Genomic DNA, 55,977 nt, shown 5'->3' with positions numbered 1-55,977 from the left:
ACGAGCTATTTCATCGGCCGCAACACGATCAAGCCCGCCGCCGACCAGGGCATGCCGCTGTGGCAGGACCGGATCTTCATGTTCCTGCAAAGGAATGCGAGCGACCCGACCGACTTCTTGAAGATCCCGCCGGGGAAGGTGCTCGAGCTAGGGGAGCAGGTTACCGTCTAGACTACGCCGCGCTTTGGTCTCGGTATCACAGCGCGATCCGCCGACACAAAACGCCCCCCACCGGCATGGCCGACGGAGGGCGTTTCGCAGCGCAAGGGGTCGCAGCGTGCCTTACGGTCGCAACACCACCTTGATCACCCCGTCTTCCTTATCGCGGAACTTCTTGTACATCTCGGGCGCATCCTCGAGGCTCGCCGGGTGCGTGACCACGAAGCTCGGGTCGATGTCGCCCGCCTCGATCCGCGCGAGCAGCGGCGCGGTATAAGCCTGGACGTGGGTCTGGCCGGTCTTGATCGTCAGCCCCTTGTTCATCAACGCGCCGAGCGGGACCTTGTCGCCCATCCCGACATAGACGCCGGGGATCGACACCGTGCCGCCCATCCGGCAGCTCATGATCGCTTCGCGCAGCACATGGATGCGATCGGTGGCGAGGCCGATCGTCGCCTTGGTCTTGTCGAGCACCGCATCGAAGCTGCCATGCCCCGAAGCCTCGCAGCCGACCGCGTCGATGCAGCTGTCGGGACCGCGGCCCTTGGTGCAGAATTGCAGCTCGTCATAGACGTTTTCGGTCTCGCTGAAATCGATCGTCTCGGCGCCGCCGGCCTGCGCCATCAGCAGCCGCTCGGGCACTTCGTCGATCGCGATGACGCGGCCCGCACCCAGCATCAGCGCCGAGCGGATCGCGAACTGGCCGACCGGACCGCAGCCCCAGATCGCGACCGTGTCGCCGGGTTCGATCTGCGCATTCTCGGCGGCCATGTATCCGGTCGGGAAGATGTCGGAGAGGAACAGAGCCTGTTCGTCGGTGACGCTGTCGGGCACCTTGATCGGGCCGATATCGGCCATCGGCACGCGCAGATATTCGGCCTGGCCGCCGCAATAGCCGCCGAGCATATGGCTGAAGCCGAACAGGCCGGCGGGCGAATGGCCCATCGCCTTGATCGCCAGCTCGGCATTGGGGTTGGTGCGTTCGCACGCCGAGAACAGGCCCTTGCGGCAGAAGAAGCAATCGCCGCAGCTGATCGTGAAGGGAACGACGACGCGGTCGCCGATCTTGAGGTTGGTCACTTCCGATCCGAGCGCGACGACTTCGCCCATGTTCTCGTGGCCGAGGATGTCGCCGGCCTGCATCGTCGGCTGGTAGCCGTCGAGCAGATGGAGATCCGACCCGCAGATCGCGCAGGCGGTGACCTTGATGATCGCATCGCGCGGATGCTGGATTTCGGGGTCCTTGACGGTGTCGACGCGGACGTCGCCTTTGCCGTGCCATACCAATGTGCGCATTTCTTTTCTCCGGTCGCTGAATGCTTCCGCCGGGGGTGCGGAAGCGTTTTCATGCGGCCTAACGCGTCACGGTGCGGATTGGGGGGCGTAAGCTTTTGTTTTTTGGGCTGATCGGGATCAGGTTGGGGACAAAGCGCGGCGCGCGCAACACAAGGCAAGGATCAGCGGTCGGGTCGCCCCCAAGCCGTCACCCCGGCCTCGTGCCGGGGTCCACCGTGATGCGCGCCTTGCGGGTTCAGCACATGCGGTGCGGTGGACCCCGGGACGGGCCCGGGGTGACGGTTGCGGCGGGGAGCGAAACGCCCCCTACCCCGCATACGCCTTGACCAGATCGAACAGATAATCCCGCCCGTCATACAGCGACTTCACGTTCATCCGCTCGTTGAGCCCATGCGCGCGGTTGAAGTCGCCGGTCATGAAGATGCCGGGGACGCCGTAGACCGGGATGCCGATGCCCTCGAAGAAGATGCCGTCGGTCGCGCCGGTCGACATCAAGGGCAGGATCGTCATGCCGGGAAAGTGCTTGGCCGCCACCGCCTGCGCCGGGCCCATCACCTTGGGGTCGAGGCTTGGCGGCACGGCAACGGGGCGGATCGGCGCGTTGGCGCTGGCCTTCACCGCGGCGCCGGCAAGCGCCTGCAGCTTGGCGAGCGTCCCCTCGACGGTCTCGCCCGGGAAGATGCGGCAGTTGATGTTGGCGGTGGCGCGTTGCGGGAGCGCGTTCTCGGCGTGGCCGGCGGTGAGCAAGGTTGCGACGCAGGTGGTGCGCAGCGTCGAGTGGAAGGTCTTGTCGGTGCTAACGATCTTGTCGGCGGCGGTGTCGGCGGGGTTGGCGACGAGTTTCAACATCGCGTCGCGCATCTCGGGCGGTTGCGCCAAGGCGGCGCCCTTGAAGAAGGCGCGCGTCGTGTCGGTGAATTTGATCGGGAATTCGTAGCTCCTAATCGCCTCGATCGCGTCGGCGAGTTGGTAGATCGCGTTGGTCGGCACGGGCTGCGAGCTGTGGCCGCCGGGGTTGATGGCGGTGAGCGTGAAGTTCTGCGAGGCCTTCTCGCCGACTTGCATGAACATCGCGAGGCGCTTGCCGTCGTCGGTCATCTGGCCGCCGCCGCCTTCGTTGAGGCCGAATTCGGCGGCGATCAGGTCGGGCTTGTTCTTGGCGAGCCACTGCGCGCCGTTGAAGGCGAAGGTCGTCTCCTCGCCGCAGGTGAGCGCGAGCTTGATCGTGCGCTTGGGGCGATACTTCTCGGCCTTGAAGCGGATCAGGCTGTCGGCCCAGATCGCCGCCATCGCCTTGTCGTCGGTGCTGCCGCGGGCGTAATAATAGCCGTCCTCCTCGATCAGCGTGAACGGATCGCGCGTCCAGTCCTCGCGCTTGGCCTCGACCACGTCGAGATGCGCGAGGAGCAGCATCGGCTTGGCCTTGGCATCGCTCCCCTTGAGGATCGCGACGAGGCCGCCCTCCTTAGGATGATCGGGCACACTGAAATAGGTCAGGTCGGCATCGGCGAAGCCCGCCGCCTTCAATCGCGCGCCGATCTGCGCGGCGGCGGTGGTGCAGCTGCCTGAGGACAGCGTGGTGTTGGTCTCGACCAGCTCCTTGTAGAGGCCGAGATAGGCCTTCTGGTCGGGGCGGTCCTGCGCGGTGGCGGCACTGGCGAGCGCGGTGGTCGCGAGCAGGCTGGTGGCGAGGATCGTGGCGATGCGTGCGAACATTGGGGCCCCCTGTGTTTGGCACGAGGCTAGCGTGGTGGCGGGGGAACGCAACGGCGCGAGTCAAAAGCCCCTCCCCTGGCCGGGAGGGGCGAAAAAAGGTTATGGCGCCTTTGGCTGGGCGAGGCGGAGTTCGCGATTGGCGAAGTCGATCCGCACGCGGCCGAACAGCCGCAGTGCATCCATGCCGAGCAGCAACGCGGGCCGGTCGTGCAGCCCGAGCCGCGCAAAGGGGGCGGCATCGACGAACGCCACCTGCAGATTGGCAAAGCTGATGTCGCCGAAGTGCACGCGATCGAGCAGCGCCTGCTCGGCCTGGAGCGACGCGCCGGTGACGCTGAGCACGCTTACCGCGGTCACCGCGCTGCTCGATGGCGCGGCGAGCCGGCGCAGCGCGAGATTCCCCATGCTGGTATCGGCGCCGGTGTCGATCACCACACGCACGGTGCGCCCGCGATAGCTCGCATCGGTGACGACGAGCTGGCCGAGCAGATTCTTCGCGCGGATGACGATATCGTCGGGGCCGAAGCGCTCCTTGCGCAGCCGCTTGGTCGAGGGGATGACGGTCATCGTCTGGGCGGCGAAGTCGATCGTCACGGCATGGCCCTGCAGCGTGTCGATCCCGACCAGTCCGGCGGCGCCGAGATTGCGCGCAACGAGCGCGGGCGCCTCGATCCCGCGCGTCGACAGCCGCGCGCCACCGCCCGGCGATCCGATCTGCAGATCGGGGATGACGACGGTGCCGAATTGCGCCGACCCCGCCATCGCGGTGACATGGACGCTCTTCCCGGGCACCAGGCCAAGCTTGGCGGCGAGTTCGCGCGCGATCACGGTCCGCTCGGCGCCGGTGTCGACGATGAAGCGATACGGGCCGGCCGGGCCGATCGTCACCGGCACGGTCATGCGAAGGCCCTCGGAGACGAAATCGAGCTGCTCGGCGGGGTTTTGCTGCAGCTCATGCTGCGCAACAGGCGGGGCCGCTGGGGTCGGCACAGGCTGGGGCTGGGCCAGCGCCGCGGCAATCGGGACAGCGACAAGCAGCACCGGGTTCATGGCGACAAACTACGCCCGTTTCGGCCGCACGACAAGCCGATCAGTCGAGCCGCATCGCCTCCTCGGCGAGCGCCTCGGCCTCGATCAGCAGCGCGTCGTCGGCGAGGCCGGTGGCAATCTTCTCGCGGCCGATCAGCGTGAGCACGGGCACCGCGAGTGGCGACACGCGGTCGAGATCGACGTGGAGCATCGTATCGACCGCGCGATCGAGCAGGTCGGCCAAGCGCCCGACATCGGTCATCCGCGCGCGCGCGTCGGCCCAGGCGGCTTCGAGCAGCAAATGGCCGGGCTCGTATTTGCGCAGCACGTCGTAGATCAGGTCGGTCGAGAAGGTGACTTGCTTGCCGGTCTTGCGCTTGCCCGGGTGCTGGCGCTCGACGAGGCCACCGATCACCGCGACCTCGCGGAAGGCGCGTTTGAGCAGCGCCGAGCTTTGCACCCAGTCGACGAACTCGTCCTCGAGAATGTCGGGCGAGAAGAGCGCTTGCGGGTCGGTGATCGGCTCGAGCCCGTAGCACGCCAGCGCATAGTCGTTCGAGACGAAGCCGAGCGGTTTGAGCCCCATCGTTTCCATCCGGCGCGTGACGAGCATCCCGAGCGACTGATGCGCGTTCCAGCCCTCGAAGCTGTAGGCGACCATGTAATGCCGTCCCTCGCGCGGGAAGGTCTCGACGAGCAATTGCCCGGGCGCGGGAAGCGTCGAGCGGCGCTGCTGCATTTCGAGCCATTCGCGCACGTCGTCGGGAAAGCGCGGCCATTCGGACGGATCGGCGAGGAAACCGCGGACGCGCTGCGCGAGGTTCGTCGACATCGCCATCCGCGCGCCGCCATAGGTCGGGATTCGCGCCGGGCGCGCGGTAGCGCGGACGAGCAGGTCCTCGGTGTCCATCCCCATCACTTCGAGGCTCATGCCCGCAAAGAAGAAGGTGTCGCCGGGGCTGAGCGTCGCGGCAAACCCCTCCTCGACCTTGCCGAGCGAGCGGCCGTTCTTGAAGCGGACGGTGAGCATCGTGGCCTCGACGATGATCCCGGCGTTCAATCGATGCTGCGCAACAAATTTGGGATGGCTGACGCGCCAGCTGCCATCAGCATCCTGCGTCAGCCGCTTGAACTTGTCATAGGCCTGGAGCGCATACCCGCCGTCGCGGATGAAGCCGAGCACGCGGCTGAAGGTCGCATCGGTCAGCGCGGAATAGGGCAAGGCCGAGCGGATCTCGTCGAGCATCTCGGCTTCCTGGAACGGCGCGGCGCAAGCGCACGCCATAATATGCTGTGCCAGCACGTCGAGCCCGCCTTGGCGGAAGATGTCGGGGTCGAGCTCGCCCGCATCGACCGCATCGAGCGCTGCACGCGCCTCGAGATATTCGAAGCGGTTGCCGGGGACGAGCACCGCCTCCGATGCCTCGTCCATGCGGTGATTGCTGCGCCCGATCCGCTGCAGCAATCGCGACGATCCCTTTGGGGCGCCCATCTGGATGACGCAGTCGACGTCACCCCAATCGACCCCCAGATCGAGGCTGGCGGTGGCGACGAGCCCGCGCAGCTTGCCGTCGGCCATCGCGCCCTCGACCTTGCGGCGGGCTTCGAGCGACAAGGAGCCGTGATGGATGCCAATCGGCAGGCTCATCGCGTTGACCTTCCACAGATCCTGGAAGATCAGCTCGGCTAGGCTGCGCGTGTTGCAGAAGACGATCGAGGTCTTGTGCGTCTCGATTTCGGCCATCACTTGCTCGGCGGCATAGCGGCCCGAATGGCCCGACCAGGGAACGCGGCCCTCGGGCAGCAGGATCGCGATGTTGGCGGGGACGCCGGGCTCGCCCTGCACCAGATCGACCGTATCGATATCGCCATCGGGGGCGAGCCAGGCGCGATAGCCGTCGGCGTCGGCCACCGTCGCCGACAGCGCGACGCGGCGCAGGTCGGGGGCGAGGCGTTGCAGCCGTGCCATGCACAGCGACAGCAGATCGCCGCGCTTGCCGGTGGCAAACGCATGGACTTCGTCGACGACGATCGTCCTGAGGTTTTCGAAGATCAGCCCCGAGTCGGGATAGCTGAGCAGCAGGCTGAGCGATTCGGGCGTGGTCAGCAGGATCTGCGGCGGCTTGATCCGCTGGCGCGCCTTGCGGTCCGAGGGCGTGTCGCCGGTGCGCGTCTCAACCCGGATGTCGAGGCCCATCTCGGCGATGGGGTTGAGCAGGTTGCGCTGAACGTCGACCGCAAGCGCTTTCAGCGGCGAGACGTAGAGCGTGTGAAGGCCTTGCGTCGGGGTCTCGATCAGTTCGGTCAGCGTCGGGAGGAACCCCGCCAGCGTCTTGCCAGCACCAGTGCTCGCGACGAGCAGGCCGTGATGGCCAGCGCGCGCGACGTCGAGCATGTCGAGCTGATGTGCACGGGGAGCCCAGCCCTTGGCAGCGAACCAGTCGGTGATCGGGGCGGGAAGGTCGGATACGCTCACCCCCCCGATATGGGGTGCGCGACGCGGCAATGACCAGCCCCGCGCGCGCGCGCGTCACCGAATTGCGCGATACTCGCTGTAGCTCGTGCTGGTTTGCATCGTGCCGGCCTTGCCCATCATCGCGCCCGTCAGCGCGCTGGTCGCGTCCGACGGGACGACAATGCCATCGCCGAGCAGACGATAGCGCTGGTCGACCGTGATGCTGCGCAGCGAGGCGACCAGCATGACGCTGAAGCTCTTGTTCGACGTCATCAGCACGCGCTCGACGAACGGCACCGCGCCGCCGGTGTTGACCAAAGCCTCGACCTGGGTATCGGCCGACGCATCGTGCGACCCGATCTTGAAGGTGCCTGCGGGCAGCCGGGCAAAGCGGTAGAGCACGCCGCCGCCGACCTCGCTGCGCGTCGCGGGGCTGCCGAACCACGCCGCCAGTTCCGCATAGGACGGGATCGGCCCGTGATTGGCCTTGCGCGACTTGGCGATTTCCTTCGGCGTAGGCGCACGGCCGTCGATGCTGATCAACGACCAGCGCTCGGCGGGCGCGCGGCTGGGGTCGAACTGCTCGACATAGGTTTTCCGCGGAGCGCCGGTCCGCTCGAACGACAGCGTGCGGCGAAAGGCGTGGCGCGCGGTCGGCGTGGCGCGGGCGGTGGCGACGATCTTCGACTGCAACGCGTCGGCATGCGCGGCGGTGACGGGGGCGCCGATCGCCAGCGCGATCAGCGCGAGGCCGACCATCCTGCTGTTATGGCCGGGCGGCAGGGCGGACGGTGAGGATGCGCAGGTCATGCCGTATCGATCCTACAGCAATGGGGCCAATCCAAGGCGTACCCAAATCCCGCTACCCGCGGGGAAAGGGAGATTTGGAACTCAAACGCGTCCCACCCATATAGCCAGGATGGCAAAGCTCGGCGACTGGATCGATCCCCACCCGCACGGAATCTACGTGAAGCCCGCCGACGTGTGGATCGACCCGTCGCGCCCCTCCCCCGTCGCGCTCGTCACGCACGGCCATGCCGATCATGCGCGTGGCGGGCACGACGCGGTGTGGGCGACGCCCGAGACGCTCGCGATCATGGACGCGCGCTATGGCCCGCAGCCCGGCAACCCCGTCGCCTATGGCGACAGCCACACCTTCGGCGACGTCAAAGCCACCTTCGTTCCTGCGGGCCATGTGCTCGGATCGGCGCAGATCCTGCTCGAATATCGCGGCGAGCGAGTCGTCGTGTCGGGCGATTACAAGCGTCGCGCCGACCCGACCTGCGCTGGCTTTCAGCCGGTCAAATGCGACGTGTTCATCACCGAGGCGACGTTTGGCTTGCCCGTCTTCCGCCACCCGGAGACCGGCGACGAGATCGACAAGCTGACCGCCGCGCTCCACGCCAACCCGACGCGCTGCGTGCTCGTCGGCGCGTATGCGCTCGGCAAGGCGCAGCGCGTCATCGCCGAGCTGCGCGCGCGCGGGCATGATGCGCCGATCTACATCCACGGTGCGCTCGAGAAATTGTGCGCGCTGTACCAGGCACACGGCGTCGAGCTTGGCGAGCTGCGCCCCGCGACGGTAGCGAACAAGGCCGAAATGATGGGCCATGTCGTGATCGCGCCACCCGGTGCGATGGCCGACCGCTGGTCGCGCCGCCTGCCCGATCCGATCACCGCGATGGCATCGGGCTGGATGCGCGTGCGCCAGCGCGCGGTGCAGCGCGGGGTCGAGCTGCCGCTGATCCTGTCGGACCACGCCGATTGGGACGAACTGACCGACACTTTGACCGAGATCGCGCCCAAGGAAGTGTGGGTGACGCATGGCCGCGAGGATGCACTGGTGCATTGGTGCCAGACGCGCCAGATCAAGGCGCGTGCGCTCGCGCTGTCGGGCTATGAGGACGAGGACGACTGAGCTATCGCGCTGGACGGTTTTTACCGCCGAGATTAGAGATCGAGTGAATTTTCGGGGGAAAGCAGCATGGTACGACGGTCAATTCGAGCAGGCGTCGCAGCTGCGATCGTCTGTGCCGCTACCCCGAACGTGGCGCACGCCAGCAGCTTTGGCGACACACTCTCGAAATGTCTGGTCGATCACAGCTCGCCCGCCGACCAGACGCTGTTGGTGCAATGGGTATTCTCGGCAATCTCGGCGGGCCCCGCGGTGAAGGCGCTGTCGACGATCACACCGACGCAACGCGAAGATTTCAACCGCCGGACCGGGGTGTATTTCAATCGTCTGTTGACGGTCGAATGCCGACCACAAGCGATCGAAGCGATCAAGTTCGATGGCGTGTCGTCGATCGAGACAAGCTTTGGTGCGCTCGGCGGCGTCGCGATGCGCGGTCTGATGGGCGATCCGCTGGTGCAGAAAGAGCTCCAGCAATTGGGCAGCTTCGCCGACCCCAAGGCGATGGCCGCGCTGATCGTCGAGGCCGGAAACCCTAAAGCGGCGACCCCGGCCAAATAAGCACAAAGCCAGCGGCTTCGCCTGAGGCAGATCGACACGAGCAGGATTTGGCACCGCCTCGCGCGGTGTCAGCGACGTGGCGATCGCCGCGAGGGTTGGCGTTCGCGCTCCAAATGGCTCCGATTTCAGGCGCGCACCGGGCCGGAAACCGCCTGCGACACTGCAGATTCACATAAGTGAATTTATTGCTTCACATATCTGCAATATATGTCATCATTCTGTAACAGACTAATGTGGAGACTGATGATGACCCTGAAATTCGCTATCGCCATCCTTGTCGCAGGCGCGGCCGTCGTTCCGGCCGCAGCGGCGCCAACGCGCGATCCTGCCGCTGCCGTGCGCACGCTCGAAACCGTATCGCAACTCTCGCCGACCGACGGTGGTGTCGCGATCGAGCTCGCCGCCGCCTATCAGCGCGCCGGCCGCACCGCCGATGCCAATACCGCGCTGCGTCGCGCGCTCACGCTCGACAATGCGATGCTCGAAACGCCGACCGGCGATGCCGTCTGGTCGCATCAGGTCGCCAAGCGCGCGCTCGCACGCGACGTCGCGCTGACCGCACGTTGAGCCTGTGGCCGGCCTGACTTCGGTCGGGCCGGCTCGCGCTTTCGATTAGGCGCGCCCTTTACGCGCCCGCTTTATGCGCCCTCGAGCGCCCGCGCCCGCCGGCGCTGCACCGACGATCCGATCCCGAGCGCCTCGCGATATTTCGCGACCGTGCGCCGCGCGATGTCGAAGCCCTTGGCGTTGAGCAACTCGACCAACGTGTCGTCCGACAGGATCTTGTCGCCCTCGCCCGCGATCAGCGCCTTGATCGCCGATTTGACCGCTTGTGCAGACACCGCCTCGCCGCCTTCGGACGACTGGATCGCCGAGGTGAAGAAGTATTTGAGCTCATAGAGCCCGCGCGCGCACGACAGATATTTGTTGCTGGTGACGCGCGACACCGTCGATTCGTGCATCTCGATCGCGTCGGCGACCTGGCGCAGCGTCAGCGGCTTCAACTGCGCGACGCCGTGGAGGAAGAACCCCTCCTGCTGCTTCACGATCTCGGCGGCGACCTTGATGATCGTGCGCTGGCGCTGGTCGAGCGCTTTCACCAGCCAGTTGGCGCTGGCGAGCATGTCGCCGAGCCACGCCTTGCTCGCCTTGTCGCCGCGTGCGCTCGACAGTTCGGTATAATAGCTGCGGTTGACGAGCACGCGCGGGAGCGTGGCTGCGTTGATCTCGATTCCCCAGCCGTCCTTGCGCTTGGCGACGAACAGATCGGGCACCACGGCCTGGGTCGGTTCGCCGCCGAAACGGCAGCCCGGCTTCGGATCATAGCCGCGAAGTTCGCGGATCATGTCGGCCAAGTCTTCGTCATCGACGTTGCACAGCCGCCGCAGCCGCGTGAGATCGCCGCGCGCGACAAGGTCGAGATTGTCGATCAGCCGCGCCATGCACGGATCGTACCGGTCGGCTTCCTTGGCTTGGAGCGCGAGGCACTCGGCGAGATCGCGCGCGCCGACGCCGGTCGGCTCGAAGGTCTGGATGATGGCGAGCACCTGCTCGACGCGCGCCAGCGGCACGCCGAGCCGAGTCGCGATGTCGAGCAGCGAGGCGGTGAGATAGCCGCATTCGTCGATCTGATCGATCAGATGCGCGGCAATGAACAAGTCGGCGCCCTCGACCGCAGTGCCGGCCTGCGCGAGCAGATGGTCCGACAGGCTGAGGCCGGTATCGGCGAAGCTGTCGAAATCGGGGCCGTCCTCGCCCGTCCCGCCGCCGCTGCTTGCGCCGTTGAGACCGAGCGACCCGTCGATCCCCGCGCCCCCCGCCTGATCGGCTGGGCTGTCGTGGTGGAAGCTCTCGGCGGTGAAATCGACGTCGAGCGAGGCCTCGCCCGAATCGCCGCCAGCCAGCAGGAGTTCGTCGGCGGTGGCGGGTTGGTCGCGGATCGGGGCGTCGGGTTCACGGTCCTGCGTCGGGCCGTCGTCTTCGGGCGCGCTCGCCTCGAGCAAGGGATTGCGCTCGATTTCCTCTGCGAGGAAACCCTCGACCTCGAGGTTCGACAGCGCGAGCAGGCGGATCGCCTGCTGGAGCTGCGGCGTCATCACCAGCGATTGCGACTGGCGCAGGTCCAGGCGCGGCGCGAGACTCACCGATTCGTCGCCCTGGCGTAGGCTGGGGCCGCTGCGTTTGCCGCGCCCGCTCCGCCAGACAACCCAGCGGCCCCGGCCTGCGCCGGGGCGACGAGGGAGGTGGCGTCCACCATGATCAGAGCGAGAAGCCCTCGCCGAGATACAGCCGCCGGACGTTGGCGTCGGCGACAAGCTCGGCGGGCGAGCCGGTGAACAGCACGCGGCCGTCATAGATGATGTACGCGCGGTCGACGATCTCGAGCGTCTCGCGCACGTTGTGATCGGTGATCAGCACGCCGATGCCGCGCTTCTTCAATTCGCAGATCAGGTCACGAATGTCGGCGATCGACAGCGGGTCGATCCCCGCGAAGGGCTCGTCGAGCAACATGATCGACGGATCGGCGGCAAGCGCCCGCGCGATCTCGGCGCGGCGGCGCTCGCCGCCCGACAGCGCCATCGATGGGGAATCGCGCAGCCGCGTCAGGCCGAACTCGTCGAGCAGCGTATCGAGCCGGAGCGCGCGCTGCGCCTTGTCGGGCACGGCGAGCTCGAGCACGCTGAGGATGTTCTGTTCGACGGTCATCCCGCGGAAGATCGAGGTTTCCTGCGGCAGATAGCCGAGGCCGAGGATCGCGCGGCGGTACATCGGCAGGCCGGTAATGTCGTTGCCGTCGAGCATGATGCGGCCCGAATCGGGCTTCACCAGCCCCATCACCGAATAGAAGCACGTCGTCTTGCCAGCGCCATTCGGCCCGAGCAGCCCGACCACTTCGCCCTTGGCGACCGACACCGACACATCGGTCAGCACGCTGCGCTTGTCGTACGATTTGGCGATCGACACGACCGACAGCCCATCATTGACCGGCTGCTCGGCGATCGGGGGCGCGCTGTCGAGGGTCATGGTGTCGCTCATCGGGGCGTGCTCGCAGTTTAGAGTTAGCGAAGGGTTAACCGCACGGCATCTGGCAGGCTTCGTGCATGCCTATACGTCATTCGCGCCGCGCGGGATAGCAGCGGGCGCCGAATTGCCCCGCTTTCGCGTCAGTTACGCTTGGGGACCGAGAAGGTCCCGCTGACGCGACCGCCGCTGCTCGTCGTGGTGCCGGCCTTGCCGCCACCGCCGCCGCCGACCGACGAGCCGTCGATCACTGCGCGACCGGTATCGAGGTTGATCGTGAGGCGCCCGCCATTGACGGTGTTGCCCGCCTGGATCAGCGTCACCGCGCCGAGCATCGTCACGACGCGCTTGTTGAGATCGTACACCGCGAAGTTGCTGCGCGCGGTCTGGTCGGGCCGAGTCACGACGACATTCCCCGCCGCGTCGAGTCGCGACACCTGCGGGCTGCCATTGACGACCTGGCCGGTATAGGCGACCGTCATCCGCGCCGCATTGAGCGTCATCTCGGCCTGCTTCACCGACACGCTGCCCAACAGCAGCGCCCGATTGGCCTTGTCCTGCAACTCGATATGGTCGGCGCTGAAGTTGATCGGCGCGGCCGAATTGTGCGCCGTCTGTGCGCTCACGACCGCCGCCCCCGACAGAACGAGCGAAACGGCGAAAAAGGCGAGAAGGCGCTGCATCGGGACTATCTCTTCTTTCGCGGGATGATCTGCAAGTGCGCATTACCATCGAGCCGCACGATATGATTGACCAGATCGGCATTGAGCTGGTTGCCGCTGAAGGTGCCCTGCGGCACCGAGCCCGTCACCGCGCCGCCGCTCTTCATCGTCCGGGTCTTGAGATCGACCGTCGAATCCTGCGTGACGAGGCGGTAGCCACCGCTGCCGTTGACGCGCACCGGGCCGTCGATCGTCACTTGCTGCTTGTCCATGTCGTAATGGCCATGCTCGCCGACGATGTTGGCAGGACCGTCCTTGAGGCCGATTTCCGCGGTAAGCTTCTCGAGCTTGACGATCGGTTCGGCCGAACTCTTCTGCACCGCCGACCCCGCGGTCAGCGCGAAGGCCTGGCCCTTGTCGTCCTCACCCTTGTAACTCGCCGACTGGACGCGCAGCCGCTCCTTGGCGACCTCGACCTTTTTCTTGTCGAGCAGGAAGCTGACATCGCCGCCCGAATAGAGCGGGAGCACGACGACGAACGCGGCGAGCACGCCGATCAGGATCGGCAGCACGATGCGCAGCGTGCCGATCACGCGGTCGTGGCTGCTGCCCGGCGCCGCCCATACCTTGCGCGAATCGCGAATCGCGCGCGCGTCAGACCGCGCGTCAGACATGGGGCTGCTCCCCGCCGCGGCTGGCATCACATGTGCGCAAAGATGTCGACTTCCGGCCAGCCGGCAATGTCGAGCTCGGCGCGCCACGGCAGGAACTGGAAGCACGCCTGCGCGAGTTCCATTCGGCCTTCGCGGACGAGGCGGCGGTCGAGCTCCTCGCGCATCGCGTGGAGATAGCGCACGTCGGACGCGGCATAATCCTTTTGTGCATCGCTCAGCACCGGGCCGCCCCAGTCGGACGATTGCTGCGCCTTGGAGATATCCTGACCGAGCAATTCGCGCACCAGCTCCTTGAGGCCGTGGCGATCGGTATAGGTGCGCACCAGCCGCGAGGCGATCTTGGTGCAATAGACCGGCGCTGCGGTCACTTCGAGATAATGGCTGATCGCCGCGAGATCGAACCGCCCGAAGTGGAACAGCTTCACGCGCGCCGGGTCGGCGAGCAACGCGCGCAGATTGGGCGCGGCATAATCGCTATGGGGCGAGAAGCGGACGAGATGCTCGTCGGGGCCACCGTCGGACAGCTGTACCAGGCACAGCCGGTCGCGCGGCGTGATCAGCCCCATCGTCTCGGTGTCGACCGCGATGTCGGCGCCGGGCGCGAACAGTTCGGCGGGGATGTCTTCTTCGTAAAGATGTACAGTCATCGCCCGGCCCTAGCGGCGAATGGGCCGCTGCTCAATGGGTGGGCTTACGCTCACCCTCAATGCGACGGCGTGCGTCCCCGCGCGCGCCGCGCCGCGATGTTGAGCGCCTCGACCACACCCGAGAACGCCATCGCCGCATAGATATAGCCCTTGGGCACATGCACGCCGAAACCGTCGGCGATCAACACCGCGCCGATCATCAGCAGGAACCCGAGCGCGAGCATGACCACGCTCGGATTGGCGGCGATGAAATTGGCGAGCGGCGTCGCGGCCAACAGCATCACGCCGACCGCGACCACCACCGCGACGATCATCACCGGCAGATCATCGGTCATGCCGATCGCGGTGAGGATCGAATCGATCGAGAACACCATGTCGAGCAGCAGGATCTGGACGATCGCCATGCCGAACGACAGCGCCGCGCCGGCCTTGCCGGGCGTCTCCTCGCTCGCTTCGTCGTGGTCGATCGTATGGTGGATCTCGGTGGTCGCCTTCCACAGCAGGAAGACGCCGCCCGCGATCAGGATCAGGTCGCGGACCGAGAACGCGGTTTCGAACGATGGCGCGCCGTGCGCATCGAGCATCCCCGTCAGCCCGAGATCGAAGACCGGCCGCACCAGCCCGGCGATCCAAGCGATGATCGACAGCAGACCGAGTCGCAGGACCAGCGCCAAGCCGATGCCGACTCGGCGGACCTTTTCGCGCTGCTCGGGCGGGAGCTTGTTCGACAGCAGCGAAATGAAAACCAGGTTATCGATCCCGAGCACAATCTCCATGACGATCAGCGTCGCCAGAGCGGCCCAGGCGGCGGGATCGGCGAGCAAGGCGGGGATCGACATACCCGAGTCTGTGCCGTGCTTGCCACATCTGCGCAAGAAGCGTGTGATTCGTGCCGTATTTTCGACGAATTCATTCGCAGGGTCTGGCAATTTGCGTTACACGATTCGGTGGCACGATTGGTTTGGTGCCGAAACCCTGCGTCTTTCGTCCGACGCAACGGTTGCGATATCGATGTCGGACGAACCGGGAAGACGAACAGGGCATGAGTTTCGATAAAGGACGCCGCGGCGATCGTGGCGGGCGCGGGCGCGACAAGCGCGACGGTTTCGGCGATAGCGGCGGCTTCGACGGCGGCTTCGGCGGCGGCGGTGGCGATCGTTTCGGCGGCGGCGGCGGTGATCGCTTCGGTGGCGGCGGCGATCGCTTCGGCGGTGGCGGCGGCGATCGCTTCGGCGGCGGCGGCGGCGGCGGCGGTTTCCGCAGCGGCGGTGGCGGCGGCTTCGGCGGTGGTGGCGCAGGCGGCGGTGGTGGCCGCGGTATGCCCCCGCAGGTTGTCGGTGAAGGCACTGGCGTCGTAAAATTCTTCAACGGGCAGAAGGGCTTCGGCTTCGTCGTACGCGATGATGGCGGCGAGGACGTGTTCGTGCACATCTCGGCTGTCGAGCAAGCCGGCCTGACCGGTCTCGCAGAGGGCCAGCCGCTTGGCTTCACCCTCGTCGACCGCGGCGGCCGCATCTCGGCGACCGACCTCAAGATCGACGGCGAGCCGATGGCCGTCACCGACCGCGGCCCGCCGCGCGAGCGTGATGCTGCTCCTGGTGGCCCGCGTGGCGCCGCTCCTGGTGGTGCGCCGCAGCGTCAGCTGACCGGCGAGAAGGCAACCGGCACGGTCAAGTTCTTCAACGCGATGAAGGGCTTCGGCTTCATTCAGCGCGATGATGGCCAGCCCGACGCGTTCGTTCACATCTCGGCAGTCGAGCGTGGCGGCATGACCTCGCTCAACGAGGGCGACCGGCTCGAGTTCGAGCTCGAAGTCGATCGTCGCGGCAAGATGGCGGCTGTGAACCTGACGTCGATCGCTTAATCGCTTTCGTCTGACGCAAACGAGATAGACCCGGCGGGCCTTTAGGCCTGCCGGGTTTTTCTTTGCGTGCGGCGCGGGGCGTGTGCGGTATTTTCGTCAGCTCCCCGGCGAAGGCCGGGGCCCAGTCGCGCTAACAGGCGTTCGCTGGGTGTGACCAATCAAAGCCCCGCCCACGCCTGGGCCCCGGCCTTCGCCGGAGAAGCACAGAAAGACGATAGATGCGCCTAGCCCTTGCCGCGATCGCCCTCACCTTCGCCGCGCCCACGCTCGCGGCTCCCGGCCCCAAGGTCGCCGCGGCGAGCTTCGCGCAGCTCAAGACCCCGCTGCCGCTGCCGTATGACGAGACCGCGAACGCCAAGGCGGACGTCGCCGCGGCGCGCGCCCGCGCCAAGGCGCAACACAAGCTGCTGCTGATAGACCTTGGCGGAAACTGGTGCCTCGACTGCCGCCTGCTAGCGGGGACGATGGAATTGCCGGGCCTGCGCGAATTCCTGGCGAAGAAGTACGAGATCGTCACGGTCGATGTCGGCCGGTTCGACAAGAACCTCGACGTGGCGGCGAAGTACGGTCTCAAGGACCATTTCGGCGGCGGCGTGCCGAGCGTGCTGATCGTCGATCCCAAGACCGACACGCTGAAAAACCCCGGCCGCACCGCCGCGCTCGCCGATGCGCGCACGCTCAGCCCGCAGGCGCTGTCGGACTGGCTGGCGAGCTGGGTCCGCTAAAGCAATCTGACCGTCACCCCGGCCTCGTGCCGGGGTCCACCGGGATGCACAGTCTCACGGCACAGCACGCGCGGCGCGGTGGACCCCGGGACAAGCCCGGGGTGACGAAATGGGATTGCGTTCAGCCCCCCGCGAAGCGATCGGTGGCGCGGATCAGCTGGTCGAGGATGCCGGGCTCGCTATAGGCGTGGCCTGCGCCTTCGATCAGGTGGAACTCGGCCTCGGGCCAGGCCTGGTGGAGCGCATAGGCGTAGCGCGCCGGGCACGGCATGTCGTAGCGGCCATGGACAATCGTCCCCGGGATCCCAGTGAGCCGCCCGGCATCGCGCAGCAACTGGCCGTCCTCGAGCCAGGCATTGTGCGCGAAGAAATGGTTCTCGATCCGCGCGAAGGCGAGCGCGAAATGGCCGTCCTGAAACGCCTCGCGCATCGCCGGGTCGGGCAGCAGCGTGATCGTCTCGCCTTCCCAGATCGTCCACGCCTTGGCGGCCTCGAGCTTGGCCGCCTCGTCGTCGCCCGTCAGCAAGCGGCGATACGCCTCGATCATAGTGCCGCGCTCGGCCTCAGGGATCGGCGCGACGAAGCCCGCCCATTTGTCGGGGAAAATCTCCGACACGCCGAACTGATAATACCAGGCGAGCTCGGCCGGCGTCGCGGTGTAGATGCCGCGCAGGATCAGCGCGCTAACGCGCGTCGGATGCGTCTCGGCATACGCGAGCGCAAGCGTCGAACCCCACGATCCCCCGAACACCAGCCAGCGCTCGACCCCGACCAGCGCGCGCAGCCGCTCGATATCGTCGACGAGATGCCAGGTCGTGTTCGCCTCGAGCGCGGCATGCGGGGTCGAACGCCCGCAACCGCGCTGGTCGAACAGCAGGACGTCATAGCGTGCCGGATCGAACAGCCGGCGATGGCTCGGCGAGATCCCGCCGCCGGGCCCGCCGTGGAGGAACACCGCGGGCGTCGCGCCGGGGGTGCCGCAGCGCTCGTAGGCAATCGTGTGGCCGTCGCCGACGTCGAGCGTGCCCGTCGCATAGGGTTCGATCTCGGGATAGAGCGTGCGCAGGTCGGTCATCGAAACGGGTCCGGAGCCAGAGGTCATTTGAGCGGGATCGGCCGCCCTTCGACCATCACATAGCCGATCTTGAGCACCGCGGCAGGGTCGACCAACGGATCGCCCGCCACTGCGATGAGATCGGCCGACTTGCCGACATCGAGCGTCCCCGTCTCGCCCGCCAGCCCGAGCAGATCGGCGCCACCCTTGGTCGCCGCGATCAGCGCGTCGCGCGGGGTCATCCCGCCCTTCGACACCATCAGCCCGAGTTCCTCGCCGTTGCGCCCGTGCGGATAGACCGCGGCATCGGTGCCGAGCGCGATCGGTACGCCCGCCTTGTAGGCACGGTTGAGCCCCTTGCCCCACACCGCGAGCGTCGCGCGCCCCTTCGTCTCGGCGTTGGCGGTGAAGACGCCCTTGCCGAGATATTGCTGAAGCCCCGAAAAGGCCATGAGCGTCGCCGAATAGTACGTACCGTGCGCCTTCATCAATGCGACGCCGGCATCATCGACGAAGGTGCCATGCTCGATCGAATCGACCCCGGCGCGCACCGCCGCGGCGATCCCCTTGGGGCCATGCGCGTGCGCCGCGGCCTTGAGGCCAAGCTGGTGCGCGGTGTCGCAGATCGCCTTCATTTCCTCGTCGGTGAAATGCTGTTCGAGGCCGATCTTGCCATCGTCGAGCACACCACCGGTCGCGTGGAACTTGATCACGTCGACGCCGTAGGCCGCGACGCGCCGCACCGCCTTGGCGCATTCGAGCGGCCCGGTGCACACCCAAAATTGTTCGCCGCTCGCGTCGATCGCATGGCGCAGATCGGGGTTGAGCCCGACGGTGCCGTCGCCATGCCCGCCGATGATCGACAGCGCCGGTCCCGAGACGAGGATGCGCGGGCCGGGAAAGCTCCCGTCCTTCACCGCGTCGCGCATCGCGATGCTCGCGGCGGGCAGCCCGCCGAGATCGCGCACCGTGGTGAAGCCCGCGCGCGCGGTGATCAGCGCGTTCTTGAGGCCGATCGTCGCGGCATAGGGTTCGGAATACCCCGGCGTCAGGCCCTTGTACCACGGCTCGCCGGCATTGCTGGTGAGGTGGACATGGACGTCGATCAGCCCGGGCAGCACCGTCCGGTCGCGCAGATCGACCACCGTCGCGCCCGCGGGCGCGGTGGCGCCGTCGTCGATCCGCACGATCCGACCGTCGGTGACGATCACGGTCGAGGCGCCACGCTCGGGCTTGGCGGCGTCGACGATCAGATGGCCGGCCTGGATCGCGAAGGTTTCGGCGAACAGCGGCGTGGCAGCGGTCGAGGCCAGCACTGTGGCTACGGCGATCAGGACTTTGCGCATCATTTCCCCCCTGGGTTTTTGCGCGCAGCCTAATCGCTGCGGGGGCGGTGTCGAGGGGTCACGTGATCAGCCGCTCGAGCGCCGCAACGGTGTCGGCCTCGGCGGCGGGCTTGTCGGTGCGGATCCGCGCGATGCGTGGAAAGCGCATCGCCACGCCCGATTTGTGGCGCTTCGATTGATGGATCGAATCAAACGCGATTTCGAGCACGAGCGTCTTCTCGACCTCGCGCACCGGGCCGAACCGCCCGGTCGTATGGTTGCGCACGAACTGGTCGAGCCGCTTCAATTCCTCGTCGGTGATCCCCGAATAGGCATTGCCGACGGGGAGCAAGGTGCCGTCCTCGGTCCAGCAACCGAAGGTGTAATCGCTGTAGAAAGACGAGCGGCGTCCCGAGCCGCGCTGTGCGTACATCATCACGCAATCGGCGGTGAGCGGATCGCGTTTCCATTTGTACCACAGCCCGGTCTTGCGCCCGCCGACATAGGGCGAATCGCGCCGCTTGAGCATCACGCCCTCGATCGCGGCATCGCGTGCCCCCGCGCGAATGCCCTCGAGCGCGGTGAAATCCTCCGCGGCGATGACGGTGCTGAGATCGAAGCGCTCGGGGTCAAGCCGCGCCACGAAGGCCTCGAGCCGGACACGGCGCTGGTCCCACGGCAAGGGGCGGAGATCCTCGTCGCCATCATAGAGAATGTCGTAGAGCCGGACGAACGCCGGCGATTCGGCGAGCATCTTCGCCGAGACGACCTTGCGCCCGAGCCGCTGCTGCAACGCGTTGAAGCTCGCCGCCCCGCCCTCTTCGGTCGCCGAGCCTTGCGCGTCGCCTTTCACCATCAGTTCGCCATCGAGCACGCCAGGCGTGGTGAAATCGCGCGCGACTTCGGGGAAGCTAGCGGTCACATCGTCGCCGGTGCGGCTATAGAGCCGCGTCGTGCCGGCGACATGGACGATCTGGACGCGGATGCCGTCCCATTTCCACTCGGCGGCATAGTCGGCGAGGTCGACACGCAGATCCTCGAGCGGGTGCGCGAGCATGAACGGGCGAAACACCGGCACGTCGGCAGCGGTCGGCTGCGGCCCGCGCCGCTCGGCCCAGTCAAACAGCGCGGTGTAGGGCGGCGCGATGCCGTGCCACACTTCCTCGACCGCCTCGACATCGAGATCGAAGCCGTTGGCGAGCGCGGTCTTGGCGAGCCGCGACGATACGCCGATGCGCAACGCCCCCGTCGCCATCTTGAGCAGCGCGAAGCGTTCGTCCGAATCGAGCCGGTCGAGCATCGCGGCGAGTGCGGCGGGCGCATCGGAACGCGACAGCGACGACAGGCGATCGACGGCTTGGGCGATCGACAGGGGCTCGGGGTCGGGCGCGATCGGCGCGGTCGGCCACAGCAACGCGACGGTTTCGGCGGTATCGCCGACATAGTCGCGGCTCATGCGGAACAGTACGGGATCGACGCGCTGCTCGATCAGCGTGCGGATCACCGCGGACTTGACGCCGGGCAAGTCGAGCTCGCCCGTCAGCGCCGCCATCGCCCAGCCGCGATCGGGATCGGGCGTGACGCGCAGGTAATCGGTGATCAGCTTGAGCTTCGCGTTGCGCGAGCGGGTGTAGATCAGCCGGTCGAGAAGGTCGGCAAAAGCGCGCATTGTCCCTCAACATGCGCGCGGCGCTGGGGTTCCGCAAGCGGCATCCCGCGCTTGCCCCAAGCGGCGCGGGATCCTAGGCTGGATGCCATACCCGATCCTCGAAAGGTTCTGCCATGCGTGAAGCTGCGATCGTCTCCACTGCCCGTACCCCGATCGGCAAGGCGTATCGCGGCGCGTTCAACGCGACCGAGGCGCCGGTGCTGGCCGCGCATGTGATGAACGCCGCGGTCGCGCGCGCGGGGATCGATCCCGCGCGGATCGACGAGATCTTCTGGGGCGTCGGCAATCAATGGGGCAGCCAGGGCGGCAATGCCGGACGGATGGCGACCTTCGCCGCCGGCTTGCCCGAAACGGTGCCCGCCTTCACGCTCGACCGCAAATGCGGATCGGGGCTCACCGCGATCGCGCTCGCCGCGCGCTCGATCATGTGCGACGAGATCGACGTCGCGCTGGCCGGCGGAATGGAATCGATCAGCCTGACGGTGACCAAGGACGCGCCGCGCTACGTCAACCAGTCGGTGATCGCGCGGGAGCCCGCCGCCTATATCCCGATGATCGAAACCGCCGAGATCGTGGCCGAGCGCTACAATATCAGCCGCGCGGCGCAGGACGCCTATGCCGCGATGAGCCAGCAGCGCGCGGCGCGCGGACTCGAGAGCGGCGCGTTCGCCGAGGAGATCGCGCCGATCACGGTCGAGAAGGCGCTGTTCGACAAGGCAGGGACCCGCACCGGCAGCGAGACGGTGACGCTCGCGCAGGACGAAGGCATTCGCGCAGGGACGACCGCCGAAGCGCTGGCGGGGCTCAAGACCGTCTGGCCGGGCGGCGATTTCTCCGGGCCCGGTGCGAACGTCACCGCAGGCAATGCCAGCCAATTGTCCGATGGTGCCTCGGCGCAGATCGTGATGGACCATGCCACCGCCAAGGCCGAGGGGCGCGAGGTGCTCGGCGTGTATCGCGGCTTCCAGGCGGCGGGGTGTGGGCCCGACGAAATGGGGATCGGCCCGGTGTTTGCGATCCCCAAGCTGCTCGCGCGCGCTGGCCTCTCGGTCGCTGATATCGGGCTGTGGGAACTGAACGAGGCGTTCGCTTCGCAATGCCTCTATTGCCGCGACGCGCTCGGCATCGATCCCGAGCTATACAACGTCAATGGCGGCGCGATCGCGATCGGACACCCGTTCGGCATGACCGGCAGCCGGCTCGTCGGGCACGCGCTGATCGAGGGTCGCAAGCGCGGCGTGCGCTGGGTCGTCGTGTCGATGTGCACTGCGGGCGGAATGGGCGCAGCGGGGCTGTTCGAAATCGTTTAGCCACGCTAGGGGCACTCCGAACAAGGCTAGTTTTTGCCTCCTTAACAAGAGCAAAGCAGCAAAACCGGGTGTCAGGCTAAACAATGTTACAGTTTTTGTTTTGCCCCTATCTGTTTAATCTATGTTAGCGAACTCATCGAGTGCGGAACAGGGGCAGGTGTGACCCGTTCTACAGACATGTCGACCGGTGCTCGCTATGAGGTTCTCCTGGTTCCATCGGAAATGTCTTTGACCACTTCCGAATGGACTTGGCGTCGCCTTGACGGCGACGCCAGCGTTTCCGCGCATGGACTGCGCCATGCGACCTTGCCCGAATGCTTCGCCGAGGTGCGCGACCACGCCAAACAGTTTGGGCCGGCGACGGTCGCGGTCAATTTGCACGGCGACGCCGCGCCGCTTCCGCAAGGTGGCGAGGCGCTCTTGCCGAGCCGAGACGGCGCCTTCGCGAACCGGCTCGCTCCGAAGGCGCTGCTTCGGAGACGATCGGCGCTGCGCGGCTAGTCGGCGAAGAGCAAGACGGGCGTTTCGAGATAGCGCTTGAGCGCCTGGACGAAGCTTGCCGCGTCCCAGCCATCGACGACGCGGTGATCGCAGCTGATCGACAGGTTCATCAGCTTGGCGCGGACGATCTCGTCGCCGACAAACACCGGCCGCTCGACGATCTTGTTCGGCCCGATGATCGCGACTTCGGGACGGTTGATCACTGGCGTCGTCGCGATTCCGCCGAGCGGGCCGAGCGAGGTCACGGTCAGCGTGCCGCCGCCCATTTCCTGCGGCGTGAGCTTATTGGCGCGCGCGGCTTCGGCGAGGCGGAGGATTTCGCTGGCGAGCTGCCACACGTTGCGGTCCTGCGCATCGCGGATGACGGGGACGGTGAGGCCCGCGTCGGTCTGCGTCGCCATGCCGAGATGCACTGCACCGTGACGCGTCACCACGCCGGCTTCGTCGTCATAGCGCGCGTTGATCATCGGGAAGGCAGGGATCGTCTTGCAGATCGCGGCGATCATCAAAGGCAGCATCGTCAGCTTGGGGCGATTGCCGCGCGCGCCGTTGAGATCGGCGCGCATCGCCTCGAGCGCCGTCACGTCGATCTCGTCGACATAGGTGAAATGCGGGATCGCACGCTTCGACGCCGCCATGTTCTCGGCGATACGGCGACGCATGCCGATGACCTTGATTGGTTCGTCCGGGCGCGCGTTGCTGGCGTGGGGGGCGTGATAGCCCTGGTCCTGGCCGTAGCGGAGGAAGGCGTCGAGATCGCTGTGGCGGACGCGGTCGGACTCGGTCTTTACCTGGGTAAGGTCGATGCCAAGATCGGCCGCGCGCGCGCGGACCGCGGGGGAAGCGAGCGCTCTTTCTGCTCCCCTCCCGCTTGCGGGAGGGGTTTGGGGTGGGCTTGCGCTTTCGACGTTCGTTACCGGTGATGGCGCGTGCCCTCCCCCAGCCCCTCCCGCAAGCGAGCGGGGAGCAGGTTGCGCTTCCTCCACGCCGGGGTTCTCGGCTTCATATTGCTGCGCGACCTCGACCTGCTCGGCACTCGCAGGCGCCGCCTTCAGCTCGGCCGGCGCGTCATCGCGCAACGCGGGTGCTTCCTCAGCACCAACGTCCGCGGCGTCCGTCTCGATCACCACCAGCGCAGCGCCGATCGACACCTGGTCGCCGACCTCGCCAGCAAGCTCGACCACCACGCCCGACACCGGCGATTCCATCTCGACCGTCGCCTTGTCGGTCATCATATCGGCGACCTGCTGGTCCTCTTCGATCCGGTCGCCGACCGCGACATGCCACGCCACGATCTCGGCCTCAGAAATGCCCTCGCCAATGTCGGGCAGCTTGAACGTAAAACGCGCCATTATGCGTCCTTCATGATCTTCTTGAGCGCCTCGCCGATGCGGACGGGGCCCGGGAAATATGCCCATTCGAGGCTGTGCGGATACGGCGTGTCGAAGCCCGTCACGCGCTCGATCGGGGCCTCGAGATGGTAGAAGCAGCGCTCCTGCACCAGCGCCGACAATTCGGCGCCGAAGCCCGAGGTGCGCGTCGCCTCGTGCACGATCATGCAGCGTCCGGTCTTCTTGACCGACGCCTCGATCGTTTCGATGTCGAGCGGGACGAGCGTGCGCAGGTCGATCACCTCGGCGTCGACGCCGGCCTCTTCCATCACCGCGAGCGCGACATGCACCATCGTGCCGTAGACGAGCACGGTCAGCGCCTCGCCGGGGCGCACGACCTTAGCCTTGCCGAGCTCGATCTTGTAATAACCGGTCGGCACCTCGCCCGCGGGATGCTGCGACCAGTTCTGCGTCGGCTTGTCCCAATGCCCGTCGAACGGGCCGTTGTAGATCCGCTTGGGCTCGAAGAAGATCGTCGGATCATTGTCCTCGATCGCGGCGATCAGCAGGCCCTTGGCGTCGTACGGGGTCGAGGGGATCACCGTCTTCACGCCCGAAATGTGCGTGAAGATGCCCTCGGGGCTCTGGCTGTGCGTCTGACCGCCGAAGATGCCGCCGCCGAACGGCGAGCGCACCGTGATCGGCGCGGTGAATTCGCCCGCCGAGCGATAGCGCAGCCGCGCCGCCTCGCTGACCAACTGGTCGAGCGCGGGGTAGATGTAATCGGCAAACTGGATCTCGGGGACCGGGCGCAGGCCGTACGCCCCCATGCCGACCGCGACGCCGATGATGCCGCATTCGCTGATCGGCGTGTCGAACACGCGGGTCTTGCCGTATTTGGACTGCAGCCCCGCGGTCGCGCGGAACACGCCGCCGAAATAGCCGACGTCCTCGCCCATCACGATCACGTCGGGGTCGCGGCCCATCATCACGTCCATGGCGGAGTTGATCGCCTGGATCATGTTCATGCGGGTCGAAGTCGGGGTTTCGATTTCGGTTTCGACCGCTGTTTCAGAATCGCTCACGATGCATACTCCGTCATCCTCGCGAAAGCGGGGATCCCGCTGCCTGACCCCATCGCCAGAAAAAGAAGCGGGACCCTCGCGTTCGCGAGGGTGACGCCGAAGGGCTGAACGCTACCCATCACTTGTGCGCCCATGGCCGGCCGCTCGCGGTTTCCTCGGCGATCATCTGCGCCTGTTGTTCGCGCAAATGCCACGGCATTTCCTCGAACACGCCGTCGAACAGCGTATCGAGCGGCTGGTGCAGGCCGTGGCCGAGCACGCCGTTGGTCTCGGCCTGCTTCTGCGCGGCCTTGACCTGCTCGGCCAATTCCTTGTCCTGCGCCGCATGCCGCTCGTCGTCCCATTCGCCGAGTGCGATGAGATGGTCCTTCAATCGCTTGATCGGATCGCCGAGCGGCCACGCGGTCGGCTCGCCCGCCGAGCGATACTGGCCAGGATCGTCCGAGGTCGAATGCCCTTCGGCGCGATAGGTGAAATGCTCGATCAGGGTGGGCCCCTGATTGGTCCGCGCGCGCTCGGCCGCCCACAAGGTTGCGGCATAGACCGCGAGCGCATCGTTGCCGTCGACGCGCAGGCCCGCGATGCCATAGCCGACCGCGCGCGCCGCGAAGGTCGTCGATTCGGCGCCGGCGAAGCCAGAGAAGCTCGAGATCGCCCACTGATTGTTGACGACGTTGAAGATCACCGGCGCGCGGTAGACGCTGGCGAAGGTGCAAGCCGAGTGGAAATCACCCTCGGCGGTCGATCCGTCGCCGCACCAGGTCGCGGCGATCCGCGTGTCGCCCTTGGCGGCGCTCGCCATCGCCCAGCCGACGGCTTGCGGATATTGCGTCGTGAGGTTGCCCGAGATCGAGAAGAAGCCCGCTTCCTTCACCGAATACATGATCGGCAGCTGCTTGCCCTGCAGCCGGTCGGCGGTGTTCGAATAGATCTGGTTCATCATGTCGACCATCGACCAGCCGCGCGCGATCAGCAGGCCCTGCTGGCGGTACGACGGGAAGCACATGTCTTCATAATCGAGCGCATGCGCGGCAGCGACCGAGACCGCCTCCTCGCCGGTGCACTTCATGTAGAAGCTCGTCTTGCCTTGGCGCTGCGCGCGAAACATGCGCTCGTCGAACGCGCGGACCAACGCCATGCTGCGCAGCATCGCGCGCAGCGTATCGGGCGAGAGGCGCGGATTCCACGGGCCGACCGCCTGGCCTTCGTCGTCGAGCACGCGCACCAGATCGAACGCGAGATCGATGAACGTATCGGCCGCATCCGCCGGATCGGGGCGACGCGCCTTGCCCGCGGGCGGGATCGGCACCTGCGTGAAATCGACCGCATCGCCCGGCCGGAACTTGGGTTCGGGCACGTACAGCGACAATGGCGCAAGATTGGGCTTCAAATGATCGGGGACTCGGTCGGTCGCCATATACTCTCCACAACGCGTGCCTGGCTTGTGACCGACAGGCGGAATCGTTCTTCGAGCCTTGTTATAAAATTTCAACGCGCTTGGCGAGGGGGCGTTTGTCACGGAATGCGACGACCCGTCGCGCGAGGATGACGGACCAGCTTGACTCTGTAGCGACAAAGAGAACAAAATAGGAACGATGCTTCAAGTGAGTCGTGCCCGTGTCCTGTCCTGCCATCATCGCCGAGCTTCGCGAAAGCCTCAAGAAGGTGGAAAGCGACGGGCTGCGTCGGCGCCCGGTGCTGCCTTTCGGGATCGCGCCGATCGACGAACGGCTCGCGCCGGGCGGGCTGCGACTCGATTCGCTCCACGAGATTTCCGCCGCGAGCGCTGCGCCGTCGGACGATGCGGCGGCGACGCTGTTCATGGCGGGGATCGCGGCGCGTGCCTGGGGGCCGGTGCTGTGGGTGGTGCGACGGCGCGACCTGTTCGCACCGGGGCTCTACCAGGCGGGTCTCGCGCCGGGGCGGCTGATCTATGCCGAGGCGGGCGACGATGCCGAGCTGCTCGCGCTGATGGAGGAGGGCCTGCGGCATCGCGGGCTCGGCGCGGTGGTCGGCGAGGTCAAGCGCGCGGCGATGCCCAATACGCGGCGGCTGCAGCTTGCCGCCGAGGGCGGGAAGACGATCGCTTTGCTTATGAAACGCCATGCGCGGGAGGGTGGGAACCCGCTCGCCGTGCCCTCGGCGGCGATGACGCGCTGGCGGATCGCCTCGGCGCCCTCCGCACCGCTGCCGGTCGGCGATGCGGGCGTCGGGCGAGCGCGATGGCAGGTGGAGCTGGTCCGCCAACGCGGCGGCGACTCCGCCGATTGGATGATGGAGGCATGCGATGAAACGGGTCGCCTCGCTCTACCTGCCCGACTGGTCGATCGAACGGCTGGCGCAGGCCGAGCGCTCAGCCGCGCCGCTTGAGGGCGCCAGCGTAGATCCGCAGGGCCTCGCCGAGGCCGTCGCGCGTGAGCAGGCGGTGGCGTGCTCGGTGCCGCGCGGTGGCGGCTGGCGGCCTGGCGCGCGCTGGGCACGGAGCGGGGAACTCGACGCGAACGCGCGCCATCGCAGCGCGGGACGCGTGAGCGAAGCTGCACCGCATCCCTTCAAGGCGATGCCGCCCGACGAGGGTCGCGCTCCGCTGCGCGATGCGCGGGTGGCTTCTTCTGCCTCCCCTCCCTGGAAGGGAGGGGCTGGGGGTGGGTCGGCCCGCGGCGAGGGCAACGCCCGCCCTAGGCCGACCCACCCCCTACCCCTCCCTTCCAGGGAGGGGAGTAAAGGGGTGCCGCACGTTCCTTCCACCCCCGTCCCAGCGCCCGATCGACCATGCCCCCGGCATGGCCTGAAAGGCGCGGGGCGCTGCTCAACTGACGCTCTTCCAGGAGGGGAAGGACAAGCGCCAGCGCATGCCCCGTGCCCCCCCCTCCGTCACCCCGGCCTTGTGCCGGGGTCCACGCCTCCACTCGGGCGGCAGGGTGCGGTAACGGGTGGACCCCGGCACAAGGCCGGGGTGACGAACGGCGATGTGGCAGAATCGCCCCCGCCGCCCCGCATCACCTCGCTCCAATCGGGCAACCAGCTCGTCATCGCCGCCGCCTGCCCCGCCGCGCGTGCGATCGGGCTCGCGCCGGGCATGGTGGTGACGCAGGCGCGCGCGTTGGTGCCCGAACTCGACATCCGCCCGACCGATCCCGACGGCGACCGCGCCGCTTTGCTGCGCCTTGCGACGCTTGCCGCGCGGCGCTGGTGCCCGGTGGTGATGCTGTCGGGCGAGGACGGGCTGTTCCTCGATATCAGCGGCGTCGCGCATCTGTTCGGCGGCGAAGCGGCAATGGCGCGGCGGATCGTGCGCATCCTCGCGCGGCTCGGCTTCACCGCGCGCGTCGCGGTGGCGGATACGCCGGGCGCGGCGTGGGCGCTGGCGCGGTTTGCGGTCTCGCCTGCCCCTACCCCCCGTCACCCCCGCGAAAGCGGGGGTCCCGCTTCTTCTTCGGCGGTGGAGAAGAAGCGGGATCCCCGCTTTCGCGGGGATGACGGAATATTGGTCTGCCCGCCCGCCGCCCATATCGACGCGCTCGCCCCCCTCCCCACCCGCGCGCTCCGGCTCGACAGCCGCGCGATCGAGCTGCTCAAGCGGCTCGGCATCGAGACGATCGACCAGCTCGCCGCGCTCCCGCGCGCCCCGCTCGCGCGGCGTTTCGGCGGCGCGCTCGTCGCGCGGCTCGACCAGGCGACCGGGCGGCTCCCCGAGCCGCTCGACCCCGTGCCCGTGCCCGAGCCGATCGGCGTGGTGCAGCGCTTCGCCGAACCGATCGCCACCGCCGAGGCGATCGAACATTGGCTCGGCCAGCTGATGCCACGGCTCGTCACCGCGCTCGCCGCGGCGGGCCTCGGCGCGCGCGCGGTCGAGCTCGTCGCCGACCGGATCGACGGCGTGCCGCAGCGCCTCCGCATCGGCCTCGCCCGCCCGACGCGCGACGGCGCGCATCTGCTGCGGCTGACGCTGCGGCGGATCGAGGAGATCGCGCCGGGCTACGGCATCGATGCGCTCGCGCTCCACGTCCGCCGTGCCGATCCGCTCGGTGCCGAGGCGTTCGCCGAGACGCTCGAGGACCAGGCGCCCGACCTCGCGCCGCTGATCGACACGCTCGCCAACCGGATCGGCAGCCACGCGCTGTGGCGCACGATCCCGGTCGAGAGCGACGTACCCGAACGCTCGATCGCCGCCGCGCCGCCGCTCGATCCGCCGGCGCGCGCGGCGGCAAAGCTCAAGCCCGACGATGTCCGCCAGCTCGATCGCTCGGTCGCGCTCCACCCGTGGGATTCGCGCTGGCCGCGCCCCGTTCGACTGCTGCACCGCCCCGAATTGCTCGACCATGTGCTGGCGGAACTCCCCGACCAGCCGCCCAAGCGCTTCACCTGGCGCGGCATGGCGCACCGCGTGGTGCGCGCCGACGGGCCAGAGCGGATCCTGGGCGAATGGTGGAAGCGCGGGACCGAGCGCCACAGCGTGCGCGACTATTTCCAGGTCGAAGACGAGGCCGGCCACCGCTTCTGGCTGTTCCGCCGCGGCGATGGCGAGCGCGGCGAGACGGGCGATCTCGCCTGGTTCATGCACGGGTCGTTCGGATGAGCGGCGGCTCAGCGCCGCGCGTCGATCGCCTTGAGGCGCCCCTCGCGGCCATAGTCGAGCAGGCGGGTATCGGCGGTCAGCAGCGGGCAATTGTACGCTCGCGCGGTCGCCATGATGATCCGGTCGCACGGGTCGCCGTGGATCTCACGCGGCAGGCTCCCCGCGTCCAACGCGATCTGGCGGGTCATGTCGGCAATGACGAGCCCTACCTCCACCAAACGCTCGATCCAAATCTCGGGCGGCATGGCGAGCGTCACGTTGCGCCGCGCGACGAGCATCCCGATTTCCCACATACTGATCGCGGCGAAGAGCGCCTCCCCCGACCCGATCGCGTCGGCCACGGTGTTTCCCGCAACCTTTCCGAGGCGCGGGTCGCCATCGGCGAACCAGATCAGGACGTGCGTATCGAACAGGATCACCGATACAGCTCGGCAGGATTGTTGGCCTCCCACTCCGCTTCCCAGTCGGGATCGACCGGGGCGGTAGGGTCTACTCCGGGTGCCCATGTCACAGAACCCTTCATCATACCGAACCGTGCCACGGGGGCGGTCTTTTCGGCCACCGCCGACACTGTCGCAACCGGCTTGCCGCGCTTGGTGATGGTGATCGATTCGCCGCTTGCCTGGACCTCGTCGAGGATCGCCAGGCATTTGGCCTTGAATTCCGCCGCGCCGATCATCTTCGTCATGGGCTTTGCTCCTGCCGAACTGGTCACTTCTTATAGTCACTTCGTCAGATTCGGGCAATGATCTGGTCTGAATTGCAAGTGACGACGCATTACAGTTTCCTGCGCGGCGCATCGTCGCCCGAGGATCTCGTCAAGGCTGCGGTGTTGACGGGAATGCCGGCGATCGGGGTGACCGACCGCAACTCGGTCGGCGGCGTGGTGCGCGCACTCGTCGCGACCGAGGAACTGTCGGCGATCCGCCCGATCCGGCTCGTCGCGGGGTGCCGGCTCGATCTAGTCGACGGCACCTCGGTGCTCGTCTGGCCCGAAGATCGCGCGGCGTGGAGCCGGCTCACGCGGCTGCTCACGCTCGGCAAGGGTCGCGCCGATCCGCAAAAGGGCGAGAAGGGGCAATGCTTCCTGCATTGGGAGGATGTCGCACACCATGCCGAGGGGCTGGTCGCAGCACTCGTTCCCGGACTGACCGAAACCTATGCCGAGGATGCCGAGGCGCTGCGCTGGATGGCCGACGTGTTCGGGAAACGCGGCCACCTCTGCCTGACGCAGCACCGCCGCCCCGGCGATGCGCAGCGGCTCCACACGCTCGATGCGCAGGCGCAGCATTATGGCCTCACCCCGCTCGCGACCGGCGACGTGCTCTATGACGTGCCGCAGCGCCGGATGCTGCAGGACGTCGTCACAGCGATCCGCCACCGCTGCACGATCGACGACCTCGGCCATGCGCGCGAACGCAGCGCCGACCGGCATCTCAAGGGCCCCTCCGAGATGGCGCGGCGCTTCAAGCACCACCCGCGCGCGCTAGCCGCTGCGCAAGCGATCGTCGAGCGCTGCACCTTCTCGCTGCGCGAGCTGAAGGATCAGTATCGCTATCCCGACGAAGTCGTGATCAGCCAGCGCTCGCCACAGGATGCGCTCGCCACGATGGCGCGCGACGCGCTGTCCGACCGCTTCCGGGGCGCGCCGCCGCCCGCATACACCAAGCTGCTCGAACACGAGCTCGGGCTGGTCGAGACGATGGGCTATGCGCCCTATTTCCTCACGGTCAATTCGATCGTCCGCTTCGCGCGCAGCCAGGGGATTTTGTGCCAGGGGCGCGGATCGGCGGCGAATTCAGTGATCTGCTTCGTGCTCGGCATCACCTCGATCGACCCGATCGTCCATACCTTGCTGTTCGAGCGCTTCATCTCGACCGAGCGGCGCGAACCGCCCGATATCGACGTCGATTTCGAGCATGAGCGGCGCGAGGACGTGATCCAGTGGATCTACGAGACCTATGGCCAGCACCATGCCGCGCTCACCGCAGTCGTCAGCCGCTATCGCTCACGCGGCGCGGTGCGCGAGGTCGGCAAGGCGCTGGGGCTGCCCGAGGACATGACCGCGGCGCTCGCCTCGCAAGTATGGGGCTGGTCGAACGACGGCGTCCCGCTCGAGCATGTCGAGGCGCTCAACCTCGATGCGACCGAGCCGCGGCTTGCGTTGACGCTCGAGCTCGCGACGCAGTTGATCGGCACGCCGCGGCACCTGTCGCAGCATCCCGGCGGCTTCGTGCTGTCGCACGACCGGCTCGACGAACTCGTGCCGGTCGAGCCCGCTGCGATGATCGACCGCCGCGTGGTCGAATGGGAGAAGCTCGACATCGAGGAAATCGGGCTGATGAAGGTCGATATCCTCGGGCTCGGGATGTTGGGGTGCATGCGACGCAGCTTCGATCTGCTGCGCGAGCACAAGGGCGTCGATATCCGGCTCGACAGCCCCGAGATGCAAGTCGACGACCCTGCGACCTATGCGATGATCCAGCAGGCCGACACGCTCGGCACCTTCCAGATCGAGAGCCGCGCGCAGATGTCGATGTTGCCGCGGATGAAGCCCAAGGAATTCTACGACATCGCGATCCAGGTCGCGATCGTGCGGCCGGGGCCGATCCAGGGCGACATGGTCCACCCTTATCTCAAGCGGCGCGAGCAGAAGGAGAAGATCGAATATCCCAACGCCGCGCTCGAGGGCGTGCTCAAGAAGACGCTCGGCGTGCCGCTGTTCCAGGAGCAGGCTATGCTCGTTGCGATCGTCGGCGCGGGGTTCACGCCCGGCGAGGCCGACCGGCTGCGCCGCGCGATGGCGACTTTCAAGATGACCGGCGGGGTCGGCGAATTCCGCGACAAGTTGATCAACGGCATGCTCGGCAACGGCATTTCGCTCGATTTCGCCGAGCGGCTGGTCAAGCAGATCGAGGGGTTCGGCAGCTATGGTTTCCCCGAGAGCCATGCCGCGAGTTTCGCGAAGATCGCTTATGCGTCGAGCTGGATGAAGTGCCACCACCCCGACGTGTTCTGCGCGGCGTTGCTCAACGCACAACCGATGGGGTTCTACGCGCCAGCGCAGATCGTGCGCGATGCGCGCGAGCATGGCGTGCGGATCGCGCCGGTGTGCGTCAACCGCAGCGAGTGGGATACGATCCTGCTTCCTCCCCTCCCGTTTGCGGGAGGGGACCGAGGGATGGGCACGACAGGCGTATCACACGGTACCGCTTGCAATGGAGCGCGAGCCCAGCCCCTCCCGCGAGCGAGAGGGGAGACATTGCCCCTGCGCCTTGGCCTGCGCATCATCCTCGGCATTTCGGGCGCCGAGGCCGGGCGCATCCTCATCGCGCGCGGCGACCGGCCGTTCGCGTCGATCGAGGATGTCTGGCGTCGCGCCGGCGTGTCGCTGCTGACGCTCGAGAAGATCGCGCAGGCCGATGGCTTTCACGGCTTCGGGATCGATCGCCGCAAGGCACTGTGGGAGGTCAAGGCGCTCGGGCAGAAGCCGCTGCCGCTGTTCGCCGCCATCGAATCGCCGACCGAGCCGAGCGTGACGCTCAAGGCGCTCACCGCCGGGCGCGAGGTGGTCGAGGATTATCGCGCGACGCAGATGTCGCTGCGCGCGCATCCGCTGAGTTTTTTGCGCGGCGAGCTCAATCGGCGACGCGTGACGCGGTGCGGCGATCTGCGCGGGATGAAGGATGGCACGCGCGTCGAAGTCGCCGGGCTGATCCTGGTGCGGCAGCGGCCGGGGAGCGCGAAGGGGGTGGTGTTCGTGACGCTCGAGGACGAGACCGGCATCGCCAATGCGATCCTGTGGCCCGACCGGTTCGAGGCGCAGCGCCGCGTCGTGATGGGCGCGGCGATGCTCGGCATCAGCGGGCGCGTGCAGAGCGAAAGCGGGACGATCCACGTCATCGCCGATCGCATCATCGATCTGACGGGGATGCTCCGCCAGATCGGCGATCTCGATTTGCCGCGCCTCACCATGCCGGGCGACGGCGCGACGCATGGCGGCACGATCGACCCGCGCGACCGCAAGCCCGACTGGAAACCGCCGGCGCAGCGCGCGCTGGAAAGCTGGCCGCCGCGGGCGGGTGGGAAGGAGGATGCGGACCTTATTCCGGTCCGCAGCCACGATTTCCACTAGCGCGTCTAACCCTCCTCCCCTCCCTGAAAGGGAGAGGAGGCGAGAGCCCCAACGTCAGGCGGTCTTGCCGGTCTCGAACAGGAACCACGCGCGGCGCTCGGCGTCGTCGGTCCAATTGTCGATCATTGCGCTCGTCGCATTGTCCTTGGCTTCGTCGGCAATGTCCTTCGCTTCACGCAGCGCCTCGACCAGCTTGAGATTGTCGTCGCGCAATTCCTTGAGCATCGCGGCCGGCGCGACGAACTCGGCGTCATTGTCGGTGATCGTCTGATGGCGTGCAATGTCGCCGATCGAGCGGAGTGTGGTGTTGCCGGTCTTGCGGACGCGCTCGGCGATGTCGTCGGTGCCGGCGAAGATCTGCGCCGCCTGCTCGTCGAGCAGCAGGTGATAGTCGCGGAAATGCGGGCCCGACATGTGCCAGTGGAAATTCTTGGTCTTGAAGAACAGCGCGAACGAATCGGCGAGGACGCCGTTGAGCGCCTCGGCGACGGTCTTGGTCGCATTGCTCTGCAGGTCGGTCGGGGTGTTCAGCACCTTGGCAACCATGGGGTGCACTCCTGAAAAAGTTGATCCGATGCAGCAACGATCTTCTGGCGCAATGGGTCCCACCCCGCGCAGGCAAAAATGCGATCAGACCGATCGCCGCACTAGATCAGCCGCAGCGCACCAAGTCCTTGCACCGCGCCGGAAATCAGCAGGGCGACCGACGCGGCGATTCGCAGCGCCGTGGTCGGGATCTTCCGCAGCCCCCGCGTGCCGAGCAGGATCGCGGGTACCAGCACGACCATCGCGCCGATCGTCGCCCCGACCGCGGCGAGCGCCGGCGTCGTGCTGCGCGCGGCGAGCGCGGCGGTGATGAATTGCGTGCGATCGCCGAAACCGAGCATCCCGACCGCGACGAGGCTCGAGCTGAACGCGCCGAGCCGCCAGTCGCGCAGCTTGGGCGGCTTGAGCGGCCAGCAGCCCGACGCGCCGGCCGAGAGCAACGCGAACGCCAGCAGCAGGTCGCGCGCATTGGGAGAGAGCATCGGCGCGACGATCACCCCGCCGACAACGCCGATCGCATTGCCGAGCGCGATCGCGAGCGCCGTCGCGGCGATCACCGCGGCCTTGCTCGCGTATCGATCGCCGAGCAGCGCCGCGGTCCACGGCGTGCGATCGCTCGCCTGGGTAAACAGCGCCGCGACGAGCGCGGCCATCAGCGCGTCCATGCGCTCAGCCGTTCCGCCGCGCGAATCGCGCGACTCGCCCGCCGCCTGCTTGCCCGCCTCGATCGATTGCCCCACATGCCGCGTGCATACGCTGTTGCCCCTTCGCCGCACAGGCTAAGCCGCAAGGCATAAAGGCCGGCTTAACTGCGCGCGAATCGGCGTGCGCGCTTGACATCCATGGCCTGTTCCGCCATCGGGCAGAGCTTCAAGCGGCGGCTCGTTCGCCGCTTTTGCATTTTCAGATCACAGGAATTCAGGTCATGGCAAAGCCGACCACGGTCAAGATCAAGCTCGTCAGCACGGCAGACACCGGCTTCTTCTACACCACGAAGAAGAACCCGCGCACCAAGACCGAGAAGCTGAGCTTCAGCAAGTACGACCCCGTCGTGCGCAAGCATGTCGAGTTCAAGGAAGCCAAGATCAAGTGACCGTCTGGGCGGCATAAGCCGTCCTTCGTTCACGTCTGCGTCGCACATGACGCGGGATCGAGAGCGCAAGCCGCAAGGGCAACCTTGCGGCTTTTCTGCGTTGATCCGAGAGCAACAGTATCAGGCTTGGGTTATGCGCACGATCCATAAGGCAAGTCCGAGAAGCAGATACACGCCGGCCCCGATACGAGCCGCGGTCGAATATCCCCGTCGCCAAAGAAACCAATAGAATACGATCGGCAGGATAATCAGACCGAGCATCAGCAGAGCCCCAATGCTGCGCGTTGGCGGCGTTGTTACATGCAGATCGCTCATCCCTTCCCCCCAGTCCTACGCTACAGCAACGCTGCGACCGAATCGACGAAGCGCATCAGCGAAATCGGCTTCGACACGTACGCGTCGGCCCCCGCCGCGCGGATCCGCTCTTCGTCCTCGCGCCCGGCATAGGCGGTAACCGCCATGATCGGGATCGCGCGCAAGGTCGCATCGGCCTTCAATTGCTGGATCAACTCATAGCCGCTGACATGCGGCAACTGGATGTCCATTACTATCAGATCGGGCGCGAAGGCGCGGGCGCGCACCACCGCCTCGCGCCCGTCGCGCACGCCCTCGGTCGCATATTCATGCGCGCGCAAAAGGTCGCAGAAAAGTTTCAGGTTGAGTTCGTTGTCCTCGACAACGAGCACCCTTTTTGCCACGCCCGCCATTCCTTGGTCCATGGGACGTCCTACCCAATGCGCAGCGCAGTGACAAATACCGACCCGACCCAAATCGCGCTCAACGCGCTTGTCTGGACGCTCGGCGACGAAGATCGCGCGCAACGCTTGCTCGATACGACCGGCCTCACCCCCGACGATCTGCGCGCCCGCGCGAGCGAATCCGCGGTCCTGTCGGCAGTGCTCGGTTTCCTCGAGAATTACGAACCCGACCTGCTCGCCTGCGCCGAGGGGATCGGCGAGCGGCCCGAAGCCATCGTCGCCGCGCGCGCCGCGCTCGATCCGGAGTATTACGAATGAAGGGCCTGCTGATCTGCGATTGCGACGAGGTGCTGCTGCACATGGTGCGGCACTTCGGCGTGTGGCTGCGCGAGACGCACGATATCGACTTCGCGCATGAGAGCGGCGATTTCGCGGCGATGACGCGCCGCGGCGGTGGCCCCAAGCCGACGCAGGAGGAAATGTGGGAACTCCTCCACGGCTTCTTCCCCGCCGAGATGGGCCGCCAGACGCTCGTGCCGCACGCGCGCGAAGCGCTCGCGGCCTTGTCGCACGTCGCCGACGTGGTGATCCTCACCAACCTCACCGACGCCAACCGCGAGCCCCGTATCGCGCAATTGCTCGGCCACGACATGCCGTACCGCGTCGAGACCAATCAGGGCGGCAAGGGCGACCCCGTCGCGCGGCTGGTCGCCGAGTTCGGCAATCCCGTGACGGTGTTCGTCGACGATCTCGCCGTGCATCACACCTCGGTCGCCAAGCATGCGCCTGATGTGTTCCGGCTCCACATGGTGTCGGAGCCAGATCTCGCCCCCCAGGTTGCACCCGCGCCCGACGCGCATGTGCGCATCGACGACTGGCAGGCGGCGCACGCCTGGATCGCCGATCGTTTCACCGCCGGCGTGCCGGCCACCGCCTCATCTGAAAGGACTTCTGCATGACCGACCGTATCGACCGCAAGCTCGCCGACCTCGGCCTGACGCTTCCAGCCCCCGCCGCGCCGGTCGCGTCCTATGTTCCCGCCGTCGACGCGCACGGGCTGCTGCATATCTCGGGGCAGTTGCCCTTCATCGATGGCACGCTGGTCACCGGCCGGCTCGGCGACGGCGTCGATCTCGAGGCCGGCCAGAAGGCAGCGCAGGCGTGCGGCCTGATGCTCGTCGCGCAGATCAAGGCGGCGCTCGGCGGGCTCCACCGCGTCGAGCGGATCGTCAAGCTCGGCGTGTTCGTCAATTCGACCGCCGATTTCACCGACCAGCCCAAGGTCGCCAATGGCGCGTCGGACCTGATGGTCGAGCTGTTCGGCGAAGCCGGCAAGCATGCGCGCAGCGCGGTCGGCGTCAGCGCGCTCCCGCTCGGCGCGGCGGTCGAAGTCGATGCGATTGTGCAGATCTCGACGCTGTAATCTTTATCCTCCCCCGCAAGGGGGAGGATTTCCTTCCTAGCCGTTCCTGCGGTGCGACGCCTGCGCGCGCAGCAGCGCGACTTCGACCGGGATCGTCCGCGCGATCGTCGCTGGCGTGAGGTCGTCGCGGGCGCTGCCGGGGAAGAGCACCGTCACGACGTCGCCCTGGATGCTCCCCATCGGATCGACGACGCGCACGCACACGCCCGCCGTGTTGCGTTTCGCGCACAGTTCGCGGCCGAGCGCGCGGTGCAGCGCGATCGATCCCTCGCCCAGTTTCTCGAACGGCCCGGTGTCGGCGACGATGACGGGCACGGTCACGCCGTCATGGACGACATAGCCGAAATCGCCCGCCTTGACCCCGGTCAGCGCGGTGAACTGCCCCTCGACGTCGGACGGCCCCTCCCACGGAATGACGACATAGGGGATGCGATCGGCATCGACCGGCACTTCGCCACCGCGCCCGTCAGGGAGCATCAGCGCGGTCGGGCATTGGTCCATGGCGCCATGCGCGGGGCTGCACGCAAAGGGCGAGCCGTCGAGATCGACCGCCAGTTTCGAGACATAGGCGATCGTCCCATCGGGCAGCCGGCGCAGCGCGGTCACCGCGTTGGGATCGTTGCGACAGCCGTGGACACGATGCCCGCGAAAGCGGTCCTTCGCGTCGCACAGCCCGAACTCCTGCCGGTACGCTTCGTCGAGCGACTGGCCGGCGGAGAGATCGACCGTGGCGGGCGCGCCGGCTGCTTGCGCTGCCGGCGGCGCGACGGTCGCGAGCAGACCGAGCAAAAGCGTACGCAGCATCATGCCTCGTCGCTCACGAATGCGCCGGGATAACGCTCGCCGGAGCGTGCGGATCCGGGATCGCCTCGAGTCGCGCATCGCCCGCGACGACGGCCTTGGGCACGCGCGGCATCGTCTCGAACGGCAAGCGCTTGTTGAGCGTCTGCGACCAGCGTTCGAGCCATTCGTTGCCGTCGGGCCCGACATAATGGTCGGCGGTGCGATACGCCGGATCGCGCATCGCCGCATCGAGCGTGATCGGTCGCAGCCGCGCATCGCGCAGGATCGCGGCGAGCGCGTCGATGCTCGCGGCGTTGAGGCGGCTGGCATGGAGCAGGAAGACGAAGCTCGGCTCGCGCCCAAACAGGGTGCGTGCAGCCTGCTTGTACCAGGCGACGATCTCGCGCGTGAAGGTCAGATATTGCTGCCGGACCCGCGCCGCCGCCGTCACATCGCCGCGCGCGATGGCAGCGTCGTACAGCGTGGCGAACTGCCAATCGCTATTCTCCATCGTCACCGGCGCGACGCGGTAGCCATGCTCGCCGAGCCAGCCCTCGAAGCGCGTGCGCACCGCCTGCGTCGTCCCGGTCTCGAGAAAGGGATAGCGGAACCAATGCTCGCGCCGTCCGCGTGCAGCGAGCAAGGGCGCGGTCACCGTTTCGTCGCGCGCGACGTCGGCAATATAGGTCTCGACCGGCGTCTTGGTGAGCGAAGGATGCGAATAGGTGTGGTTGCCGAGGTCCATCCCGGCATCGAGCCACGCCTCGAGCAAGGCGATCCGCGCGGGGCGGTCGGCGGCATCGAGCTGGATCTCGTTGACGAAGCCCGTCGCCTTCCAGTGGTTGCGCTGCATTCCCGCGAGCAAGCGGTCGGTGACGTCCTTGCCCTCGGCCGCGGTCCAGAAACGGCCGTAGACGGGCAGATCGTCGACGGTGATCGCGACCCCCGTGGCGTGGAGCGGCGCTGACGTCGCGGCCATCAGCGCGGCGACCGCGAGGCATCCGCTGCGCGCACGAGGCCGGAAAGCGCGCAAGGCGGAAAATACGCCCGAGAAACGAGGTTCGACCATGCGGATCCTGCTACGGCGGGAAAGATAACGCCGTATCGAGGACGATCAGCGTGGCAACGAAGGCGAATGTGGCGTCGGCGGCAAGCGAAACAAGCCCCCGCGAAATGAACCGAAAGGACGCGAGCGCGTAATGCGGGGGATGAGCAGGAAACAGCAACAGCGTAGCATACGGTCAATCCGCTGGGGTGCCACCGCAGCGCTGCTGCTCGCGGCGGGATGCAGCCGCTCAGTCCATTCCCCTGCCCCGCCGCGCGTCGACACCGCGCCCGACTTTCCGTTGCAGACGTCATCGATCGTGGTGCCGATCTCGGGCTCGCTCGACGATCTGCAGCGCGCACTCGAGACGCAGATTCCGCAGCGTTTGTGGCAAATCGACAAGCATCTCGATTCCTGTGTCGCGGCAAAGCGCGTCGATCTCGGCATCGCCAAGGTCAAGGTCGTCCCCAAGCTCGGCTGCCGGATCGTCGGCGACGTGCGGCGCGGCAAGCTCGTGCTCGGCGGGCGCGGCGATCAGTTGACGATCACCATGCCGATCCACGCGACGATCGCGGCAAAGAAGGTTGGCGGGGTGGTTTCGAAGACCGCGACGGGCGACGCGATCGTCCACGCCGTCGCGCGGCTGTCGGTCGTCGGCAATTGGACGCCGAGCGCCAAGGTGTCGATCGCCTATGACTGGACGACCCCGCCGGGGATCGATTTCCTCGGTCAGCGGATCGAATTCGCGAGCAAGGCCGATGCCCGGCTCAAGCCAGTGGTCGCCAAGCTCGAACAGACGCTCCCGCAGGAGCTCAACAAGCTCAAGCTGCGCGCCAGGCTCGCCAGCGCGTGGCAGCAGGGCTTCACCGCGATCCAGCTCAACCGCGAGCGTCCACCGGCGTGGATGCGGATCACGCCCAAGCAGCTCGGCGTCGGCGGCTACAGCATCGATCGGCGGACGCTCACGCTGACGCTGGCGGCCGACGCGCTGACCGAGACCTTTGTCGGCGATCGCCCGGCTGATCCGGTCGCGACCCCGCTGCCCCCGCCCGCGCGGAAGATCGGGCAGCGTGGGCTCAACTTCTTCATCCCGGTGCTCGCCGATTATGCGCAGCTCGAGCCGGTGGTCGAGCGCGCGTTGCGCAAGCGCGCGCAGAAGGGGATCACGCTCGCCGGGATCGGCCCGGTCGACGTCGAATTCGGCAAGGTCACGGTCTATGCGACGACCGGCGGGCACCTTGCGGTCGGCATCGTCGCCAAGGCCAAGGCGCGCCAGAACGCTTTGCTCGCGACCAAGGGGGAGGTGTGGCTGACCGCGATCCCGTACAACGTCCCCGGATCGCAGCTGGTGCGCGTCCGCGACGTGACGATCGCCACCGATACCGACAGCGAGATCACCAATCTGCTGATCGCGGTGTTCAAGGACGGGTCGATCCGCGAGAGCATCGCGCAAGGGCTCTCACACGATTTCGCGCCCGATTACGTCAAGGTGCTGACCGCTGCGCGCAAAGCGATCGGGTCACGCCGGGAAGGCGATTTCGTGCTGTCGGCCGACGTCACGCGCGTCGAGAACGGTACGCTGGCGGTGACCGGCAAGGGGCTGTTCATGCCGGTCCATGCGGTCGGCCAAGCCTCGATCGCCTATCGGCCACGCTGATCGGCCGCACGATCGCCTTGGGCGTCGAGCGCTGGGGTTCGACACGCTGGAGGATTGTGCAGTTCGAGCATCAGCCCGCCGCGCGAGACGTTCAGCACCGTCACGCCCACGCAGGACAGGCCATGCTTCAGCGGGGCCGGCACGTGCGTCGCCACGCGGTGGTCGCGCGTTTTCATTCCGCCCGGCGCTCCTGGATCCAGCCCTGATTGAGCGTGAACCCGCGGTTCCGAATGCCAGCCCCGGTGGTGGACAAGGGGTAGTTGCTCCACCGGGGCTGGTCTTCGCCGCAGTCCGGGATCAAGGGGATGTCCCGGGGCGGACCGGACACGGGTCGGTGGTGAACACCGCCGCTCCCGATTCCATTATAGCAAGGCCGCGCGCGATTCGGCGGCGCAGCACCAATTTTTGGAGACCGGCGCTCAGACCCATCGGCCGAGCGTCGCTGACACGATCGAATTGGGGCGGCGGCGTGCCACCGATGCGGTGGGTGGGCTGCGGCCTCAAGTCCCGATCCGCAGCCATCGCGTATCTGCGCGCGACGACGCTCGACCGGCTTCCGTGCGGCACCGAATGTTCCCCGCGAACGCCTCTTTTCTTTGGAGAGTTTCGCGCGTCGAGCGGCCGGCGTCGCGTTAGGAAAAATACCATAGTACCGCTTCGGCCAGTGGGTCGACCGCCACACCAGCCTGATGCTGCGCGACAGCGGCGAAGGCTGTCGACGACCGGCAGGACTGGGCGAGCCGCCACCTGACCGCACCGCTGCGCGCTGCGTCGGTCAGGTGAATCCGGCGCGCGTGGCGTCGAGCCAACCACCGGCATAGGCAATCCGGAGCGCCTCGGACAGGCTGTGGACATCGAGCTTGGCCATCAGGTTGGCGCGGTAGATTTCGACCGTGCGCGGACTGAGCCCAAGCTCGTAAGCGATGATCTTGTTGCGCTTGCCCGCGATCAGCCCGCGCAGCACATTGCTTTCCTGCGGCGACAGCCGCGCGAGGCGTTCGGCCGCATTCCGCGCCTTCTCGGCCGCCTGCACGATCTCCCCAGCCCGATCGAACGCCGCCTCGATCACGCTGAACAGCGCTTCGGGATCATAGGGTTTTTCGAGGAAATCGAGCGCACCGGCCTTCATCGCTTCGACCGCCGCAAGCGTGCTGCCCTTCCCGGTGAGCATGACGGGCACCATTTGCGGATATTGATCGGTCAGCAGCTTCACGACCTCGATGCCGTTGCGTCCCGGCATGCTATAGTCGAGCAGCACGACGCCAGGGTCGAGTTCCGCCACCCGGCGCAGAAAAGCGTCGCCCGATGTGAACCCCTGCACCACGATATCGAACCGCGCGGCGACCAAGGTCTGGAGCGACGCGCGCGTCGCATCGTCGTCATCGACAATATAACAGCTGCGCATCACGGGAGTTTCTCCTCACCGGTCAACCCTGCGCTTCATGTCCTCCCAGAGGATATCCAAGACGAAAGGAAAATCCGCGATCAACAGTCCAATATCTATATTTGTTAATTAGGTTAATAACTAAGGTATTACCTGTTTATATGATATCTATACTAGGCCAGCTCTTATGTTCGCGATGGCTTACAAAAGCTATGACATACATACAAAATCGACATCTCCGCCTGACTTGGCACCGCTTCGGTTCTGGTTGGTACGATCGTACGCAGCTTGCGCGGCACCGCGCACTACGCAGATTTCCGGATCTGCGTCGGATACCGCCCGCCTGCCCTATCGGATCTGTCGCGGCGACAGTGGATCGGCGCGTGGCGACAGATCCTGCTAGGCGGTTACGGGGCCGCGTCTATGGGTGGTGCGGGTCGGGGACCACGCGCCACACCAGAACGGGCGAACCCGCAAGCGGAATTGGCTGGAGCCAGTCGATCCGTTCGCCACGTTCGAGCCGTGCCCACAGCCCGTTGGGCGCGGCATGTTTGTACATTTCGGTTTCATTCTCACCAGGGCATGCCGCGAGATAGGCCGCGCCACTGGCAAGCACGCGACGATGCGCGGTTTCGGGCGTGCCCATGAACGTCGCAAGCACGGTGTGGAGCGCCGCGATGTTGCGATGATAGCCCGCCCCGACCGCGCTGTGCCGGGTCCAGGCCAACACATTGGGGGTCACGTCGATCGGCGCGAAAATTCGAGCGGGGGGCAATTGGGCGAGATCGGCCATCTCATGCCCGTGTGTGCATGCTGGCCGCAAAGGTCGTGGCGCGGCCGGTATGGCCTGCAACCCGAAGGCACCCCCCGCCCCCAGCAGCGCGACAAGGGCCAAGCCAGGGGTTGCCGCGACCAGCGAGCCCGCAGTTGCGAGCGTCCGAAGAATAAGCGATCGCACCCCGCGCGCGCGCGTCAACATCGCATGGAGCGCCCACGCCGCCCCCGGCAGCGCCAACGCGTTCGCGGTCGCACCCGAGCGCATCACCAGCAGCGACACCGCGAACGATCCCGCGGCGAGCGCCAGCAGCATCGTCCATTGCGCGCGCGCGCGGCCTTCGCTCGCGCGCCACGCGAACGCGCCGCCGATGAGCCCGACGATTGGAAAGCCAATCGTCATGAGCGCCGCGCCGGGCGTCTGCTGCCAGACCGGCAGCCCTTCCGAAACGTTATCGTACCAGAATTTGCGGACCAGCGGATCGAGCGCGGCGAACGGGCCAGCCAGACATTTGGGCGCGAGGATACCGAGCACTGCCAGGGCCGCTCCGCCCGCAACTGCCAACAGCGCCACGCGCGCCGCGCGCGACGCGCGCGGCACCATCATGGCAAGCGTGACGCCGAGCGTCGCGGTGCCAAGCCCGGCGATCCAGGCGGGCGAGATCGCGTCGCAAGCGGGTGCGAAGATCGCCGCGCCGCGCGTTGCGACGTGGAGCGCGGTTACCAAACCCGTCACCGCCCATACCGCGCCCAACGCTTGCGGGCGTCGCGTCGGGTCGAACGCCCAGGCAAGCACGACGACGCCAAGGATCGCGACGGTGATCGGCATTCCCTCGAGCGAGATCGTCAGCAAAACGGCGAGCGCGAGCCCGACCAGCGCGCCCGAGCGCGCTGTCGGCTTTGCCAACAACGCGGTGACCGCGAGCAAAGCAAAAACGACCTGCCACCCGTGATGGTCGATCCGCAGCGGACGGAGTTGATCGAGCAGCGGGACTGAAAGCGGTGCCAGCAGCACCGCCAGCTTGGCACGCTCGAGCCCGGCAACGCGCCGCGTCAGTTCCGCGCCGAGCGCCAGCACCGCGAGCAACGTCACCAGCGGCACCGCGACCAAAGCGATCCGGTTGGCGACCGCCGGGCCGAAGACCGGATCGAACACCAGCATGACCAGCGCCAGCGGCAGATCGACGAGCCGCGACCAGTGCATCGCGAAATGCCCGTCCCACAGGCGGTGCTGGCCGACATCCCACCAGCTCTGTCCATTCAGCCAGTCACGAACTTCCAGCAACCGCATCGCATCGTCGGGATCGGGAAACCACAGATGCGCGATTTGCCGCACCGAGACGAAGATTAGAACGCATGCGGCAATCGCCCAGCCGGTCAGGACCGAAGGCCAAAGCCGCTCGCGAGTCACGCCGCCAGCCGCTTGGGCACATGCCGCACACTGGAGAGCGCGGCCTGCTCGCTGTCGTGACCCGCCTCGTGATATTCGGCGTCTTCATTGACCGCCCAGATATCGTAGATCCGCTCGCCCGCCACGATGTTGCGCACCGTCAGCATCGCGGTCATCATGGCGTGATCCTGGTTGTTGTAGCGGTGCATGCCGTTGCGCCCGACGAGATGCAGCGTGTCGTAACGCGCCTCGAGCTCCGCGCGCATCGCATCGACATTCGCGCGATAGGCGTCGTCATAGACGGGATACGCCTTTTCCTGCCGCACGACCTCGCCGCCGACCACCGAGGCCGGATCGCATAGGCCGAGCGTGGCGAGTTCGTCGGTCGCGAGCGCAACCAGATCGGCGTCGCTCGACGACCAGATGCCGTCGCCCTCGAAGCAGAAATATTCGAGCCCAACGCAAGCGAGCGTCGGGTCGGGCACCATTTCGGGCGACCAGCTCCGGAAATTCTGGACCCGGCCGACCTTCACGCGGGGGTCGTGGACGTAAATCCAATTGTCGGGAAACAGATCGTCGGCCTTGATCATCAGCGCCACCGTCAGGAAGTCGCGATACCGCAAGTCGAGCGCGAGCGGCAGCGTCTCGGGCAGCGGATGGATCCGTCCGGCGAGTTCGCGCATCGGCGCCGACGAGATGACGTGGCCGGCGTTGAGCGTGCGGATCTCGCCGTCACGCTGCACCGCGACGCGCCAGCGGCCCGTCGCGGCGTCATGGCTGAGCTGGTGGAGCGATGTCGCCATTTCGACACGGTTGCCGCTTTCGACGACACGGTCGCGCGCGGCATCCCACATCATGCCTGGCCCCTGCCGCGGATAGCGGAAGGTCTCGAGCAAGGACTTCACCGCCATGCCGTCGTTGCGACGCTTGTTGAGACCGAGCGAGCGCTTGATCCCGTCGAGTACCGCACCGCCGAGGCTCAGCCCCTTGATGCGCTGCGCCGCCCAATCGGCCGACATTTCGCCGCACGGCATGCCCCACACCTTCTCGGTATAGGTCTTGAAAAAGATCGAATAGAGTTTGTGGCCGAACTGGTTGACCACCCACTGCTCGAACGACTTCACCTCTTTGTGCGGGCGCAGCTTCCAGCGCGCATAGCTCGCCATACACAGCGTCGAGCGCCAGATGCCGAGATTGCGCAGCGCCTCGAACGCGCGCAGCGGATAGCTGTAGAATTTGCCTTCGTAATAGATGCGGCTCATCCGCGGCCGCTCTATGAAATCGTCGGGGAGCAGCTCGTTCCACAGGTCGACGACTTCCTTCGACTTCGAGAAGAAGCGATGCCCGCCGATATCGAAGCGAAACCCGTCTTTCTCGACCGTCCGGCTGATTCCGCCGACATAGGTCGGATCCTTTTCGATCACCGTCACCGAATAGCCGAGCTTGGTGAGCTGATACGCGGCCGTCAGGCCGGCCGGGCCCGCACCGATGATGGCGACATCGACGGGCTGGTCGCGGTGCATGGAAATCCCTTCGAAGAGTGTCTTCGCCGGTCGGTTTGGCTGCGAAAGTCTAATGTGTGGTTAAAATTCGGTAAGATTCGGTTTTCTGCCTGGCACCCTGTCGTGGCGCGGCGGGTCGATCGAGCCGACTGCCAGGTTAGGCGAACAGGTCGTCGACGCTCAGCGATGGCGGCGCGAGCCCGTCGGCGACCGCATAGCGCAGCATCGTTTCCAGCACGTCGCGATTGCCCTCGACTCCATAGGTCCAGGGATCCGTGCCGAGCGCGCGGTGCGCCTGGTGGGCGAAGGAGGGCAGCCACGGCACCATGACCTTGGGGAAATCGCGCCAGTGCAAGTCCGCCGCGGCAATGCTGCGGGCTGCGTCAAAGGCCGCGAACACCGCTTCCGCCAAACCGGGGCGCGCGGCGATCAGACTGCGCCGGACGACCAGCACGTGCATGATCGGAAACAGCCGGCGGCTTTGCCAGAACAGCAGCTCCGCCGCCCGGGGATCGGGCCAGAGCCGATCGACCGGGCTGGCGGGATCGGCGAAGGCGCGGGGTGCGGTCGGGCTGATGACGGCGTCGATCGCGCCCGCGCGCAGCAGCGCATCGAGCGTCTCGGGCGAACGTTCGACGCGCAGCCCCGGCGGCAAGACGAGCGGCATCCGGTCCTCGAGCATCGGCGCGTGGAGGCCGCCGGTGATCCAGGTGATCGATTCGCGCGCGATGCCGTAATCGTCTGCAAGCAAGCCGCGCAGCCACAGCGCCGCGGTTTGCTGGAAATCGACGAGGCCGATCCGCTTGCCCGCCAGATCGGCGGGCGACGCGATCCCGCGGTCGGTCCGCACATACAGGTTCGAATGGCGGAAGCTGCGCGACAGGAACGCCGGCACCGCGCGATAGTCGCGCCGCCCCGCCGCGATCGCGGCGATGTGCGACCCCATCGAGAGCTCGGCGACGTCATAGGCCTGGTCGTGCAATACCTGCAGGAACAGCCGCTGCGGCTCGACGATCAGGAGATCGTGCGCCACGCCCTCGATCGCCACGCGACCATCGAGCAGCGCCTCGATCCGGTCGGAGAAGGTGCAGCCAATCGAGAGCGTCCGCTCCATCAGGCGAGCGTCACGTCGATCTGCTCGGCGCGCGTCAGGTTCGCGAGATCGCCCGCGCGGTCATGCTCGGTCGGGAAGCAGAAGGCGGCGCAGTCACTGCCCGCGACGTCCCAGAGCTCGGCACCATTGCCGCCCGACGCCGTCGCGACCCAGCGGGCGGCCCCCGAAAGGATCTGCGTCGCATAAGCGGTCCCCGCCGGGATATTGGCCGAATCGCCGCTGCCAAGCTGATAGGTCTCGCCGTCGAGCGTCAGCGCGACCTGGCCGTCGAGGATATAGAGAAACAGGTGCGTATCGGCGTGGCGCAGCGCCGGCATCGTCGCACCATGCCCGCCCTCGATGACGCGCATATCGATGAATCCCGCGCTTTCCTCGGTCGTGAGGACCGCGGTCGAGAGATGGCCGAGCAAAGTGCGGCGCGTGCCATAGCCTGCTTCGAGGAAATAGGATGCGGGCGTACCCGGCAACTGCTGATCGGCGGCGCCGACCGGGGTGGCCTCAGCATAGACCGGATTGTCGACGCGCATGATGCCGTGCTTGCCCATCGCCGGGCCCATCCGCGAGAAGTCGAACGGCTTGTCGGCGGGCGGCAGCCCGGTCATCCCCCACACTTCGCCCGCATCGGCGAAGAACTGCTCCCATCCGCCGGGGGCCACGACGCCGAAGAATTGCGTGCGCGGGGCGACGCTTTGATAGCTGTGCGTGCCGCCCGGTTTGACATAGGCGAAGTCGCCGGGGGTCAGCACGCGCGATTGATCGCCGCTCCACACCTGCAGCTTGCCGCGGACGCAGAACCAGGTGTCATGCTCGCGCTCGTGCCAGTGCATCGGGATCGGACCACGATCGAGCGGGGCGTCGCAGACCATCGCGCCGAAACCACCAGCAGTCTGCTCGATCCCGGCGAGCGTGCGCACGACCTGGCCCGCAACGAGATGCGACACGCCCTCGCCGGCGCGCAGGACATAGGGGGTGGCACCGGGCAGGGTTCGATTGAGCGTCATGGCGTTTCTCCTAAAGCAATCAGGCGAACGGAATGGCGAGCTGGGCCGCCTTGCATTCCGCGGTCTTGGGCGGGGCAATGCCCCATTGGTCGGATCGGCCGGGGGGCCAGGTCCAGTCCTCCGGGCTGCCGACGCGATAGCTCTCGTCGACCTGCAACACCTCGGCAGTGTATTCGATGACGAAGCCGAACGGATCGACGAAGTAGGTGAAGACGTTGTCGCCCGGCCCGTGCCGCCCCGGCCCCCAGCCGATCGGGAAGCTGCGGTCGATCATCTTGCCCGCCGCGAGCATCACGCCCTCCCAGCTCGGCATTTGGAAGGCGACATGGTTGAGTGTGTTGACCGGCGCGGTCGAGATGACGATCGTGTGATGATCGGCATTGGTGCGCACGAACCCCATCATCTTCGACCGATCGGTCAGCCCGAAGCCGAGCGCGTCGGTGAAGAAGGCAACGTCGCGGTCGACATCGTCGCTGTTGAAATTGACGTGCGACAGCCGCTCGGGACGCGCGGGATCATCGGGCAGCGCGGCGACCGGCGTGTCGCCCTGGACGATCCGGATCGCGCGGCCCATCGGGTCGCGCAGCGCCAGGACCGCGCCGCCGCCAGGCTCGTCGGCGGCGCGCGCCGCGTGCAGCAGCGTCGCGCCGTGCGCGAGCGCCGACTCGCAGAGCGCGGCAGGGTCGCTATCGTCGGCAAGCCGGAAGGTCATCGAACGGATGTCGGGTGCGTGGCCGGCGTGGAGCGCGACCACGTGCGAATCGGTTCCGGTCGCACGCAGCCATGCGCGCTCGCCGCTGCGATCGGCCAGGTCGAGCCCCCATACCGCAGTGTAGAAATCGATCGCGGCGGCGAGATCAGGCACCGTCAGATCGACGCTGCGCAGCCCGGTGATCGGGAAACGGGCCATGATCCTCTCTCCAGCCGCGGATGCGCGGTCGGTGTCGCTATGCGCGCCGATCGACATATCCGCAAATATGCATTGCCTAGAGATGCATAGTCTATGACTATAGCCTTGAACGGAGGCCATGATGATCGATTCCCGCGTCTTGCGCATGTTTCTGGCGATCGGCCGTGGCGGTTCGATCAGCGGGGCGGCGCGCGAGCTCAACATCTCGCAACCCTCGGTGTCGGTGGCGATCGCGCAATTGGAAAAGCAGCTCGGCACGGCCTTGTTCGTGCGGGGGCGGCGCGGGATCGTGCTGACCGATACGGGCACGGTGCTGATGCGCCGCGCCGAGATGATGGAGGCATTGCTGCGCGATACCGAGGAGTCGGTCGCGCTCGCCAGCAAGGGCGTCCGGGGGCCGCTGCGCGTCGGCGGGACGCCCGGCGCGCTGGTCAGCCTGCTGCCCGCCGCGATCAATCGCATGGCGCAAGCCGACCAGATGGCGCTGCATATCATCGAGCGGTCGGACGCGCAGCTCGCCGATCTGCTGCGGCGCGGCGCGATCGAGGTGGCGGTGGTGACGACCGGGATCGAGCCGCCGCCCGAGGATATCACCGAGATCAGTATCGCGCGCGATCCTTTCACGCTGATCGTCGGGAAGGCGCATGACGCGCTGGGGCCGACGGTGTCGCTCCGCGAGATGAGCGCGATGGGGTGGGTGCTGCCGCTGCCGGGCGGCGCATTCCGGCGGCAGATCGATGCGCTGTTCCTCGCCGCCGAAGTGCCCTTGCCGCTCGACGTGATCTATTGCGATTCGCTGCTGACCTCGATGGCGATCGTGCGCGGCGGCGCGCGCGTCACGATGCTGCCGCGCGGCGTGGCGCGCGCCGAACTGTCGATGGGCGTGCTGCGCGCGGTGCCGGTGACCGACGCGAAGGTGACGCGCAGCATCGGGATCAGGACGCTCCGCAATCGCGCGCTGTCCGACCTGGGCGCACAGTTGGTAAAGGCGATCACCGCCGTCCTGGCATAGTCCCAACCTATGCTATTCGCAAAATCCAATATTTTACAAAGGGGCTAGGAAGCACGCATTGGGGCGCTCGGTGTCATCAGAACACCGCGAGAGGATCCCGATCGATGCGCTGCTACTGCCCGTATTTGTCCCCCGAGACCATCCGATGACAGTGCCGCCGGCCTATGATCTGGTGATCGTCGGCTGCGGTCCGGTCGGCGCGCTCGCGGCGAACCTCGCGGCGCAGGCGGGACTGGCGACCCTGGTGATCGATCGTGACTCGGCGCCCCACATATTGCCGCGGGCGGTGCATCTCGACCACGAAATGATGCGCCTGTTCCAGGGCGTCGGCCTGGCGGATGCGATCGCGCCAACCATGCGCGAGACCGAGGGACATCTGCATATCGGCGCCGATCACGGCGTGATCCGCTATATGGGGACGGCGGGGCGCCCCAAGCCGTTTGGCTGGGCGAACGATTACTTCTTCTATCAGCCCGAGCTCGAAGCGCTGCTGCGCGACGGCTTCGTGCAAGCCCCGACGGTAACCGTGTCGCTCGACACGACACTCGACGGCTTTGTCCAAGACGATGCCGGGGTCAGTGTTAAGCTGGGCCGCAACGGCACGACCGACACGGTCCGCGCGCGCTGGGTAATCGCGTGCGACGGCGCGCGCAGCGATACGCGCAAGGCGCTGGGCATCGCGCTCGACGATCTCGATTTCGAGGAATCGTGGCTCGTCGTCGATGCGCACGTCGACCAGCCGGTGCGCTTTCCCGACCTCTGGGGCGTCCCCGAAGCGGCGAACCTTCAGCAATTGTCGGTGATGATGTGCGACCCGCAGCGCCCGGCGACGATCGTGCCCGGACGCGGCAATATCCGCCGCTGGGAATTCATGCTGCTGCCGGGCGAGGACGACGCCGCGATGATGCAGCCCGACGCGGTGGCGGCGCTGCTCAAGCCGTATCTCGACGGCGTGCCCTACGACCTGATCCGCGCCACGACGTACCGCTTCCACGGGCTGATCGCTGAGCGGTGGCGCGACGGACGCGTGTTCCTGGCGGGCGACGCCGCGCATCAGACCCCGCCCTTTTTCGGGCAGGGCATGTGTCACGGGATGCGCGATGTCGCAAACCTGATCTGGAAGCTCGCGCTGGTCGAACAGGGCGATGCCGATGCGGCATTGCTCGACACCTATCAGGTCGAACGCGATCCGCACGTGCGCAGCGTCGTCAGCGCGGCGGTCGCGGCGGGGCGCTATATCTGCGAACTCGACCCCGAACGGGCCGCCGAGCGCGATGCCGCGATGCGCGCGCAGCACGCTGGCACATCCGGTCGTACCGCGGCGGATCTCATCCCGGCCTATACCTCCGGGGCAATCGCGGCTGGAACGCGCGGTGCCGGTGAGCGCTTCATCCAGCCGTGGATTGGCGGCGACGCGACGATCCTCGACACCGTGACCGGCGGTGGCTGGCGGCTGTTCGCGATCGATGCGGCGGCAACAGCGGATGTTTTGGCGTCGCCAAGCCTCGCCGCGCTGTCCGCGCTCGATCTGACGATCGTCGATGCGGCGGCGCTCGACGACGGGGGTGTTGTCGGGCGCTGGCTCAAGCTTCGCGGCGCGCGCTTCGTGCTGGTCCGCCCTGATTTTTATGTGTTCGGCGTCGCGAACGAGGATCTCGCTGCGCTGCTGATGCAGGCGCGGACCGCCCTCCATTTGCACGCGCCAAAACCGCAATCCGGCGCGGCTGAGCTTTCCGCAGCGGTCTCGGCCCCTGCTCGAGGAGTACGTTAATGCCTTATGTCAGCTTCCGCCGCGTCGATGGCACGACCAGCTATGGCCGGATCGATCATGCGACGATCCACGATGCCGGTGCGGTTGCGGGCGCGCCGGTCGATTTGAAGGCCGCGATCGCGGCGGGTCCGCTGTCGGCCCTTGCGGATGGCCCGGCCATTGCCGCGGCAGACGTATTGCTGCTGCCCGTTATCCCCAATCCGGGTAAGATCCTGTGCGTCGGGCATAATTACGAGAGCCACCGGGTCGAGACGGGTCGCGCCAAGGTCGACAATCCGTCGATCTTCACGCGGTTCGCCGATACGCTAATCGCCGACGGCCAGCCGATCGTGCGGCCGCTCGTGTCCGGCCATCTCGATTTCGAGGGCGAACTCGCGATCGTCATCGGTCGCGGCGGGCGTGCCATCGCCGAGCAGGATGCGATGGCGCATGTCGCGGGCTATGCCTGTTTCAACGACGCGTCGATCCGCGATTGGCAATGGCACACGTCGCAATTCATCCCGGGCAAGAACTTCCCTGGCACTGGCGCCTTCGGCCCGCAACTGGTGACGCCGCAGGAAGCGGGCGATCTGTCCGGCGTGCATGTCACGACGCGGCTCAACGGCGAAATCGTGCAGGACCAGCCGATCGGCGACATGGTGTTCCCGATCGCCAAGATCATTGCCTATGTCTCGGCATTCACCCCGCTCTCGCCGGGGGATGTGATCGCGACGGGCACGCCCGGCGGCGTCGGTGCCAAGCGCACGCCGCCCTTGTGGATGAAGGCGGGCGACCGCGTCGAAGTCGCGATCGGCCCGGTCGGAACGCTCACCAATCATGTGGTCGATGAGGATGTCGCCCACTGAGCCGTGCGTAAAAAACCAATAACAACAACAACAAAATCAGGAGAGGTCATCATGAACCGCACGCTTGCCGTCGCACTCGCATCCGCCAGCTGGCTGGCTGTCCCCACCATCGCCACGGCGCAGGACAGCGCAGCTTCGGCGTCGCCGCCCGCGGCGACCGTGGCCGAGCAAACCGGCGCCGATATCGTCGTCACCGCGCAGCGTCGGCGCGAACGTGTGGTCGACGTGCCGATTTCGATCACGGTTGCCGATCAGAAGCAGCTCGAGCGCCAGCAGGTCAACACGCTCAACGATCTCAACCGCATCGCGCCCTCGCTCGAGATCCAGCAGGCACCCGGGCAGAATACCGGTGGCGGCGGCGCGATCCGCGGGATCGGGACGCAGACCTTCTCGGCCGGCGCAGTTGCGTCGGTCGGCGTGGTGGTCGATCAGGTGAGCCAGGGCAACGCCAATATCGGTGATCTGTTCGACGTCGCGCGGATCGAAGTGCTCAAGGGGCCGCAGGGAACGCTGTTCGGCCTCACCACATCGGCCGGCGTCATCAACGTCAGTACCAACGCGCCCGATCCGACCCGGCTCAGCGCGCGCGTGCGGACCGAGCTTTCGAACGACGGCACCGCCGGATCGAAGTTCGGCAATCAGGTCGTGCAGGGTGTCGTCAACGTGCCGCTCGCGTCGAACGCTGCGATCCGCGTGTCGGGGCTGCTCAACCAGCGGCAGGGCATCAATCGCAACGCGCTGACCGGCGACCTCAACAACGTCGATCGCTTCGGCTTTCGCGGGCGGTTGCTGTGGACGCCGAGCGACGCGCTCACGGTCAACGTGATTGGCGACTATACCAAGTCGCGCCTTGAGAATGGCGGCGACTTCTTCACCTTCGTCCGCGCCGGCGGGCCGGGGCCATTCTTCGGCGGCGGCGGGTTCGATCCGGTCGGCATCACCGCACGGCTTGCCAGCTGTGGCGTGACGGTGGGCGAAGGCAATCAGAACTACTGCGCCGCGCGGCCGCGGCTCAGTCGCAATTACAATTTCGGCGGTTCGCTCCAGCTCGATTACGATGCGGGTCCGCTCACCTTGACATCGATCACCGCCTATCGCGTGAACAAGGAGCGCGGCGACGTCACCTCGATCTTCCGCGGCGATCCGCTCGAATTGCAGGTCGAAAACGGCGCGACGCATCGCAATATCGACCTGTTCACGCAGGAATTCCGCGCCAGTTCGCCATCGGGCAACCGGCTGGAATATACGGTCGGCGCCTTCTACTCGCACCAGAAGCAGACCCGGACGCCCGAATCGCTGAGTGTCACGCTCATCCCCGCGCCCAATGTCGCGATCCCGATCGCGCGATCGATCGGTGCCTATGACACGATCGTCGATGAATCGCTCGCCGCGTTCGGGCAGGCGACCTTCCACGTGACGCCGGCCTTCCGGCTGATCGGCGGCGGGCGCATCACCAGCGCCAAGCTGTCGCTCGATCGCAACAATCTGGACCTGGCGACGAACCGGATTCAAGCGCAGCGGTTGAGCACGGAAAAGATCTCGTATCGCTTCGGCGCGCAATACGATCTGCTCAAGAACGCGATGGTCTATGCAACCGCCTCGCGCGGCTTCAAGGGCGGGCAGATCGCGACGCCGGCGGCACCGCTGTCGCCCTACATCGTGCGTCCCGAGATCCCGATGGCGTATGAAGCTGGGCTCAAGGCGACGCTGTTCCGTGGTCTGGTTGCCGATATCAACCTGTTCTACACCAAGGTGACGGACTTCCAGGCGCAGCAGTGCACCACGGTTGCTTCGACTGCCGCCTTGTCGTGCGTTCAGACCAATATCGACGGCGTCAAGACGCGCGGTGCCGAGATCAACTTCTTCGGGCGCGTGAACCGGAACCTGTCGCTCAACACCGGCTTCATCTACGCCAAGGCGACCTATCCGACCAAGTACCTCGGCACCGACGGGACGCAGATCGGCGGGACGCAGCTCGCTTATGCGCCAAAGTACAAGTTCACGCTGTCTGGCGAATATCAGCAGCCGGTGACGACGCGGCTCAACGCGTTCCTGGCGGCCGACACGGTGTGGAAGTCGCGGATCCGCTACGAAGCCAATTCGCGCCCAGAATCGACCTTCCGCCCGCATTGGACGGTCGGCGGGCGGATCGGCCTGCGCACCGAGGACGAGCGCTATCAGATCGCGGTGTTCGCGCGGAACCTGTTCGACGTGCATGAGCCGTCGCTGTACCAGAGCGACTTCCCGTACAACGGTGCGGCCAATGTCGGCGCGATCTATGGTCCACAGTCCTTCCGCCAGGTCGGACTGAGCCTGGACGCGAAGTTCTGAGGATCGCCAGCGGCGGATCGGTTAATGATCCGCCGCTGCGGTCGACGATCCTGTCCGGCCGTTTCGGCGGCGGGCAACCGGGCGAAGGCCCATGTGCTGCCGCGAGGGAATATCTGGTGATCGATCGTAGAACCCTCCTCGCGGCGGCGTCCGCCATGCTAGCCGCCCCGGTGGTCGCGCAGCCGCGCCGCAGCGACGGCTTTCCCGCGGATTTCCTGTGGGGCGCGGCGACCGCCGGGCATCAGATCGAGGGCAATGACACCAACAGCGATTTCTGGCTGCTGGAAAACATCAAGCCGACGATCTTTGCCGAGCCGGTCGGGGATGCGTGCAACAGCCTCGAGCTGTGGACGCGGGATCTCGATCTGGCCAAGGCGATCGGCCTCAACAGCTATCGCTTCAGCATCGAGTGGTCGCGGATCGAGCCGGTCGCGGGTCAGTTTTCGATCGCGCTGCTCGATCATTACAAGGCGATCATCGCGGGGTGCCACGCGCGCGGGTTGCAGCCGGTGGTGACGTTCAGCCACTGGGCGGTGCCGATCTGGTTCGCCGCGCGCGGCGGCTGGACCAACCCCGAATCTCCGCAGCTGTTCGCGCGCTATTGCGATCGCGCGGCGCGGCATTTGGGCGACGGGATTGCGCGCGCGGTGACGCTCAACGAACCGAACGGTCTGCTGATCGCCGCAGCCATGGTGCCGCCACAAGCGATCATGGCGCAGCAGCCGATGCTGGCGGAAGCGGCGCGCGTGACCGGATCGCAGCGCTTCGTCGGCGGTCCGGCGTTCGGCTCGGCGCGCGAGACCTTGCCCAATTTGATCAAAGCGCACCGGGCTGGGTTCGCCGCGATCAAGGCCGCGCGGACGACGCTGCCCGTCGGCTTCTCGTTGGCGATCGTCGATGAACAGGCCGTTGGCGAAACCGCCCTGCGCGATGCCAAGCGGCAGGAATTCTACGGGCCGTGGCTCGAGACCGCACGGCAGGACGATTT

The 55,977-nt window shown here is 66.8% G+C and carries 53 protein-coding genes (2 of these 53 only partly in view); 21 read left to right on the top strand and 32 right to left on the bottom strand.

The window, feature by feature from the left end; genetic code table 11:
- On the top strand, positions 1–171 hold the final stretch of the coding sequence (locus tag ACP7C5_RS00855; RefSeq protein ID WP_426262865.1) for a potassium transporter Kup. It extends 1,764 nt beyond the left edge of the window; only the last 171 of its 1,935 coding nucleotides appear in the window; the start codon falls outside the window, past its left edge; its stop codon occupies positions 169–171.
- Between the two features lie 111 nt (positions 172–282).
- On the opposite strand, the gene ACP7C5_RS00850 is transcribed toward ACP7C5_RS00855, so the two are convergent.
- The 5 genes from ACP7C5_RS00850 to ACP7C5_RS00830 form a co-directional block, all read right to left on the bottom strand.
- Positions 283–1,455, bottom strand: a complete 1,173-nt coding sequence (locus ACP7C5_RS00850) for a zinc-dependent alcohol dehydrogenase (protein WP_426262864.1) — start codon at positions 1,453–1,455, stop codon at positions 283–285.
- A 306-nt stretch (positions 1,456–1,761) separates the two neighbouring features.
- On the bottom strand, positions 1,762–3,171 hold the full coding sequence (locus tag ACP7C5_RS00845) for a M20/M25/M40 family metallo-hydrolase (protein ID WP_426262863.1): 1,410 nt from the start codon (positions 3,169–3,171) through the stop codon (positions 1,762–1,764).
- A gap of 99 nt (positions 3,172–3,270) precedes the next feature.
- Positions 3,271–4,221: an aspartyl protease family protein gene (locus tag ACP7C5_RS00840; protein WP_426262862.1), complete on the bottom strand. Its 951-nt coding sequence runs from the start codon at positions 4,219–4,221 to the stop codon at positions 3,271–3,273.
- Positions 4,222–4,261: 40 nt separating this feature from the next.
- The gene (locus tag ACP7C5_RS00835) at positions 4,262–6,676 is read right to left on the bottom strand and encodes a ligase-associated DNA damage response DEXH box helicase (RefSeq protein WP_426262861.1); all 2,415 of its coding nucleotides are present in this window, start codon (positions 6,674–6,676) and stop codon (positions 4,262–4,264) included.
- 54 nt (positions 6,677–6,730) lie between these two features.
- On the bottom strand, positions 6,731–7,465 hold the full coding sequence (locus ACP7C5_RS00830; protein ID WP_426262860.1) for a hypothetical protein: 735 nt from the start codon (positions 7,463–7,465) through the stop codon (positions 6,731–6,733).
- 109 nt (positions 7,466–7,574) lie between these two features.
- On the opposite strand from ACP7C5_RS00830, the gene ACP7C5_RS00825 reads away from it, so the two are divergent.
- From ACP7C5_RS00825 to ACP7C5_RS00815, 3 genes are all read left to right on the top strand, one after another.
- Positions 7,575–8,573, top strand: a complete 999-nt coding sequence (locus ACP7C5_RS00825; protein ID WP_426262859.1) for a ligase-associated DNA damage response exonuclease — start codon at positions 7,575–7,577, stop codon at positions 8,571–8,573.
- Positions 8,574–8,639: 66 nt separating this feature from the next.
- On the top strand, positions 8,640–9,128 hold the full coding sequence (locus ACP7C5_RS00820; RefSeq protein ID WP_426262858.1) for a hypothetical protein: 489 nt from the start codon (positions 8,640–8,642) through the stop codon (positions 9,126–9,128).
- A gap of 246 nt (positions 9,129–9,374) precedes the next feature.
- Positions 9,375–9,695 (top strand): tetratricopeptide repeat protein, encoded by a 321-nt coding sequence (locus ACP7C5_RS00815; protein WP_240698979.1) that lies wholly within the window; start codon positions 9,375–9,377, stop codon positions 9,693–9,695.
- Between the two features lie 71 nt (positions 9,696–9,766).
- Here the strand turns inward: ACP7C5_RS00815 and rpoN are convergent, their stop codons facing one another.
- The 6 genes from rpoN to ACP7C5_RS00785 form a co-directional block, all read right to left on the bottom strand.
- Positions 9,767–11,272, bottom strand: coding sequence for an RNA polymerase factor sigma-54 (gene rpoN, locus ACP7C5_RS00810; RefSeq protein ID WP_322160788.1), 1,506 nt, complete (start codon positions 11,270–11,272; stop codon positions 9,767–9,769).
- A 115-nt stretch (positions 11,273–11,387) separates the two neighbouring features.
- Entirely contained in the window at positions 11,388–12,164 is a 777-nt protein-coding gene (lptB, locus tag ACP7C5_RS00805; protein WP_133191733.1) for an LPS export ABC transporter ATP-binding protein, read from the bottom strand.
- Between the two features lie 128 nt (positions 12,165–12,292).
- A complete protein-coding gene (locus ACP7C5_RS00800) occupies positions 12,293–12,832 on the bottom strand; it encodes an LptA/OstA family protein (protein WP_426262857.1) in 540 nt (179 codons plus the stop codon).
- Positions 12,833–12,837: 5 nt separating this feature from the next.
- Positions 12,838–13,485: an LPS export ABC transporter periplasmic protein LptC gene (gene lptC / locus ACP7C5_RS00795; RefSeq protein ID WP_189677074.1), complete on the bottom strand. Its 648-nt coding sequence runs from the start codon at positions 13,483–13,485 to the stop codon at positions 12,838–12,840.
- A gap of 26 nt (positions 13,486–13,511) precedes the next feature.
- A complete protein-coding gene (locus ACP7C5_RS00790) occupies positions 13,512–14,132 on the bottom strand; it encodes a ribonuclease D (protein ID WP_426262856.1) in 621 nt (206 codons plus the stop codon).
- Between the two features lie 56 nt (positions 14,133–14,188).
- Positions 14,189–14,971 carry a TerC family protein gene (locus ACP7C5_RS00785; protein ID WP_426262855.1) on the bottom strand — a complete coding sequence of 261 codons (783 nt, stop codon included), beginning with the start codon at positions 14,969–14,971 and terminating at the stop codon, positions 14,189–14,191.
- Between the two features lie 203 nt (positions 14,972–15,174).
- Here ACP7C5_RS00785 and ACP7C5_RS00780 point away from each other — a divergent pair, with 203 nt between their 5' ends.
- Both ACP7C5_RS00780 and ACP7C5_RS00775 read left to right on the top strand, forming a co-directional pair.
- The gene (locus tag ACP7C5_RS00780; RefSeq protein ID WP_426262854.1) at positions 15,175–15,996 is read left to right on the top strand and encodes a cold-shock protein; all 822 of its coding nucleotides are present in this window, start codon (positions 15,175–15,177) and stop codon (positions 15,994–15,996) included.
- 218 nt (positions 15,997–16,214) lie between these two features.
- Positions 16,215–16,721, top strand: a complete 507-nt coding sequence (locus tag ACP7C5_RS00775) for a thioredoxin family protein (protein ID WP_133191727.1) — start codon at positions 16,215–16,217, stop codon at positions 16,719–16,721.
- Positions 16,722–16,842: 121 nt separating this feature from the next.
- On the opposite strand, the gene pip is transcribed toward ACP7C5_RS00775, so the two are convergent.
- The 3 genes from pip to ACP7C5_RS00760 are packed head-to-tail and all read right to left on the bottom strand — an operon-like array spanning position 16,843 to position 20,769.
- Positions 16,843–17,796: a prolyl aminopeptidase gene (gene pip / locus ACP7C5_RS00770; protein ID WP_426262853.1), complete on the bottom strand. Its 954-nt coding sequence runs from the start codon at positions 17,794–17,796 to the stop codon at positions 16,843–16,845.
- 23 nt (positions 17,797–17,819) lie between these two features.
- Positions 17,820–19,121: an amidohydrolase family protein gene (locus ACP7C5_RS00765; RefSeq protein ID WP_426262852.1), complete on the bottom strand. Its 1,302-nt coding sequence runs from the start codon at positions 19,119–19,121 to the stop codon at positions 17,820–17,822.
- A gap of 58 nt (positions 19,122–19,179) precedes the next feature.
- Positions 19,180–20,769, bottom strand: coding sequence for a cisplatin damage response ATP-dependent DNA ligase (locus tag ACP7C5_RS00760; RefSeq protein ID WP_426262851.1), 1,590 nt, complete (start codon positions 20,767–20,769; stop codon positions 19,180–19,182).
- A 113-nt stretch (positions 20,770–20,882) separates the two neighbouring features.
- Here ACP7C5_RS00760 and ACP7C5_RS00755 point away from each other — a divergent pair, with 113 nt between their 5' ends.
- Positions 20,883–22,079, top strand: coding sequence for an acetyl-CoA C-acyltransferase (locus ACP7C5_RS00755; protein ID WP_426262850.1), 1,197 nt, complete (start codon positions 20,883–20,885; stop codon positions 22,077–22,079).
- A gap of 159 nt (positions 22,080–22,238) precedes the next feature.
- Positions 22,239–22,580 carry a hypothetical protein gene (locus ACP7C5_RS00750; RefSeq protein WP_426262849.1) on the top strand — a complete coding sequence of 114 codons (342 nt, stop codon included), beginning with the start codon at positions 22,239–22,241 and terminating at the stop codon, positions 22,578–22,580.
- Here ACP7C5_RS00750 and ACP7C5_RS00745 read toward each other — a convergent pair.
- The 3 genes from ACP7C5_RS00745 to ACP7C5_RS00735 all read right to left on the bottom strand — a co-directional run bounded on the left by ACP7C5_RS00745 (position 22,577) and on the right by ACP7C5_RS00735 (position 26,413).
- Complete coding sequence (locus ACP7C5_RS00745; RefSeq protein WP_426262848.1) at positions 22,577–23,932, bottom strand: dihydrolipoamide acetyltransferase family protein; 1,356 nt, start codon at positions 23,930–23,932, stop codon at positions 22,577–22,579. The genes ACP7C5_RS00750 and ACP7C5_RS00745 overlap by 4 nt on opposite strands.
- Positions 23,932–24,939, bottom strand: coding sequence for an alpha-ketoacid dehydrogenase subunit beta (locus ACP7C5_RS00740; RefSeq protein ID WP_133192184.1), 1,008 nt, complete (start codon positions 24,937–24,939; stop codon positions 23,932–23,934). Before ACP7C5_RS00740 ends, ACP7C5_RS00745 begins: the two co-directional genes overlap by 1 nt.
- A 175-nt stretch (positions 24,940–25,114) precedes the next feature.
- Positions 25,115–26,413: a thiamine pyrophosphate-dependent enzyme gene (locus tag ACP7C5_RS00735; protein WP_322160803.1), complete on the bottom strand. Its 1,299-nt coding sequence runs from the start codon at positions 26,411–26,413 to the stop codon at positions 25,115–25,117.
- Between the two features lie 248 nt (positions 26,414–26,661).
- Between ACP7C5_RS00735 and ACP7C5_RS00730 the strand changes: the two genes are divergently transcribed.
- Positions 26,662–27,366, top strand: a complete 705-nt coding sequence (locus ACP7C5_RS00730) for an ImuA family protein (protein ID WP_426263369.1) — start codon at positions 26,662–26,664, stop codon at positions 27,364–27,366.
- A gap of 601 nt (positions 27,367–27,967) precedes the next feature.
- Positions 27,968–29,575, top strand: coding sequence for a Y-family DNA polymerase (locus ACP7C5_RS00725; RefSeq protein WP_426262847.1), 1,608 nt, complete (start codon positions 27,968–27,970; stop codon positions 29,573–29,575).
- Between the two features lie 8 nt (positions 29,576–29,583).
- Here the strand turns inward: ACP7C5_RS00725 and ACP7C5_RS00720 are convergent, their stop codons facing one another.
- Together ACP7C5_RS00720 and ACP7C5_RS00715 are read right to left on the bottom strand one after the other, a co-directional pair.
- Entirely contained in the window at positions 29,584–29,994 is a 411-nt protein-coding gene (locus ACP7C5_RS00720; RefSeq protein WP_165954558.1) for a type II toxin-antitoxin system VapC family toxin, read from the bottom strand.
- A complete protein-coding gene (locus ACP7C5_RS00715) occupies positions 29,991–30,263 on the bottom strand; it encodes a type II toxin-antitoxin system Phd/YefM family antitoxin (protein WP_133191718.1) in 273 nt (90 codons plus the stop codon). The genes ACP7C5_RS00720 and ACP7C5_RS00715 overlap by 4 nt, the downstream gene beginning before the upstream one ends.
- Positions 30,264–30,320: 57 nt before the next feature.
- Here ACP7C5_RS00715 and ACP7C5_RS00710 point away from each other — a divergent pair, with 57 nt between their 5' ends.
- Positions 30,321–33,710, top strand: a complete 3,390-nt coding sequence (locus tag ACP7C5_RS00710) for an error-prone DNA polymerase (protein WP_426262846.1) — start codon at positions 30,321–30,323, stop codon at positions 33,708–33,710.
- Positions 33,711–33,764: 54 nt separating this feature from the next.
- Here ACP7C5_RS00710 and ACP7C5_RS00705 read toward each other — a convergent pair whose 3' ends face one another.
- Together ACP7C5_RS00705 and ACP7C5_RS00700 are read right to left on the bottom strand one after the other, a co-directional pair.
- A complete protein-coding gene (locus ACP7C5_RS00705) occupies positions 33,765–34,256 on the bottom strand; it encodes a Dps family protein (RefSeq protein ID WP_426262845.1) in 492 nt (163 codons plus the stop codon).
- Positions 34,257–34,357: 101 nt separating this feature from the next.
- Positions 34,358–34,996 carry a TMEM165/GDT1 family protein gene (locus ACP7C5_RS00700; RefSeq protein ID WP_426262844.1) on the bottom strand — a complete coding sequence of 213 codons (639 nt, stop codon included), beginning with the start codon at positions 34,994–34,996 and terminating at the stop codon, positions 34,358–34,360.
- A gap of 185 nt (positions 34,997–35,181) precedes the next feature.
- On the opposite strand from ACP7C5_RS00700, the gene rpmG reads away from it, so the two are divergent.
- The gene (rpmG, locus tag ACP7C5_RS00695) at positions 35,182–35,349 is read left to right on the top strand and encodes a 50S ribosomal protein L33 (protein ID WP_010162189.1); all 168 of its coding nucleotides are present in this window, start codon (positions 35,182–35,184) and stop codon (positions 35,347–35,349) included.
- A 120-nt stretch (positions 35,350–35,469) separates the two neighbouring features.
- On the opposite strand, the gene ACP7C5_RS00690 is transcribed toward rpmG, so the two are convergent.
- Positions 35,470–35,664, bottom strand: a complete 195-nt coding sequence (locus ACP7C5_RS00690) for a hypothetical protein (RefSeq protein WP_133191714.1) — start codon at positions 35,662–35,664, stop codon at positions 35,470–35,472.
- Between the two features lie 20 nt (positions 35,665–35,684).
- A complete protein-coding gene (locus ACP7C5_RS00685; RefSeq protein ID WP_133191713.1) occupies positions 35,685–36,047 on the bottom strand; it encodes a response regulator in 363 nt (120 codons plus the stop codon).
- Positions 36,048–36,095: 48 nt separating this feature from the next.
- Here ACP7C5_RS00685 and ACP7C5_RS00680 point away from each other — a divergent pair, with 48 nt between their 5' ends.
- Genes ACP7C5_RS00680 through ACP7C5_RS00670 form a run of 3 tightly spaced genes read left to right on the top strand, consistent with a single transcriptional unit; the run spans position 36,096 to position 37,470 of the window.
- Positions 36,096–36,365 carry a DUF3572 domain-containing protein gene (locus tag ACP7C5_RS00680; protein ID WP_426262843.1) on the top strand — a complete coding sequence of 90 codons (270 nt, stop codon included), beginning with the start codon at positions 36,096–36,098 and terminating at the stop codon, positions 36,363–36,365.
- Positions 36,362–37,006, top strand: coding sequence for an HAD family hydrolase (locus ACP7C5_RS00675; protein WP_322160816.1), 645 nt, complete (start codon positions 36,362–36,364; stop codon positions 37,004–37,006). Before ACP7C5_RS00680 ends, ACP7C5_RS00675 begins: the two co-directional genes overlap by 4 nt.
- Complete coding sequence (locus ACP7C5_RS00670) at positions 37,003–37,470, top strand: RidA family protein (RefSeq protein WP_010183131.1); 468 nt, start codon at positions 37,003–37,005, stop codon at positions 37,468–37,470. The genes ACP7C5_RS00675 and ACP7C5_RS00670 overlap by 4 nt, the downstream gene beginning before the upstream one ends.
- A 36-nt stretch (positions 37,471–37,506) precedes the next feature.
- Here the strand turns inward: ACP7C5_RS00670 and ACP7C5_RS00665 are convergent, their stop codons facing one another.
- A complete protein-coding gene (locus ACP7C5_RS00665; protein WP_426262842.1) occupies positions 37,507–38,274 on the bottom strand; it encodes a hypothetical protein in 768 nt (255 codons plus the stop codon).
- A gap of 13 nt (positions 38,275–38,287) precedes the next feature.
- On the bottom strand, positions 38,288–39,322 hold the full coding sequence (locus ACP7C5_RS00660; RefSeq protein ID WP_426262841.1) for a polysaccharide deacetylase family protein: 1,035 nt from the start codon (positions 39,320–39,322) through the stop codon (positions 38,288–38,290).
- 139 nt (positions 39,323–39,461) lie between these two features.
- Between ACP7C5_RS00660 and ACP7C5_RS00655 the strand changes: the two genes are divergently transcribed.
- Positions 39,462–40,955: a DUF4403 family protein gene (locus tag ACP7C5_RS00655; protein WP_426262840.1), complete on the top strand. Its 1,494-nt coding sequence runs from the start codon at positions 39,462–39,464 to the stop codon at positions 40,953–40,955.
- Here the strand turns inward: ACP7C5_RS00655 and ACP7C5_RS00650 are convergent.
- The 7 genes from ACP7C5_RS00650 to ACP7C5_RS00620 form a co-directional block, all read right to left on the bottom strand.
- Positions 40,940–41,131 (bottom strand): hypothetical protein, encoded by a 192-nt coding sequence (locus tag ACP7C5_RS00650; RefSeq protein ID WP_426262839.1) that lies wholly within the window; start codon positions 41,129–41,131, stop codon positions 40,940–40,942. The two genes, ACP7C5_RS00655 and ACP7C5_RS00650, sit on opposite strands and share 16 nt — an antisense overlap.
- 599 nt (positions 41,132–41,730) lie before the next feature.
- Positions 41,731–42,360: a response regulator transcription factor gene (locus ACP7C5_RS00645; protein WP_426263368.1), complete on the bottom strand. Its 630-nt coding sequence runs from the start codon at positions 42,358–42,360 to the stop codon at positions 41,731–41,733.
- A 400-nt stretch (positions 42,361–42,760) separates the two neighbouring features.
- The gene (locus ACP7C5_RS00640) at positions 42,761–44,524 is read right to left on the bottom strand and encodes a hypothetical protein (RefSeq protein WP_426262838.1); all 1,764 of its coding nucleotides are present in this window, start codon (positions 44,522–44,524) and stop codon (positions 42,761–42,763) included.
- Positions 44,521–46,026, bottom strand: a complete 1,506-nt coding sequence (locus ACP7C5_RS00635; RefSeq protein WP_426262837.1) for an NAD(P)/FAD-dependent oxidoreductase — start codon at positions 46,024–46,026, stop codon at positions 44,521–44,523. The genes ACP7C5_RS00640 and ACP7C5_RS00635 overlap by 4 nt, the downstream gene beginning before the upstream one ends.
- A 136-nt stretch (positions 46,027–46,162) precedes the next feature.
- Complete coding sequence (locus ACP7C5_RS00630) at positions 46,163–47,119, bottom strand: ABC transporter substrate-binding protein (RefSeq protein ID WP_426262836.1); 957 nt, start codon at positions 47,117–47,119, stop codon at positions 46,163–46,165.
- Entirely contained in the window at positions 47,119–48,120 is a 1,002-nt protein-coding gene (locus tag ACP7C5_RS00625; RefSeq protein ID WP_426262835.1) for a cupin domain-containing protein, read from the bottom strand. Before ACP7C5_RS00625 ends, ACP7C5_RS00630 begins: the two co-directional genes overlap by 1 nt.
- 19 nt (positions 48,121–48,139) lie before the next feature.
- Positions 48,140–49,030 (bottom strand): VOC family protein, encoded by an 891-nt coding sequence (locus ACP7C5_RS00620; RefSeq protein WP_426262834.1) that lies wholly within the window; start codon positions 49,028–49,030, stop codon positions 48,140–48,142.
- Between the two features lie 121 nt (positions 49,031–49,151).
- Here ACP7C5_RS00620 and ACP7C5_RS00615 point away from each other — a divergent pair, with 121 nt between their 5' ends.
- From ACP7C5_RS00615 to ACP7C5_RS00595, 5 genes are all read left to right on the top strand, one after another.
- Positions 49,152–50,042 carry a LysR family transcriptional regulator gene (locus tag ACP7C5_RS00615; protein ID WP_426262833.1) on the top strand — a complete coding sequence of 297 codons (891 nt, stop codon included), beginning with the start codon at positions 49,152–49,154 and terminating at the stop codon, positions 50,040–50,042.
- Positions 50,043–50,187: 145 nt separating this feature from the next.
- Positions 50,188–51,813 (top strand): bifunctional 3-(3-hydroxy-phenyl)propionate/3-hydroxycinnamic acid hydroxylase, encoded by a 1,626-nt coding sequence (locus ACP7C5_RS00610; RefSeq protein WP_426262832.1) that lies wholly within the window; start codon positions 50,188–50,190, stop codon positions 51,811–51,813.
- Entirely contained in the window at positions 51,813–52,658 is an 846-nt protein-coding gene (locus tag ACP7C5_RS00605) for a fumarylacetoacetate hydrolase family protein (RefSeq protein WP_426262831.1), read from the top strand. Before ACP7C5_RS00610 ends, ACP7C5_RS00605 begins: the two co-directional genes overlap by 1 nt.
- A gap of 51 nt (positions 52,659–52,709) precedes the next feature.
- Positions 52,710–54,989, top strand: coding sequence for a TonB-dependent receptor (locus ACP7C5_RS00600; protein WP_426262830.1), 2,280 nt, complete (start codon positions 52,710–52,712; stop codon positions 54,987–54,989).
- Between the two features lie 116 nt (positions 54,990–55,105).
- Positions 55,106–55,977, top strand: the 5' portion of a protein-coding gene (locus ACP7C5_RS00595) for a family 1 glycosylhydrolase (protein WP_426262829.1). It continues 424 nt past the right edge of the window; 872 of the gene's 1,296 nt are visible here — the first part of the coding sequence; its start codon is at positions 55,106–55,108; the stop codon falls past the right edge of the window.

The organism is Sphingomonas sp. PWP1-2 (assembly GCF_049898305.1).
Classification (GTDB): domain Bacteria; phylum Pseudomonadota; class Alphaproteobacteria; order Sphingomonadales; family Sphingomonadaceae; genus Sphingomonas; species Sphingomonas glacialis.
This window is presented reverse-complemented; position numbering and strand designations above follow the sequence as displayed.

Excerpts from the sequence above, each read along its gene's own strand:
- ACP7C5_RS00675 (WP_322160816.1), top strand. The coding sequence starts at position 36,362 with ATGAAGGGCCTGCTGATCTGCGATTGCGACGAGGTGCTGCTGCACATG.
- ACP7C5_RS00705 (WP_426262845.1), bottom strand. The coding sequence starts at position 34,256 with ATGGTTGCCAAGGTGCTGAACACCCCGACCGACCTGCAGAGCAATGCG.
- ACP7C5_RS00825 (WP_426262859.1), top strand. The coding sequence starts at position 7,575 with ATGGCAAAGCTCGGCGACTGGATCGATCCCCACCCGCACGGAATCTAC.
- ACP7C5_RS00660 (WP_426262841.1), bottom strand. The coding sequence starts at position 39,322 with ATGGTCGAACCTCGTTTCTCGGGCGTATTTTCCGCCTTGCGCGCTTTC.
- lptC (WP_189677074.1), bottom strand. The coding sequence starts at position 13,485 with ATGTCTGACGCGCGGTCTGACGCGCGCGCGATTCGCGATTCGCGCAAG.
- ACP7C5_RS00650 (WP_426262839.1), bottom strand. The coding sequence starts at position 41,131 with ATGAAAACGCGCGACCACCGCGTGGCGACGCACGTGCCGGCCCCGCTG.
- lptB (WP_133191733.1), bottom strand. The coding sequence starts at position 12,164 with ATGAGCGACACCATGACCCTCGACAGCGCGCCCCCGATCGCCGAGCAG.
- ACP7C5_RS00715 (WP_133191718.1), bottom strand. The coding sequence starts at position 30,263 with ATGACGAAGATGATCGGCGCGGCGGAATTCAAGGCCAAATGCCTGGCG.
- rpmG (WP_010162189.1), top strand. The coding sequence starts at position 35,182 with ATGGCAAAGCCGACCACGGTCAAGATCAAGCTCGTCAGCACGGCAGAC.
- ACP7C5_RS00845 (WP_426262863.1), bottom strand. The coding sequence starts at position 3,171 with ATGTTCGCACGCATCGCCACGATCCTCGCCACCAGCCTGCTCGCGACC.
- ACP7C5_RS00610 (WP_426262832.1), top strand. The coding sequence starts at position 50,188 with ATGACAGTGCCGCCGGCCTATGATCTGGTGATCGTCGGCTGCGGTCCG.
- ACP7C5_RS00645 (WP_426263368.1), bottom strand. The coding sequence starts at position 42,360 with ATGCGCAGCTGTTATATTGTCGATGACGACGATGCGACGCGCGCGTCG.
- ACP7C5_RS00815 (WP_240698979.1), top strand. The coding sequence starts at position 9,375 with ATGACCCTGAAATTCGCTATCGCCATCCTTGTCGCAGGCGCGGCCGTC.
- ACP7C5_RS00615 (WP_426262833.1), top strand. The coding sequence starts at position 49,152 with ATGATCGATTCCCGCGTCTTGCGCATGTTTCTGGCGATCGGCCGTGGC.
- ACP7C5_RS00670 (WP_010183131.1), top strand. The coding sequence starts at position 37,003 with ATGACCGACCGTATCGACCGCAAGCTCGCCGACCTCGGCCTGACGCTT.
- ACP7C5_RS00830 (WP_426262860.1), bottom strand. The coding sequence starts at position 7,465 with ATGACCTGCGCATCCTCACCGTCCGCCCTGCCGCCCGGCCATAACAGC.
- ACP7C5_RS00840 (WP_426262862.1), bottom strand. The coding sequence starts at position 4,221 with ATGAACCCGGTGCTGCTTGTCGCTGTCCCGATTGCCGCGGCGCTGGCC.
- ACP7C5_RS00775 (WP_133191727.1), top strand. The coding sequence starts at position 16,215 with ATGCGCCTAGCCCTTGCCGCGATCGCCCTCACCTTCGCCGCGCCCACG.
- ACP7C5_RS00820 (WP_426262858.1), top strand. The coding sequence starts at position 8,640 with ATGGTACGACGGTCAATTCGAGCAGGCGTCGCAGCTGCGATCGTCTGT.
- ACP7C5_RS00790 (WP_426262856.1), bottom strand. The coding sequence starts at position 14,132 with ATGACTGTACATCTTTACGAAGAAGACATCCCCGCCGAACTGTTCGCG.
- ACP7C5_RS00635 (WP_426262837.1), bottom strand. The coding sequence starts at position 46,026 with ATGCACCGCGACCAGCCCGTCGATGTCGCCATCATCGGTGCGGGCCCG.
- ACP7C5_RS00745 (WP_426262848.1), bottom strand. The coding sequence starts at position 23,932 with ATGGCGCGTTTTACGTTCAAGCTGCCCGACATTGGCGAGGGCATTTCT.
- ACP7C5_RS00760 (WP_426262851.1), bottom strand. The coding sequence starts at position 20,769 with ATGCGCGCTTTTGCCGACCTTCTCGACCGGCTGATCTACACCCGCTCG.
- ACP7C5_RS00665 (WP_426262842.1), bottom strand. The coding sequence starts at position 38,274 with ATGCTGCGTACGCTTTTGCTCGGTCTGCTCGCGACCGTCGCGCCGCCG.
- ACP7C5_RS00740 (WP_133192184.1), bottom strand. The coding sequence starts at position 24,939 with ATGAACATGATCCAGGCGATCAACTCCGCCATGGACGTGATGATGGGC.
- ACP7C5_RS00600 (WP_426262830.1), top strand. The coding sequence starts at position 52,710 with ATGAACCGCACGCTTGCCGTCGCACTCGCATCCGCCAGCTGGCTGGCT.
- ACP7C5_RS00785 (WP_426262855.1), bottom strand. The coding sequence starts at position 14,971 with ATGTCGATCCCCGCCTTGCTCGCCGATCCCGCCGCCTGGGCCGCTCTG.
- ACP7C5_RS00735 (WP_322160803.1), bottom strand. The coding sequence starts at position 26,413 with ATGGCGACCGACCGAGTCCCCGATCATTTGAAGCCCAATCTTGCGCCA.
- ACP7C5_RS00710 (WP_426262846.1), top strand. The coding sequence starts at position 30,321 with ATGATCTGGTCTGAATTGCAAGTGACGACGCATTACAGTTTCCTGCGC.
- ACP7C5_RS00850 (WP_426262864.1), bottom strand. The coding sequence starts at position 1,455 with ATGCGCACATTGGTATGGCACGGCAAAGGCGACGTCCGCGTCGACACC.
- ACP7C5_RS00755 (WP_426262850.1), top strand. The coding sequence starts at position 20,883 with ATGCGTGAAGCTGCGATCGTCTCCACTGCCCGTACCCCGATCGGCAAG.
- ACP7C5_RS00630 (WP_426262836.1), bottom strand. The coding sequence starts at position 47,119 with ATGGAGCGGACGCTCTCGATTGGCTGCACCTTCTCCGACCGGATCGAG.
- ACP7C5_RS00800 (WP_426262857.1), bottom strand. The coding sequence starts at position 12,832 with ATGCAGCGCCTTCTCGCCTTTTTCGCCGTTTCGCTCGTTCTGTCGGGG.
- ACP7C5_RS00655 (WP_426262840.1), top strand. The coding sequence starts at position 39,462 with ATGAGCAGGAAACAGCAACAGCGTAGCATACGGTCAATCCGCTGGGGT.
- ACP7C5_RS00765 (WP_426262852.1), bottom strand. The coding sequence starts at position 19,121 with ATGCGCAAAGTCCTGATCGCCGTAGCCACAGTGCTGGCCTCGACCGCT.
- ACP7C5_RS00625 (WP_426262835.1), bottom strand. The coding sequence starts at position 48,120 with ATGACGCTCAATCGAACCCTGCCCGGTGCCACCCCCTATGTCCTGCGC.
- ACP7C5_RS00780 (WP_426262854.1), top strand. The coding sequence starts at position 15,175 with ATGAGTTTCGATAAAGGACGCCGCGGCGATCGTGGCGGGCGCGGGCGC.
- ACP7C5_RS00620 (WP_426262834.1), bottom strand. The coding sequence starts at position 49,030 with ATGGCCCGTTTCCCGATCACCGGGCTGCGCAGCGTCGATCTGACGGTG.
- ACP7C5_RS00605 (WP_426262831.1), top strand. The coding sequence starts at position 51,813 with ATGCCTTATGTCAGCTTCCGCCGCGTCGATGGCACGACCAGCTATGGC.
- pip (WP_426262853.1), bottom strand. The coding sequence starts at position 17,796 with ATGACCGACCTGCGCACGCTCTATCCCGAGATCGAACCCTATGCGACG.
- ACP7C5_RS00690 (WP_133191714.1), bottom strand. The coding sequence starts at position 35,664 with ATGAGCGATCTGCATGTAACAACGCCGCCAACGCGCAGCATTGGGGCT.